Origin of the sequence: Paenibacillus eucommiae (assembly GCF_017874215.1) — a bacterium.
GTDB classification, from domain to species: Bacteria; Bacillota; Bacilli; order Paenibacillales; family NBRC-103111; genus Paenibacillus_AI; species Paenibacillus_AI eucommiae.
Genome location: NZ_JAGGLB010000007.1, coordinates 230,686 through 288,356, shown reverse-complemented (window position 1 = coordinate 288,356; position 57,671 = coordinate 230,686). Strand labels below are relative to the sequence as shown.

At 41.0% G+C, this 57,671-nt stretch carries 48 protein-coding genes (1 of these 48 running past the window's edge); 42 read left to right on the top strand and 6 right to left on the bottom strand.

From position 1 onward, the window contains the following. Positions 1-642: 642 nt before the first annotated feature. The 5 genes from J2Z66_RS13315 (at position 643) to J2Z66_RS13295 (ending at position 6,478) form a co-directional block, all read left to right on the top strand. Entirely contained in the window at positions 643-1,035 is a 393-nt protein-coding gene (locus J2Z66_RS13315; RefSeq protein WP_209971912.1) for a hypothetical protein, read from the top strand. A 208-nt stretch (positions 1,036-1,243) separates the two neighbouring features. After that, positions 1,244-1,507, top strand: coding sequence for a hypothetical protein (locus J2Z66_RS13310; RefSeq protein ID WP_209971911.1), 264 nt, complete (start codon positions 1,244-1,246; stop codon positions 1,505-1,507). 47 nt (positions 1,508-1,554) lie between these two features. After that, entirely contained in the window at positions 1,555-3,162 is a 1,608-nt protein-coding gene (locus J2Z66_RS13305; protein WP_209971910.1) for an SWIM zinc finger family protein, read from the top strand. Beyond that, positions 3,159-6,146 carry a DEAD/DEAH box helicase gene (locus tag J2Z66_RS13300; protein ID WP_209971909.1) on the top strand — a complete coding sequence of 996 codons (2,988 nt, stop codon included), beginning with the start codon at positions 3,159-3,161 and terminating at the stop codon, positions 6,144-6,146. Before J2Z66_RS13305 ends, J2Z66_RS13300 begins: the two co-directional genes overlap by 4 nt. A 14-nt stretch (positions 6,147-6,160) precedes the next feature. After that, positions 6,161-6,478 (top strand): hypothetical protein, encoded by a 318-nt coding sequence (locus tag J2Z66_RS13295; protein ID WP_209971908.1) that lies wholly within the window; start codon positions 6,161-6,163, stop codon positions 6,476-6,478. Between the two features lie 128 nt (positions 6,479-6,606). Here the strand turns inward: J2Z66_RS13295 and J2Z66_RS13290 are convergent, their stop codons facing one another. Together J2Z66_RS13290 and J2Z66_RS13285 are read right to left on the bottom strand one after the other, a co-directional pair. Next, positions 6,607-8,229: an S-layer homology domain-containing protein gene (locus tag J2Z66_RS13290; protein ID WP_209971907.1), complete on the bottom strand. Its 1,623-nt coding sequence runs from the start codon at positions 8,227-8,229 to the stop codon at positions 6,607-6,609. Positions 8,230-8,674: 445 nt separating this feature from the next. Then, positions 8,675-11,179, bottom strand: coding sequence for an O-antigen ligase family protein (locus J2Z66_RS13285; protein ID WP_209971906.1), 2,505 nt, complete (start codon positions 11,177-11,179; stop codon positions 8,675-8,677). A gap of 211 nt (positions 11,180-11,390) precedes the next feature. Between J2Z66_RS13285 and J2Z66_RS13280 the strand changes: the two genes are divergently transcribed. The 24 genes from J2Z66_RS13280 (at position 11,391) to J2Z66_RS43420 (ending at position 35,494) form a co-directional block, all read left to right on the top strand. Then, complete coding sequence (locus J2Z66_RS13280; RefSeq protein ID WP_245375508.1) at positions 11,391-12,191, top strand: ABC transporter permease; 801 nt, start codon at positions 11,391-11,393, stop codon at positions 12,189-12,191. A gap of 11 nt (positions 12,192-12,202) precedes the next feature. Next, positions 12,203-13,480, top strand: a complete 1,278-nt coding sequence (locus tag J2Z66_RS13275) for an ABC transporter ATP-binding protein (protein ID WP_209971904.1) — start codon at positions 12,203-12,205, stop codon at positions 13,478-13,480. Between the two features lie 6 nt (positions 13,481-13,486). Continuing rightward, positions 13,487-14,389 carry a class I SAM-dependent methyltransferase gene (locus tag J2Z66_RS13270; protein ID WP_209971902.1) on the top strand — a complete coding sequence of 301 codons (903 nt, stop codon included), beginning with the start codon at positions 13,487-13,489 and terminating at the stop codon, positions 14,387-14,389. 13 nt (positions 14,390-14,402) lie between these two features. Next, positions 14,403-17,603 (top strand): glycosyltransferase, encoded by a 3,201-nt coding sequence (locus tag J2Z66_RS13265; RefSeq protein ID WP_209971900.1) that lies wholly within the window; start codon positions 14,403-14,405, stop codon positions 17,601-17,603. A gap of 2 nt (positions 17,604-17,605) precedes the next feature. Beyond that, entirely contained in the window at positions 17,606-18,568 is a 963-nt protein-coding gene (locus tag J2Z66_RS13260; RefSeq protein ID WP_209971899.1) for a GDP-mannose 4,6-dehydratase, read from the top strand. A gap of 179 nt (positions 18,569-18,747) precedes the next feature. Next, positions 18,748-19,773, top strand: coding sequence for a GHMP family kinase ATP-binding protein (locus tag J2Z66_RS13255; protein WP_209971898.1), 1,026 nt, complete (start codon positions 18,748-18,750; stop codon positions 19,771-19,773). Between the two features lie 92 nt (positions 19,774-19,865). Beyond that, positions 19,866-20,549: a nucleotidyltransferase family protein gene (locus tag J2Z66_RS13250; protein ID WP_209971896.1), complete on the top strand. Its 684-nt coding sequence runs from the start codon at positions 19,866-19,868 to the stop codon at positions 20,547-20,549. Positions 20,550-20,553: 4 nt separating this feature from the next. Beyond that, the gene (locus J2Z66_RS13245; protein ID WP_209971894.1) at positions 20,554-21,099 is read left to right on the top strand and encodes a D-glycero-alpha-D-manno-heptose-1,7-bisphosphate 7-phosphatase; all 546 of its coding nucleotides are present in this window, start codon (positions 20,554-20,556) and stop codon (positions 21,097-21,099) included. Further along, positions 21,096-23,633, top strand: coding sequence for a hypothetical protein (locus J2Z66_RS13240; RefSeq protein WP_209971892.1), 2,538 nt, complete (start codon positions 21,096-21,098; stop codon positions 23,631-23,633). The genes J2Z66_RS13245 and J2Z66_RS13240 overlap by 4 nt, the downstream gene beginning before the upstream one ends. A gap of 72 nt (positions 23,634-23,705) precedes the next feature. Next, on the top strand, positions 23,706-24,626 hold the full coding sequence (locus J2Z66_RS13235; RefSeq protein ID WP_209971891.1) for a glycosyltransferase family 2 protein: 921 nt from the start codon (positions 23,706-23,708) through the stop codon (positions 24,624-24,626). Positions 24,627-24,636: 10 nt separating this feature from the next. After that, complete coding sequence (locus J2Z66_RS13230) at positions 24,637-25,443, top strand: phytanoyl-CoA dioxygenase family protein (protein WP_209971890.1); 807 nt, start codon at positions 24,637-24,639, stop codon at positions 25,441-25,443. A 16-nt stretch (positions 25,444-25,459) separates the two neighbouring features. Further along, complete coding sequence (locus J2Z66_RS13225; RefSeq protein WP_209971888.1) at positions 25,460-26,281, top strand: class I SAM-dependent methyltransferase; 822 nt, start codon at positions 25,460-25,462, stop codon at positions 26,279-26,281. A 10-nt stretch (positions 26,282-26,291) separates the two neighbouring features. Beyond that, positions 26,292-26,957 (top strand): acetyltransferase, encoded by a 666-nt coding sequence (locus tag J2Z66_RS13220; protein ID WP_209971887.1) that lies wholly within the window; start codon positions 26,292-26,294, stop codon positions 26,955-26,957. A 1-nt stretch (position 26,958) separates the two neighbouring features. Then, positions 26,959-27,660, top strand: a complete 702-nt coding sequence (locus J2Z66_RS13215; protein WP_209971886.1) for a WbqC family protein — start codon at positions 26,959-26,961, stop codon at positions 27,658-27,660. Further along, a complete protein-coding gene (locus tag J2Z66_RS13210) occupies positions 27,650-28,018 on the top strand; it encodes an EamA family transporter (RefSeq protein ID WP_209971884.1) in 369 nt (122 codons plus the stop codon). Before J2Z66_RS13215 ends, J2Z66_RS13210 begins: the two co-directional genes overlap by 11 nt. Positions 28,019-28,027: 9 nt before the next feature. Continuing rightward, positions 28,028-28,378: an EamA family transporter gene (locus J2Z66_RS44060; RefSeq protein WP_209971883.1), complete on the top strand. Its 351-nt coding sequence runs from the start codon at positions 28,028-28,030 to the stop codon at positions 28,376-28,378. 13 nt (positions 28,379-28,391) lie between these two features. Further along, positions 28,392-29,525, top strand: a complete 1,134-nt coding sequence (gene rffA, locus J2Z66_RS13200; RefSeq protein WP_209971881.1) for a dTDP-4-amino-4,6-dideoxygalactose transaminase — start codon at positions 28,392-28,394, stop codon at positions 29,523-29,525. 21 nt (positions 29,526-29,546) lie between these two features. Then, positions 29,547-30,290 (top strand): sugar phosphate nucleotidyltransferase, encoded by a 744-nt coding sequence (locus J2Z66_RS13195; protein WP_209971880.1) that lies wholly within the window; start codon positions 29,547-29,549, stop codon positions 30,288-30,290. A 14-nt stretch (positions 30,291-30,304) separates the two neighbouring features. Continuing rightward, positions 30,305-30,850, top strand: coding sequence for a dTDP-4-dehydrorhamnose 3,5-epimerase (gene rfbC / locus J2Z66_RS13190; RefSeq protein WP_209971878.1), 546 nt, complete (start codon positions 30,305-30,307; stop codon positions 30,848-30,850). A 15-nt stretch (positions 30,851-30,865) separates the two neighbouring features. Next, entirely contained in the window at positions 30,866-31,873 is a 1,008-nt protein-coding gene (gene rfbB / locus J2Z66_RS13185) for a dTDP-glucose 4,6-dehydratase (protein ID WP_209971877.1), read from the top strand. Between the two features lie 9 nt (positions 31,874-31,882). Beyond that, positions 31,883-32,725 (top strand): dTDP-4-dehydrorhamnose reductase, encoded by an 843-nt coding sequence (gene rfbD / locus J2Z66_RS13180; protein WP_209971876.1) that lies wholly within the window; start codon positions 31,883-31,885, stop codon positions 32,723-32,725. A gap of 110 nt (positions 32,726-32,835) precedes the next feature. Beyond that, entirely contained in the window at positions 32,836-33,708 is an 873-nt protein-coding gene (locus J2Z66_RS13175; RefSeq protein ID WP_209971875.1) for a glycosyltransferase family 2 protein, read from the top strand. 142 nt (positions 33,709-33,850) lie between these two features. Next, complete coding sequence (locus J2Z66_RS13170; protein WP_209971874.1) at positions 33,851-35,257, top strand: undecaprenyl-phosphate glucose phosphotransferase; 1,407 nt, start codon at positions 33,851-33,853, stop codon at positions 35,255-35,257. Positions 35,258-35,365: 108 nt separating this feature from the next. Then, positions 35,366-35,494, top strand: coding sequence for a hypothetical protein (locus tag J2Z66_RS43420; protein ID WP_281068829.1), 129 nt, complete (start codon positions 35,366-35,368; stop codon positions 35,492-35,494). 250 nt (positions 35,495-35,744) lie between these two features. Here the strand turns inward: J2Z66_RS43420 and J2Z66_RS13165 are convergent, their stop codons facing one another. After that, complete coding sequence (locus J2Z66_RS13165) at positions 35,745-36,566, bottom strand: LysM peptidoglycan-binding domain-containing protein (RefSeq protein WP_209971873.1); 822 nt, start codon at positions 36,564-36,566, stop codon at positions 35,745-35,747. Positions 36,567-36,816: 250 nt separating this feature from the next. On the opposite strand from J2Z66_RS13165, the gene J2Z66_RS13160 reads away from it, so the two are divergent. The 11 genes from J2Z66_RS13160 (at position 36,817) to J2Z66_RS13110 (ending at position 49,266) form a co-directional block, all read left to right on the top strand. Next, positions 36,817-37,860, top strand: a complete 1,044-nt coding sequence (locus J2Z66_RS13160; RefSeq protein ID WP_209971871.1) for an FUSC family protein — start codon at positions 36,817-36,819, stop codon at positions 37,858-37,860. A 101-nt stretch (positions 37,861-37,961) separates the two neighbouring features. Beyond that, complete coding sequence (locus J2Z66_RS13155; protein WP_209971870.1) at positions 37,962-38,552, top strand: TetR/AcrR family transcriptional regulator; 591 nt, start codon at positions 37,962-37,964, stop codon at positions 38,550-38,552. 58 nt (positions 38,553-38,610) lie between these two features. Then, entirely contained in the window at positions 38,611-39,819 is a 1,209-nt protein-coding gene (locus J2Z66_RS13150) for an MFS transporter (RefSeq protein WP_209971868.1), read from the top strand. A gap of 143 nt (positions 39,820-39,962) precedes the next feature. Next, the gene (locus J2Z66_RS13145) at positions 39,963-40,640 is read left to right on the top strand and encodes a response regulator transcription factor (protein ID WP_209971867.1); all 678 of its coding nucleotides are present in this window, start codon (positions 39,963-39,965) and stop codon (positions 40,638-40,640) included. After that, the gene (locus tag J2Z66_RS13140) at positions 40,640-42,016 is read left to right on the top strand and encodes a sensor histidine kinase (RefSeq protein WP_209971865.1); all 1,377 of its coding nucleotides are present in this window, start codon (positions 40,640-40,642) and stop codon (positions 42,014-42,016) included. Before J2Z66_RS13145 ends, J2Z66_RS13140 begins: the two co-directional genes overlap by 1 nt. 72 nt (positions 42,017-42,088) lie before the next feature. Continuing rightward, on the top strand, positions 42,089-44,311 hold the full coding sequence (locus tag J2Z66_RS13135; protein ID WP_209971864.1) for an MMPL family transporter: 2,223 nt from the start codon (positions 42,089-42,091) through the stop codon (positions 44,309-44,311). Between the two features lie 44 nt (positions 44,312-44,355). After that, positions 44,356-44,796 (top strand): hypothetical protein, encoded by a 441-nt coding sequence (locus J2Z66_RS13130; RefSeq protein ID WP_209971862.1) that lies wholly within the window; start codon positions 44,356-44,358, stop codon positions 44,794-44,796. 359 nt (positions 44,797-45,155) lie between these two features. After that, positions 45,156-45,389: a hypothetical protein gene (locus tag J2Z66_RS13125; RefSeq protein ID WP_209971860.1), complete on the top strand. Its 234-nt coding sequence runs from the start codon at positions 45,156-45,158 to the stop codon at positions 45,387-45,389. 41 nt (positions 45,390-45,430) lie between these two features. Then, positions 45,431-46,546: a GerAB/ArcD/ProY family transporter gene (locus J2Z66_RS13120; RefSeq protein ID WP_209971858.1), complete on the top strand. Its 1,116-nt coding sequence runs from the start codon at positions 45,431-45,433 to the stop codon at positions 46,544-46,546. 12 nt (positions 46,547-46,558) lie between these two features. Further along, positions 46,559-48,076 (top strand): spore germination protein, encoded by a 1,518-nt coding sequence (locus J2Z66_RS13115; RefSeq protein ID WP_209971857.1) that lies wholly within the window; start codon positions 46,559-46,561, stop codon positions 48,074-48,076. A gap of 20 nt (positions 48,077-48,096) precedes the next feature. Beyond that, a complete protein-coding gene (locus tag J2Z66_RS13110) occupies positions 48,097-49,266 on the top strand; it encodes a Ger(x)C family spore germination protein (RefSeq protein WP_209971854.1) in 1,170 nt (389 codons plus the stop codon). An 88-nt stretch (positions 49,267-49,354) separates the two neighbouring features. Here the strand turns inward: J2Z66_RS13110 and J2Z66_RS13105 are convergent, their stop codons facing one another. The 3 genes from J2Z66_RS13105 to J2Z66_RS13095 form a co-directional block, all read right to left on the bottom strand. Next, positions 49,355-50,104, bottom strand: coding sequence for a glucose 1-dehydrogenase (locus J2Z66_RS13105; RefSeq protein ID WP_209971853.1), 750 nt, complete (start codon positions 50,102-50,104; stop codon positions 49,355-49,357). Between the two features lie 807 nt (positions 50,105-50,911). Next, complete coding sequence (locus J2Z66_RS13100) at positions 50,912-52,423, bottom strand: MDR family MFS transporter (protein WP_209971852.1); 1,512 nt, start codon at positions 52,421-52,423, stop codon at positions 50,912-50,914. A gap of 42 nt (positions 52,424-52,465) precedes the next feature. Next, positions 52,466-53,017 (bottom strand): PadR family transcriptional regulator, encoded by a 552-nt coding sequence (locus J2Z66_RS13095; RefSeq protein WP_209971851.1) that lies wholly within the window; start codon positions 53,015-53,017, stop codon positions 52,466-52,468. A 413-nt stretch (positions 53,018-53,430) separates the two neighbouring features. Between J2Z66_RS13095 and rpoD the strand changes: the two genes are divergently transcribed. Together rpoD and J2Z66_RS13085 are read left to right on the top strand one after the other, a co-directional pair. Continuing rightward, positions 53,431-54,558, top strand: a complete 1,128-nt coding sequence (gene rpoD, locus J2Z66_RS13090; RefSeq protein WP_209971850.1) for an RNA polymerase sigma factor RpoD — start codon at positions 53,431-53,433, stop codon at positions 54,556-54,558. Positions 54,559-55,491: 933 nt separating this feature from the next. Next, positions 55,492-57,671, top strand: the 5' portion of a protein-coding gene (locus tag J2Z66_RS13085; protein ID WP_209971849.1) for a glucosidase family protein. The gene runs 472 nt beyond the window's last position; only the first 2,180 of its 2,652 coding nucleotides appear in the window; its start codon is at positions 55,492-55,494; its stop codon lies off the right edge, out of view.

Below are 57,671 nucleotides of genomic sequence, written 5' to 3'. Positions count from 1 at the left end.
AGCTGTAAATAAAATCAAAATTTTCATTGTAATCACTATCCCCTTGCCTCAGGAAGCAACCTCTATTGGCAGTCCTTTTGAGTGTTAGCAGCAGCCCGCCTCTGCCGAAATGAGCGTGTACTCCACTTAGCGATGTTTTTCATCGCTAAAGTAGGTGTTCCAGGCCAATGCGTCACGTTAACGATGATTTTCATCTCTAAAAGAGGACAGAGGCCTCACTGGGCGCTTAATAGGGCATCTCCTTCTCAGTCGAACGCGCTCTTCATCCCCAGCGCCTGCGTCCGCTAGGAAATCTCCTTCTAAACAAGAGAAAATCTCTTGCTGGCTGTCCGTTTGAGCTTGGTGTTCGTGCGATTGTAGCTAAAGAGAGGGAGTGGCTGTGGGCGGAAGAGCGGTAGCGTCCGCCTTTAAAGATTTGATCCTACCTCCTCATGTATACCATTCAAGGGAACAAATCTTTAACAGCGGCTGGAGCCCACAGCCATTCCCTCCGCCATGCACTCACATCAAGAACACGCTCATCAAAGGACGCCGCAAGGCGTTTTGCTCATATTATAGTTCACCTCCATATGAGCATAGTCAAATCTCTTTTTTTCTACATATATTGTGGGATGGCAAGCTTGTAGAAGGGAAGTGAGAATAATGTATGATGCGTGCGCTTTGATCGGAATGCCAGTATGCGCTGTGTTGAGGGATGGTACTTATCGATATGGAGTGATCAGAGACATTCAAGGGGATCAGCTCATAATGGAGGGTTTTAAAGGGAAGAAGAAGCTATCAAAGAATCGCAAAAAAGCAAAGGCACAGGTTGCCGCATTAGGGGGCTTGGGCGGTATGCTCGGGCTGCTGGGTGGCGGTGGCTTGGGTGGTTTAGGTGGCTTGCTCGGAGGGGGAGGCCAGGGAGCATCACGTGGTGGAGATGGGCCGGGCGGTGCTTCAGGAAGCGGATTTCTAGGAAATATCGGTGGTTTTATGAGGATTGGAATGGGAATGCTCAGGTTTATTATGCCTCTACTAGGTAAATTTTCTATATAAATCAGATGAAATATGCGTCGTTTTACAGCTTTCCTGCTATAATATTATAGGGGAAGGTTGTTTTTTTTGCGTAAATTCTCCAGTTTTTCTGCTTATAAGCACAAATTTTTAGGTGAAACTATGCAAAACGTTGACTACCCTGTTCGGAAGCGATAATCTTATAATGTCTATTATGACAGTTATATATCGATACAACAGGGAGGATTTTATGAAGACACAGACAGATATATGTCAGGAAAGCGGATGCACCAAGGTGGCCTCATCTAGAGGATTATGCAGGAATCATTATGCAACTTGGTATTATAGACAAAAGAAGGTCGTTCAAAGCGGAGTGAAGAAAGAGTTATCGATGCAAATTCCACGAACGGTGTGCAGGATATCGGGCTGTGAGCAGCAGGAAATGAATAATTACCTGTGCAAAGATCACTATGAGCTTCTGCTTGGAAATAGCTTGGATTTCGAGGATCGATAGAGCATATAGATAGAAGTGTGGATACATGTTAATGGAGGAGCACATGCATGCTGGATTTTAAATTGGATATGAATGTGTTATCTACTCAAATGCAAACCAGATTTGACACCAAAGTATTGTACAGAGGCTGGAATTGCTATATAGAAGGTCTAGTGGATGAGATTAGGGTTGAAGAGCGCACGGTTTTGAAGTCTATTGTCTGGGAGAACGGCGCCAATAGTGTGCATATCGATCTTAAGCGGTTTTCTACCAGTTCTTGCACTTGTGCACGTGGGCCGTATTGCCGGCATTTGGCGGCGGTTTTATTTGAGGCGTGCGAAATGCTGGGGGAGAACCCCGAGCCGCTTTTGAATCCAACTCATTTAACTGCCTTAAGTGATGATCTAGAGTTCTCTCCCAATTCGGGGTTGACTGGCCTGGATATATACAAGAAATTAATCAAAAAAAGCTTTGATAAGCCAAAGGATACAGGGACAGCTGAGCAATGGCATTCGTATTTTGAAGATCAGTATAAGCAGCTTTTCCGCAGAGGGACCGACTGGGGTACTCTTTATAGTGAAGTGATGAACAAGCTTGGTCTAATAGCCGAAAGCTGGCCCCCTTTGATCCGTGGTATATATCTGGTCCACTTGCAGTTGTTTATGATGAAGCAGGCAGATGCCCATTATAGGGAAAGCATGCGCACCTATTATTACTATGATTATTCATTCTTTAAACCAGTATCTCAAAATTGTATGGAACAGCTTGATCAGGTTGTAAGTGAGATCGATCCTGTTAACGCTCAGCGCGAATTTCCGCAACAGCTTAAGGCTGTTGCTGATTTTTTGGCTGCTCAGGTTTTTCCAGAGCCAAGAACAACAGCCATAGACTGGAATTCAGCTTATCGGCTGCTCTGGTGGAATTTATTAAATCTGGAAGAATGGAAGCATAGTGAGCAAGTCAGGCTGCAGGCTTTTCTCGACGATACTGCTGATGTAGAGCAGGTCAGACGGGAGGCTGTTATCATGGCGATTGTTCATTTTGATATTATGGCGGGGCAGGATCAAATGGCTTTGGAGCGGATAGATAGGGATATTATGAATCCTGATTTGACGGGGTTATTTGCTTATTTACAGATCTTTAAGAATTTGGGGCAATGGGACAGGCTGGCTCTTTGGCTCAAATGGTTACTGCCTAATATGAAATTTAAGTCCTATGGACTTCATTCGGAATATTTTAAATTTTGGAAAATGTTATGTGCCAATAAAGATATGCAAGCAGAGTACGCGCAGTCCATTATCTATCTTCTCCCTGGCAGCTATTCTTACTATGCAGACCATCTTATCGAGAATGAAAGCTACAAGGAATGGGTAGATTTGTGCTTGCTGCTGGAGCTGTCACCGAATGAAGTCAACCCTGCTGAGCTCAAAATTGTAGAAGTGAACGACCGGAAGTATCTATTGCCCCTGTATCATCGTGCTGTAGAGCGGTATATTCAGGAGAAGAATAGAAATTCGTACAAGATGGCCGTCAGGCTGCTCAAAAAGCTGGCCGTGGCCTATAAAAAGCTGAAAGAGCCGGTTCGTTGGTCGCTTTACATCACAGAGCTGAGCAAGCAGCATTCGCGACTTCGCGCATTTCAGGAAGAGCTGCGGAAAGGGAAGCTAATCGTATGAGCGCTTTATCTACCATAACTTTACAGTCTACAAGGCTCCCTTCTGGGAGCTTTGGCATTTGGGCGACGACGGAGCAAGGTGAAGTTGTTTCCATCCATGAACTGAAAAAGCAGGGTTTTGCCTGGCATTGGAAATCTTTTTTCGGAACGATGCTGCTGGATATTACGGAAGTTGACGGTGGACAAGCCCTGATCTTGACTCCTTCAATGGCTTTGGATTACTTTTCTCAGCCTGCTTCTTTACTGCATGGAACACTGAATTGGAGTGCTGAATCCCTACTGCTAAAGGAATTGGCTGTCATTTATGCAGCAGCCCTTTCGGAGGGCTGGTTTGCTCCTTCTTTTACAGACTGGCAAAAAGGAACCGTAGGCTGGAAGCTAATGCTTCCCGGGGAAATGGCTCAGGCCTATGAAGCCCTGCTTATGCAGGCGGAGAATCAAGGGGCCGCTTATGCAAAGGAGTGGTTCGCTGAAATTATTGCCGAAATGACTGTGCAGCAGGAAGAGGTAATGTCAGCCTGGAATCAGCTTCTGGTAGAGCAGCCAGTGTTAGTACCGGGGCAAGAAAGCAGCATGGAGGAACGGCTATGGTGGGATGAAGAGGATTGGCTCATGGCGATCGGGTGGAAGACGGACGGAGTACCCTTCCGTACCTGTCTGCAGCTGGTGGAGCCGGAAGAGCAGGAGGAGTGGGGACTGCGGCTTATTTTGCAGGATAAACAAAATCCCAATCAGCTTGTTGAATTTGATTCGAATGATTCGCTGGCGCTGCGATCGGGAACTTTTCCGCAGCATTGGCGGGAGCATATCCAGGAGCGAATCAGCAAAGATCTGGACAAGTGCATCCGTGTCCTACCTTCGCTAGAAAGTGCGGGGCAGTCAGGCAGCATTCGCATGGAGCTGAGTGATGATGAAGCGTGGGAGTTTATGGATCAAGGAAGCTTGGGCCTACTACAGGCGGGGATTTCTGTGTTTCTGCCAACGTGGTGGGAAGAGCTGAAGCTGATGAGGCCGCAATTAAAGGCCAAAATCAAATCTGCAGTAGGCTCAGCCAGCGGTCGTACCTTGTTTGGTATGCAGCAGCTGATGGAATTCGATTGGAAGATTGCCATAGGCGATATGGATCTGACAGAGGAAGAGTTCATGCGGATGGCCGATGAAAAGAAGCGGCTTATGTACATTCGCGGCAAATGGATCCAGCTGGATCCGGCTTTTCTTGCGCAAATTCAAGCGGCTATGAAGCAATTTCAGCGCAAAAAGGGGCTCTCCTTCCGCGATGTGCTCGAAGCTCATTTGCTGGGTGAAGCTGGCACTCTTTCGGGCGGAACGGAAGCTGATACGCTTGGGCAAGATGCCCCGGATATTGCAGCAAGCCTGCGCATTCAGGTTGAGCTGAACGGCCATCTCCGAAGTATGATGAAGCAGCTTCAGCAAACGAGTGGAATTACGGTGGTTGATCCCCCGGAGCTGCTTCATGCCGAGCTGCGGAAATACCAGCTGGAAGGCGTCTCATGGCTGCTATACCTGCGCAAATTCGGCCTAGGAGGATGTCTGGCTGATGATATGGGCCTCGGCAAAACGATCCAGTTCATAGCGTACCTGCTGCATTCTCGGGGTGATGCGATTAAGGGGAAGGTTGCGGTTGATGCGAGTGCCAGTGCTTCTGCCAGGGCAAAGCAGTCTCCTGCGCTTCTTATTTGTCCAACCTCTGTTCTTGGCAATTGGCAAAAAGAACTGGAGCGTTTTGCTCCATCCCTAAAGCTGCACCTGCACTACGGTGCCCAGCGTGCCAGAGGGGAGCAGTTCGCTTTCGCTGAAGCTATCGGCGATGCGGACCTTGTCATGACCTCCTACAACCTCGCCCAAATTGATGAGGAAGAGCTATCTGCTGTCGAATGGGATGTGGTTTGCCTGGACGAGGCTCAGAACATCAAGAACGCTTATACGAAGCAAGCCTCAGCCATTCGTAAGCTGAATGCGGGTCAGCGCATCGCTTTAACGGGCACACCGATTGAGAATCGATTAACCGAGCTGTGGTCGATCTTTGATTTCATTAATCCTGGATATTTGGGAAGCCTGCGGCAATTCACCCATAACTTTGTCGGGGCCATCGAAAAGACCGGTGACGCCGAGTTGACCAGCCAGGTACAGAAGCTTATCAAGCCCTTTTTGCTGCGCAGGGTGAAGAAGGACCCAGCCATTCAGCTTGATCTGCCGGACAAGAACGAGGCCAAGGCCTATGTGCCTTTGACGGTGGAACAAGGAACTTTGTATGAGAATATCGTGCAGAGCCTGATGGAGCGGATTGATTCGCTCACCGGGATGGAGAAGAAGGGGCTGATTCTTGCCACTTTGACGAAGCTGAAGCAGCTCTGTGATCATCCTGCATTGTTTCTGAAGGAAACAGGCAGAATCTGTGAGAAGGAACGTTCCAACAAAATGTCACGGCTGCTGGAAATGATAGATGAGCTGCGCGCGGAAGGGGACAGCTGTCTGATTTTCACGCAGTTTGTGGAAATGGGGCATCTGCTGCAGGCGGCAATTACGGAAGAACGGAACGAGCCTGTGCAGTTTCTGCACGGAGGACTCACGAAAAACAAGAGGGATGAGCTGATCACACGCTTTCAGGACAGAACCTTGCCACAGGAAGAGCAGTGCAGTATTTTCATCCTTTCGCTAAAGGCAGGGGGAACGGGGCTGAACCTGACAGCGGCCAATCATGTTTTCCATTTTGATCGCTGGTGGAACCCTGCGGTGGAGAACCAGGCGACGGACCGGGCATTCCGCATCGGTCAAACCCGTGATGTCCAGGTGCATAAATTTATCAGCCTGGGCACACTTGAAGAGCGCATCGATGAGATGATCGAACGCAAGCAGGGGCTTAGTGAGCAAATTGTCGGCGGCGGCGAGGGCTGGGTAACCGAGATGTCGACTAGCGAGCTGCGGGAGCTTTTCGCCTTGCGCAAAGAATGGATCGATAAGTGAGGGTGAACAAGCCTATGGCACAGTTAAAGCAGGATCCGGAGCAGGCGCAAGGGCAAAGGAAAGAGCAGGAGCCAGAGCAAAGGAAAGAGCAAGAGCCAAAGCAAAGGAAAGAGCAGGAGCCAGGGAAACAGTCAGACAATAAGGCAGGCAATAAGGCAGGGAGTAAGCCAGAGAAAAAGGTAACCCCAAAGAAAAGCCGAAAAGAACTGGCGCAAATAGCCGCCGCCGAGGAGGCCCTGGCCGCACTGCCTCTTATGCAGCAAGGTATGACTCCGGCCTGGCAGCGCTTCTATGCAGCTGTGAAGACAGGGAGCAGCTCTGGTGGCTTATAAGCTTGGAGGCTGAAATAAGTGGGAAGTGGCGTACCCATATAAACACACAAAAAAAGGATACCCCAAAAGTCCAGAGACTTCGGGATATCCTTTCTTTTTGCTTTTTTTTTTTTGACTACTGCATGAAATTAATTAATAAATACGGCTTTCGTCAAGAAACGCTTCAACATGGTTGCTGATTGTGCGCGTGTGGCTTGCTGATTGGATCCGATTGTAGTATCGGTCATCCCATCAATAATTCCTGCGTGAATAGCGGCAGCAATTTCTTGTTGGGCCCAGACTATCCTATTAGAATCAGTGAACTTTCCTAGCAGCTCACTTTGCTGTGCAGCTGTAATGTCTGTATTCACACCAGCGTATTTTAATGCCCGTATGACCATTGCAGACAGCTCTTCGCGTGTTATTTGTGCGTTTGGACGGAAAGTACCGTCTTCGTATCCATCGATGATTTTAGCCTGCGCTGCAGTTGCAACTACGCTTGCATACCACGCGGAAGAATTAACATCGTTAAACGGATTTGCGGTACCAGTAGTGCCGTCAAGCCCTAAGGAACGAACTACCAAAGCGGCGAATTCCGCACGCGTGATATTGCGCTCTGGCTGGAATGTGGTATCAGTCACACCGTCGACTACTAGCTTGTTAGCCAGAAGTTGAACATCATTTTTAGACCAATGAGTTGTAATATCGTTAAAGCTTTTATCGAACTCAGCTACTGTGTAAATACTGTTTCCCTGACGCTTCAACGTAGCTACAGTTTTATCGTCTTTTGTCTCGAAGGTTGCAGGTACAAAGCTAAGCTTCTTTGTTGTTTCGTTAAATAGAAGGCCGGTTGTCTTCTTCGTATCAATCGTTTTGTTCACAGGAATCGTGCGGGAAATGTAAGCATTGTCTAAATTAACTGCAATCGTCTTCCCATCCTTGCCTACAGCTTCAACCTTGAAATCGACAGCAGCTGAAGCGGAAGTGCCGCCAAGTGCTTTGATAGCCTCCAAGATAGCTGTTTCCTGATCACCAGTAAGTTTTGTAATCGAAACCTTAATTTTCAGATCACTCACTTTAATATCCAGAGATGCAGCAAGAGCTTCCAAATCCAATGCAGACAGAGGAAGCATGTAACTACCATTCGCGGAACCCAGAGTTATCATGGCTTCTGGCTTGCTCTTCGCGTCCACTAGAGCGGATGCTGGTAATAGGGCGAAATCGCCTGCCAATTTCATCTGGATATGCGTGTTCTTGGCAAGAGCAGCCTTCAGGCCGTCGGCATTGACTTCACCGCTAGCCGGAACATCCAGCACGTCACCAGTTGCAGGTGGATATCCACCGCCACCGCCACAGCAGCCTCCTCCTGGATTAGGATTACTGGTGTTGGAGTTGTTTACCTGAAGCAATGATCCGGTGTCCGCCAGTTCATAGTAGGCTTTCAGGTAGACAGAATCATAAACGGCGGGAGTAACCGATACGTTGAAAGTGAAATAAGTAACACCTGTTACAGAGTCGACTCTGTCATAGACTGCTTTGTATACTGAATCCACAAGCGATAAACCATCAGGTTTAAAAATTCGCAGATTCATATTTTTACCACTGTGATACACATCGCTGTACACCGTAGCCGTGACTTTGCCATTCACTTTATCGTAGGAATAGGATGAGAAGTGGACCGCGGCAAAAGCAAGAATAGGCGTTAAGGCAGAAAACAGCAAGAGTACGGCCGTAATTTGCGCCGTCTTTTTTAAAAGTGTCTTTCTTAGCATGCTGGGAGTACTCCTTTTTAAAAGAAATTGATAAAACTATTAACGCTTTTTGGATATAATATAAAAAACAGTTTTCACCTCCTAAAATTAGTTTGTAAAATACAATCCTATCATAAATATATAATAAATGGAAATTTTGATATAGAAATAGCCCATCCACAAAACAGTTCCATGGGAGTAATAGAAAAGGCATAGAACTATTTGGTTGTTAGGCTCGTATATAGTATTCGTTGATAGAATTACATTTGGGTCCGTATTATGGAGAGATTCGATAGTGAGCTGGATAGCTGCAGGTTACAGGCATTCATCCCAAATGCACAGAGTTTTAATATACTTAAACTAATGTACGATATTTGAAACACCCAGTACTATAGTTATCTATAGTTGCTTCTTGTTCGAGAGGATACACAAAAGGAGCCGATACCAGGTATCAGCTCCTCACCATTTATTTTATAGGTTCACTGCCCAACAATAATTCGATCTGCTGCTGCTCACCAGGATCTGCCGCTAGAAGTTTATCGTACAGCGCCTGATCAGGTGCATTTTGCTTGCTGCCTGCCGCATAATACCATCTAGCCACGTTTCGATTGAATTGGGCTAATTCTGGATTAGACGGATCACTTAATTTGTCTGCCTGCACAAAAGGCTGCAAAAAGCTGGAAGCGGCGGCATAATCACCATAGGCATATTTAATCTGGGCAAGGCTCAATGCTGTATTGGCGGAAATATCGAATGCTTCTCCTTGTCCTTGCTCTTTCGGCAAGTTCTCCAATATCTTCTTTTTGGCAAGAATAGAGTCATAGACCTCAAGAGATTTATTCCAATGCTGTTCTCGAGCGTTGTCATCTTTCTCCTGTAATGCTTTACTCCCTAAATCAAAGCTTAAATTAATGCTTTCTTCATAAAGCGAAATGATCCAAGGGAAATTTACCAACTCTTTATTAACTAGATCAGATGCTTCAGATAGTTGATTTTTCAGCTTGTAAGCAGTGATCTGCTGGTAGAGTACTCTGCGATTGAATTTTTCCTTCTTCGCTACATCGGTCAGAAGCTTCTGGGCTTCATCGAAGTAAACATCGTCCTTGGTTTGATTATAAACCTGAAAGAGCAGGCCAATCTTGCCCGGGAAAAATTCTGTCGGCATCAAATAGTCAGGATGGTTCGGATGAAGTTCTAACGCCTTGTTCAGCGGAGTCGTGATTTCATTGTAGTCCTTGCTTTTTTGAATCACATCTAGTGTCTCCATAAAGGAACTGTTGGCGCTGAGCAGTCTAATTGAAATGAAAAATATCGTAATCGACAATGCAAAAAGCAGAGCAGGATACCCTTTATTGATGAGCGGACGATTCCAGTTCCATCTAAAAGGAGCGTTCCCCGAATTGGCAACCATAGCCCCAAGGCAAAGGAAAAGAATAATGCCCAAGTACACAAAGCTCAAATCAAAGTCGATGATACTATGAACTAGCAATGAAATAGCTATGATGAAAAAGAGAAAATGAGAATCTGTCGAGTCCTTCGTCCCCGATTTATTACGGATGTGGGAGCGAATGAAAAGAAAAAATACTAGACCAAGAAACGCAAGGAAAATGAGTAGCCCCACAAGCCCAACCTCAACCAAATATTGCAGGAAAAAGTTATGAGCCTGACGACTGATGTAAGGGTTGTTTTGGTATTTTTCAAAAAGCTCAGACCATGCACCGCCCCCGGCCCCGATTATCGGATAATCCTTAAACACCTTGACCGCATCTTTGTAAAAGGTTCCTCTTTCCAGAACACTGTGCTGGGCAAAGTTAATGTTTTCTATCCTAGTTTTAATGTTTTCCGGAAGCAGCTTGGATGCGCCAGTATCGGCGAAGAGCAGGATTGCTCCTACAATTCCGAGTATGATAGCCGCGAAAGGCACTACAAAATTCGTCAATTTACGGCCATCAAATCGCTCAAGCTTGCTTTCCAAATAAGGTGCGGCAAATTTCTGAATTAGAATGCTAATTCCAGCTACAACCAGAGATACTAGGATAAGCACCAGCCAGTTTGAACCAGCCACGGATGCTGAGAACTGGGTGTGCAATTGGATGCCTGCATCTGTTAGCTTTTGCAAGATCAGGAATGAGGCTATGAAAGCTACAGCCATATGTACCAAATACAGAATTTGTCTGTTTAATTTTTGGAAGAACAAGATGATTAACAAGATAACCGGGATCACTACAATAGCTCCGCGGGAAAGCGTAAGAAAGAATGAAATAATAATCGGCACTAGCATGAAGGCATTTAGGCCGACAATGTACCATTTGCGTGATTTAGCGATGATAAATAGTGAGGCAAACAATAGTGCAATTAAATAGGCCGCATAAGAGTTTGCGTATTGAAACACAGCGGTAAGCCGGAGACCATTAGAGTCTGTCATCACAGCATCGCGATAAACCCCGTTTTCCAATTCCACAAACCAGGAAACAAGGCTGCCTGCCAGCTTGCCATTGCCAATCCAATTCAGCATGCCGAACAGAACAATCACATAACCAGAAGTTAAAAGCGCGGCTGAGAGGATAGAATTCCCCTGCTTATTTTTGGCTAAATAAATGCCCACTATGAAAAAACAAGCGTACATGATTTGTATGTATACCATATTCATCGCATAATAATGCGAAACCGCCGTTATTAATGATATAATATACGAAATAGGCAGCAGCCAAACAATAACAGTTAAAGCATCCCGCTGTGTCTGCCACTTCCACACGTAGAAAAAGAAGACAGCTACCAGCAGTAAAATAATAGACGACCATATGAACGAGGAATAAACCGACCTTTCAAAGGAGTACGAGTTTCCATTAAACAGCGCTCTCTTAAAGGGCGACCAAAACAAAAACATAACCACGAAGCTTATAAGCAACCAATAGATCAGCGAACTCTTCTCTGCCAAAGCCGAAGCATCCAATTTTTCTTTTTTTACCATGTGAACATTTCCCTTCCTTTCGGAATTACGACAATATCTTACCATATTCGAGGTGTGATTCCAATTCATTAATTTGGAAGATATGGAAGATGGTTGCTGGGGTGGTGTTTGTGAGGTAAGTTTGGTAGAATACATCCGTACACTAAAAATCAACTTTCATATATATGTGGTGAATATAGGTGATGATTTACAAAGGAGTTTGCATTCAGAGATGAGCTCAATCATGAGTTATGGCAAGGATTTTCTCAAAAATCAACGATTTATGTGGGAATTATCTAAAAATGATTTTAAAAAAAGATATCTGGGTTCTTACTTAGGGATCACTTGGGCGTTTGTACAGCCAACGGTAACCATTTTAATTTTTTGGTTTGTTTTTCAGGTTGGATTTAAATCGACACCAGTTGACAATGTTCCCTTTATACTTTGGTTAGCCGCGGCGATGATTCCATGGAATTTTTTCGCTGAGTGCGTACAATCCTCTTCTAATTCTATTGTTGAATATAGCTATTTGGTAAAAAAAATGGTGTTTAGAGTAAGTATTTTACCGATTGTTAAAATATACTCAGCGTTTTTCGTTCATTTCTTCTTTATTATATTTCTTTTTATTATGTTCATGATTTATGGCTATCGACCGTCTATTTATTACTTACAGCTTCCTTATTATCTTGGTTGCATGATTGTGTTAGTATTAGGACTTTCTTGGCTTACAGCCTCTCTATCTGTTTTTCTTAAGGATGTTGGGCAAATTGTAGCTATGCTCGTTCAGTTTGGGTTCTGGTTAACACCTATATTTTATTCCTTGCAAATAGTTCCTGAACGGTTCGCATTTTTTCTTAAGCTAAACCCGATGTTTTATATAGTAGAAGGGTATAGAGAAACGTTTATTTATAATAAATGGTTTTGGGAGCACCCTAGCTTAACGCTTAATTTTTGGATAGTAACTTTGTTGATACTTGCAATAGGCATGTTTCTCTTTAAAAAACTTAAGCCGCATTTTGCAGATGTATTGTAAGGAGAGTAAAGATGACATCGGATATTGCCATTCATTTAGATCATATTAGCAAAGTGTACAAACTATATGACAAACCTGCCGATCGGTTAAAAGAGTCCCTGCATCTGCTTGGGAAAAAATTTCACAAGGAGTTCCATGCTGTTAGGGATATTTCTTTTCAAGTGAACAAAGGTGAAACGCTTGGTATTCTTGGTAAGAATGGTTCAGGTAAATCTACCTTACTCAAAATGATCACAGGTGTACTAACTCCGTCTGCAGGGAAAATTACGGTTAATGGCAAAATATCAGCGTTGTTGGAACTGGGAGCGGGCTTTAATGTTGATTACACAGGCCTTGAAAATATATATTTGAACGGCACTATTATGGGGTACTCCAAAGAGGAAATGAATCAGAAGCTGGACGATATTTTGTCATTTGCAGATATTGGTGATTTTATCCATCAGCCTGTGAAGATATATTCTAGTGGTATGTTTGCAAGGCTGGCGTTTGCAGTTGCTATTAATGTTGATCCTGACATTCTCATAGTTGATGAAGCTCTTGCAGTAGGAGATGTGGCTTTCCAAGCGAAATGCTATAAGAAATTTAATGAATTTAGAGAAGAGGGAAAAACTATACTCTTTGTATCACATTCCCTGGATACCATAATTCAGTATTGCACTCGAGCAATTTTAATAAATAAAGGTAATTTTATTGCCGATGGATCACCTAAACAAATTGTTGATGAATATAAAAAATTACTTGTGAAGATGGATGGAACAATCAAGCCAACGACTACTGGTAACACCATACATGCACAAAATGCACTATGGAAATCTTCATATAAATTAAATATAGACCCGACTTTATATGGTGATCGCCGTGCTGAAATTATAGATTTTGGTATATTTGATGCTAAGGATTGTATTACAGAGAACGTACTAAGTGATGAACTTATTTCGATTAAAATGAGAGTCAAATTTAACATTCCAATTAGTAATCCTATATTCGCTTTCACTATTAAGGATTTAAAAGGACTTGAATTAGCAGGCACCAATACGTTATATGAACAGTATGAACCAGCAGAGTATGGAGTAAATCAAGAGATTATTATAAGTTTCACACAAAGAATTCCATTCCACAATGGAAATTATACGTTATCTTTAGGTTGTACGGGGTATGAGCAAGATGAGTTCGTAGTATATCATAGGTTGTATGACATCATTATTTTTCAATGCTTAAACTCCAAACAATCTGTTGGATACTATGATTTAAGCTCAAATGTGCTTATTGAGAGTGAGAAGGGTGAATGATAAGACGTGGAACAGCAAAATATACCTTTGAATCTTGATTACTATTCAGGTACTGATCTATACAGTGATGGAGAAGTTGAGGATGTTTTATTAAACATTGTACAAAATAAACAATCTATCAATGAAGTGTTGAACCTTCCACAGAGTGAGTGGGCACTCCTTTACCATCTCTCTCCGATTAGAAGGAATTTATTGGAGTGGTACCCTTTTGATAAATCTGCAAGTTTATTAGAAATTGGCGCCGGGTGTGGTGCGCTGACAGGTTTGTTTTGTGAGAAAGTCAAGCATGTTACAGCAGTAGAGCTTTCTCTTAAACGATCACAAATCATCTCAAATCGCTGCTGTAGTCACGATAATCTTGAGATTATGGTTGGTAACCTTAATGATATGGTCATTGATAAAACATTTGACTATATTTCTCTAATTGGTGTTCTGGAGTACGCGAAGCATTTCAGCGAAAGCAGCAGTCCTTACGAAAATTTTCTTAAGAATATTAAAAAATTTCTAAAGCCGGGTGGTAAGCTGATCATCGCCATCGAAAATAAATTTGGAATTAAATATTGGTCGGGTGCAGCAGAAGATCACTCTGGAAAGATATTTGAAAGCATTGAAAATTACCCTGCAGCCTCTAAGGCTGAAACCTTTGGAAAGACTGAGCTCATCGATTTGCTGAAAAAAACGGAGTTTGGTGAGTTGAGATTTTATTATCCAATGCCCGATTATAAGATGCCTTCCGCAATCTATTCGGATGATTATTTACCCCATCGTGGACAGCTTCAAAGCATGTCACCCAATTATGATAGAGAGAGATATTCCTTGTTTAATGAAAAATTAGCCTTGGATACTCTTATAAAAAATAAGCAATTTGATTTTTTTGCAAATTCTTTTCTCGTAATTTGCGAGGGCTAGGAGAGTAAGGATCATGAATGTGCTTTTTGCTAAATATAATAGGGAGAGGCTGCCGCAATATCAAATTGAAACGGCAATTATCTCATCCGATAATGGACTAATAGCTCGTAAAAAGGCGCTAACACCGGTCTCAATCGCTCACATTAATCAGATATATATAAACTATAGTCTTCTTAGAGAAACTTACCCTACGCTGAATCTGTCGGAAGCAAAGCTTGAGGGGGATAGTCTCTTTTTATCTTATATTACTGGAAGTTATTATGATAATCTGGTAATAGAAAGTATTATAAATGAGGATCGCACATCTTTGCATGCATTACTGGATCTTTTTGTAGCATTTCTTGACCGTTTATCTGTTAAGAAGGACATCTTCATTTCAGATGAAGCATTTGAAAAGGTTTTTGCCACATCCCTTTCACTGCAAGAAACCAAGGTACTTAACATTGCAAACATCGATTTAACCTTTGATAACCTGGTTTATGACGCTGACCATAGCATTGTAGTCATTGACTATGAATGGGTGTTTGAGTTTGCTATTCCTGCTGAATTTATTTTATTTAGAAGTATCAATGAGCTTAATGCAAAATACTATGATTATTTGAATGGTGAATTTTCTATTGAATTCATATTCGAATATGTTGGAATTACAAAAGAAAAAGTTGAATTGTATAACAATCTTGAGCAAGGCTTTCAAAAATATGTATTTGGAGAAGAAAGAGAATATCAAATTGCAAATAAATATCTCAAAAAATCTACTAGCTTCGTAGATATGCAGGTTCAAACTAGACAAATGAGTGAAGCTATTGAGTTTTTGAAAATTGATAATAGCAAGTTGCAAGCGCAGGTTATAGAAATAAATGCCGCTTTTCAAGAGCTGCAAATGGAAAATAAAGATTTGTCTAGTGAAACCAAAAAGGTAAACGCCAAATTGCAAGAAGAAGTGCAAAATCATAAAGCACATATCGAAACATTATTGGATCAGGAAAGAAAGCTGCAGCGAATTGAAGGATCCGGTGGATACAGGTTTTTGTTGAAGTACTACAAACTAAGAGATTCTGTAATACCCGTTAACTCAAGAAGAAGATTGTTTCTTAAATTGTTAGTTATGCTTGTTAGAAAGCCAAAGCAATTTACTCAAAGGCTTCGAGTAGAAAATTTTAAAAAGTTTTTTAAGTATCTAAAAACAGACAGCAGCTCTTTATTGGGAGATCGTGTAGAAAGTTACTTACAAAAGTTTGATAACTCCCAAGAACGTAAAATCGAATTAGCCATTGTAGAAGATTATAGTGAAAAACTGATATTTAAAAATGTCGAAAACCCACTCGTTTCTGTAATCATTCCTGCTTATAATCAGTGGGCATATACTTACTCTTGTTTAAAGTCTATCTTGAAACATACGACAGATACTCCTTATGAGATCATTATCGCTGATGACATGTCAACTGACGAAACCGGAAATATAGCGAAATATGTAGAAAATATTCGAGTTATAAGAGATGGGAGCAACAGAGGGTTTCTATTAAATTGTAACAATGCAGCCCAGTATGCCAAGGGTAAATATGTATTGTTTTTAAATAATGATACAAATGTTCAAGAAAACTGGTTGAAATATTTGGTGGATTTAGTCGAAAATGATGTTACAATTGGCATGGTAGGTTCTAAATTGGTATATCCTGATGGAAAACTGCAGGAAGCAGGCGGAATCATTTGGAATGATGCCAGTGGATGGAATTATGGTAGGTTAGATGACCCTAATAAACCTGAGTACAACTATGTGAAGGAAGTAGACTATATTTCTGGCGCGGCTATTATGATTAGAACAGATTTATGGAATGAAATAGGTGGGTTTGATGAGAGATATGTTCCAGCTTATTATGAGGACTCAGATCTGGCCTTTGAAGTTCGTAAGCATGGCTATAAGGTAGTTCTTCAACCTAAATCAGTGGTTGTTCATTTTGAAGGTGTTTCTCATGGGACTGATACAGGTTCTGGGATTAAGAGCTATCAAGTTAATAATAGAGCAAAGTTTATTGAAAAGTGGTCTAATATACTGGAACATGAGCATTTTGAGAATGCGGTTAATGTTTTTTCAGCAAGAGATAGAAGCAAAGATAAGAAAACTATTTTATTTATAGATCATTATGTCCCACATTATGATAAGGATGCAGGTAGCCGAACAACATTCCTTTATTTAAAATTGTTTATCGAAATGGGACTGAATGTAAAGTTTTTAGGAGATAATTTTTTCAAGCATGAACCGTATACATCGGAGCTTGAACAATTTGGCGTTGAAGTTCTTTACGGAAAGTATTATAGGGATAACTATGAAAAATGGATGAAAAATAATGCTGATAAAATACATTATGTTTACTTAAATCGACCTCATATTTCTATCAAGTATATTGATTTTTTAAAGAAGCACACAAAAGCGAAGATCATTTATTACGGTCATGACTTACACTATGTTCGTGAGAAAAAACGTTATGAACTAGAAGGAAAAATTGAATATCTGAAATCCTCGGATCATTGGAAAAATATCGAATTTGATTTGTTTAGCAAATCAGATAAAATAATTACTTTGAGTGAAGCTGAAGAGAAATTGATTTCACTTAACTTTCCAAATAAAAAAGTGAATGTATTTCCTGTGTTCTATTTTGATAAGGTAGAAATGCTTTCATATATATCTGGACAACGAGAAGGTCTTCTATTTGTAGGAGGATTTTCACATTCACCAAATGTTGATGGTATAAAGTGGTTCTGTTCGAGGGTTTTTCCTTTAGTGATAAAGCAGATCCCGAGTATCAAGCTTTCTGTTGTCGGGTCTAATCCACCGCAAGAAATACTTAATCTGCAGTCCTCATCTATAGACATTAAGGGGTTTGTAAGTGATGACGTTCTCAATGAGCTATACTCTAAATCCAAAGTTATTATTGTCCCATTAAGATATGGAGCGGGAGTAAAAGGTAAAACAATTGAAGCTATGTTTCATCAAGTTCCCATAGTATCTACGTCATTTGGAACGGAAGGTCTGACCAATATTGAATCAATAATTCCATCTGTAGATGATCCGGTCGAGTTTGCACAAAACATTATTGACATGTATTCTAACACTCTATTATTAGAAGAAGTACAAAGGAAATATTATGACTATATTAACAAATATTTTACTAAAAAGAGTGCCAAAGAGATCATGGGAAATATATTGGAGGGATAAATATGACTGTTTTAATAACAGGAATCTGTGGAATGGTAGGATCCCACATGTGCGATTATTTTTATGAAACAAATGTTCATGTTGTCGGTACATATTATAAACCAACAACCAATATTAAAGAAATCAAAAATAAAGCTGACTTACACGAATGTGATGTGCGTTACTATTTACAACTATATAATATTATATCTAAATATAAACCCAACAGAATATTCCATCTTGCTGCCCAAAGTTATCCAACTGTTTCATGGGAACGTCCTCAAGAAACTATAGAGACTAATGTGAATGGAACAATAAATGTATTTGAGGCAGTAAAGCAAGTTAAAAAATATGATTCAAATTATGATCCAGTAATAGTAGTGGCTTGCTCAAGTGCGGAATATGGAAATTCTCTAACTCCAGAGAATGTTCCCATTAAGGAAGAAGCAGCATTGATGCCTCTTCATCCTTATGGCGTAAGCAAGGTTGCACAAGATCTTTTGGCATATCAATACTATCAAAGTGATGGGCTGAAATCTATTAGGGCAAGAATATTTAATACAACGGGTCCACGAAAAACTAATGATGCTTCTTCAGATTTTTGTCAAAGAGCGGTTGAAATTGAAAGAGGCTTAACAACTAATTTTAGAGTTGGCAATATTGAAACTAAACGAGCTATAACAGATGTTAGGGATCTTGTTAAGGCATTAGTTCTTCTTTCTAAGAAAGGGAAGCATGGAGAAGTTTATAATATAAGCGGAGCCAAAGTTTATCAGATAAGAGAAGTGTTGCAGATTATTAAGGATATAATAGATATAGATTTTCAACTTGAGGTAGATTCTAGATTGCTTAGACCAACAGATGAACCGATTATATTTGGTGACTCCACTAAGCTCATAAAGGAAACAGGCTGGAAGCAAGAATATACATTAAAACAAACTCTAACTGATATGATAACTTATTGGAGAGATAATAATGATTATTAGATCAATAAGACCCTTTAAGAAAAGAACTTGCCGATGGGGAACAGATCAGATATTTCTCATTATTGGAATGTGATAATAATTGTATTTTGTTTCATGCGGCTGATCCGAGTGAAGCTTATGTTTCAAATCAGAGACAAATATTGAATCGTACTGATTTAAATATTGAAAGGAATCTATAAATGATTATACGCTCAAAAGCACCATTAAGGTTAGGACTTGCTGGCGGAGGGACTGATGTATCTCCTTATTGTGATGAATTTGGGGGTTATGTTCTAAATGCCACATTAGACATGTATGCCTATTGCACGATTGAAACGACAAATGTTCATACGGTTTCATTCTTCGCCGCTGATCGAGATGAGTATTTTGAATCAAAGGCTTGTGAGCAACTGGTGTTAGATGGTCATCTGGATCTTCATAAAGGCATTTATAACAGAATTGTTCGAGAGTTTAATCATTTCACACCACTATCATTAAAGATAACAACTTATTCCGATGCCCCAGCAGGCTCAGGATTGGGATCATCATCAACTATGGTTGTAGCTATTATACAAGCGTATGTTGAATGGTTGAATCTGCCGCTTGGAGAGTATGATATTGCACATCTTGCTTATGAAATTGAACGAGTAGATGTGGGGTTGAACGGGGGGCGTCAGGATCAGTATGCTGCTACTTTTGGGGGCTTCAATTTTATTGAATTTTACTCAGAAGATCGAGTTATTGTAAATCCATTGAGAATTAAAAGCTGGGTCGTAAATGAGCTTGAAAATTCCATTGTACTTTACTACACAGGTGCTTCCAGAGAATCTGCTAACATCATTAATGAACAAGTGAAAAATGCGGAAAATAAAAACGAAAAGTCTTTGCAGGCGATGCACGAATTAAAAGCAGATGCTTTAATTATGAAAGAGGCTATTTTAAAAGGTGAATTGCAAAAATTTGCAGAATTCTTGGGTAAGTCGTGGGAAGCTAAAAAAAGAATGGCCAGTTCCATTTCAAATCATGACATTGACCATATATATGATATTGCGATGGAAGCAGGGGCTTATGCTGGCAAGGTATCAGGAGCCGGTGGTGGGGGATTTATGATCTTTATGGTTGATCCCGTCCGAAGGTTACAATTAATTAAAGAACTAAAGAGGCTGCCTGGTGAAGTTATTAATTTCCATTTCACTTCAGTCGGTGCTGAAGGTTGGAAAGCGTAGCTTTAGCATTATAATCAACAAACGTCGTTGCATTTGAGCGGCATTATATGTGTGAGACAAAAGATAGTATTCCGGGAAGGGTTGTTTTTAACATGGAGGCCATTGTTCTAGCTGGTGGAAAAGGCACGAGATTACAAACCGTTATTTCTGATGTTCCCAAGCCTATGGCGCTCATTAAAGGCAAGCCATTTCTTTGTTATATTTTAGATGAACTAAGTCATCAGGGATTTTCTAAAGTGATTATATCTGTAGGGTATAAAAAAGAATTAATTATTGATTATTTTGGCGAAGATTATCGGAATTTGAAGATACAGTATGCTGAGGAATTTGAACCATTAGGGACAGGCGGGGCCATTAAAAAAGCTCTGGAGCTCACGTCAGAAGCTAACTTATTTGTATTGAATGGCGATACTTATTTTGATGTTGATTATAAATCATTAATGAAACAGCAAATTGAATCAAAAGCTGATTTAACAATTGTTTTGAAGGAAATGAAAAATATCGATAGATATGGTACTGTAGTGACAGAAGGAAGTCGTGTGGTAAAATTTAATGAAAAACAACCAGCGGCTACGGGTAAAATAAATGGCGGTATATACTTATTAAAGCGTTACATTTTTAAGCAATTGGATCTGCCAGAAAAATTTTCGTTCGAATCCGATTTTATGCAAGTATATTATGATAAACTTGAGTTTTTTGGTTATATATCTGACGGATATTTTATTGATATAGGAATCCCTGAGGATTACTATAAAGCACAAAAAGAATTGAAGTGATACAATGAAGAAGAATAAAGCGCTGTTTTTGGATCGTGATGGGGTAATTAATGTCGAGAAGAATTATGTTCATAAAATTGAGGCTTTTGAATTTGTTGAGGGTATATTTGAGTTGACGAAATATTTTCAAGATATGGGGTATTTATTAATAGTAATTACTAACCAAGCTGGTATTGCAAAAGGTTTTTATTCAGAAAAAGATCTAAGTATTTTAACAATTTGGATGATTGAAGAATTTAATAAACGAGACATCACTATTTCTGGTGTATATTATTGTCCTTTTCATCCGGAAGGTTTGGGAGAATACAAGAAACAGTCAAACTGTAGGAAACCCGAGCCAGGGATGATTCTCCAGGCAGCACAAGATTTTAAAATTGATTTATCTGAGTCTTTGTTAATTGGGGATAAAGAAAGTGATATCGAGGCAGGATTCAGAGCTGGAATAAAGAACAATTTTCTATTTAATAACTTTTCTTCAAGAACGGATTCAATTTTTAAAATAACCCATTTAAAAGATTTGATTAAAGTTGTTTCTAGGAGCCCGACATGAATAAAAAAGTAGGCATTAATAAACTTTTTTTTGTTTTAATAGTTGTATTAGCCGTTTTATTTCAAGCTGTTCCTTTTAAAAATATATTATTTGATGTATATAAATGGCATGTTATTCAACCTGAAACATATCAAGGGGGGCTTTTCCTATTTATAATATTTTTTACCCTTGTATTAGTTTCATTGAAATTTAATGGTAGAGTTTTTAATTTTGTTTTAACTGCAGTAGTTGTACTTTACTTAAGAATCTATCAAGTGTTAGAAATTGCTTTATATGCTTATATATATTTTGAAATTATCGTTTCCATTGGAAGAAGCTTCTTGAATTATAAACCAAATAATGCGAAACGATATCTTGCCTCATTTTTAGTTGGACATATCATTTGGTTAGTTTTTGCGTTAGTAATTTCTTTACTTGGATACGGCCGTTTTGAGCATTTAAGGTTCTTAACCGTAATCCTTGGTCTGTTAAGTTTAATGCGTGGTTTTCACAAACCTATGATTGTTCATTTTTATAATTTAATAGAAAATAAAATTTCTATGTTTGGAAAAATCAGCATATCTTTTCTTACTATATTAATATTAATGCAATTTAATAAATCAAACAGTGCTTTTGATTATGATTCTTTATGGTATGGGCTACGACCTGAATATGTTTTAGTTGGTTCCCACTCCTTCTTTGATAACCTAGGAATGGTTAGCTTTGTTTATTATTATCCTAAATTGGTTGAATTGTTTTTTTTGCCATTAAGTAACCTTGGAGACTATAGTTTTATTTATGCTGGAAATATAATAACTTATATTCTATTAGTTGTTTTAATTATTTCTTTTTTGATAATATCAAATATAAATGTTAATAATGCAATTTTTTATGCTTGTGTAATATGTTCTCTTCCTGCAATTTCCAATATGGCTTCCACTGCAAAACCGGATATTTTTACATCGTTTTTAATTACAATGGGAATGTATTTTTTATGGAATTGGCTCCTTGAAAAAAAACATTTATACTTATATTTAGGGTTATCCTCACTTATTCTTTCTTTTGGAGGGAAGCTGACAAGTTTTGCTTTTTCGTCAATGATTATTTTAGGTTTGTTAATAATACTTATCTATAATAAATTTTCAAAAGTAAATTCTTCATCGATACAACCACCAACAAATAAGATTATTTCTATTAAAAATTTAATAATTATTATAGGTGCAGTAGTTGTTCTTATAGGACTATGTCTCAGAACATTTTTATTGACAGGGGTACCTTTTTATCCGGTTTTAGGAAGTATATGGAGTCGTATGGGTTTTGTCTTGAAATATCCCTTTTCAACAAAAAATGTTGAAAATATAGCATCCCAAGAAGCAGAAAGTATTATAGCACGATGGTTTCATTTATTCTTTGACCCAGATAAATACCCACACATAATAATGCTTTGGACTGGTAATGTAATGTTATTTTTATTTATAATTATTTTATCTTTAATTGTCATAAACAATAAAGTCAAAATAAATCTGAACAATAAATTGTTTCTAATGTTTACAACACCAATATGTTTAATTGGTATATATTACGGTACGATATTTCCATCAGGTGGAGACGGAAATATTTATCAAGCACCTATTATTGCCTTTTTAGTATTAGGCTTCTGTTTATTGCAAGAATTTCAGTTTAACTACAAGAAAATAATATTTGCAAGTTTGGTTTTGTTTGTGATTTTTCAAAACTTAATTACATTAGTCTCTCATCCATCATGGATATGGGGTACATCAAAAATAGAGTATAATCTTACTAAATCTATCAAAACTGATAACAACACCACCTTTTTTCAATATCATCAGTTAGATGAAATAGAAAAATATATACTGGAACACAATGGGGAAGGTAAGCGGTGCATAGGCGGTTTTGGAGATGACAATGTATTTAACAGACTTTCATGCAGATTTGAAAGTATTAATACACTTTCTTCACCTTTATTAGGAAATAATGATCTTATCAGTTCAGTAGAAAAATTTGATGAGTTTATTCATTGGGCAAATATTGAGTATATAATACTACCTAATGAGTATGAGGGTTTCGATGCTATAAAAAATCTAATTAGTAGCTTAGAGAATAATTCACATAATATTAAAATAACAACTGAAAAATATTTTCTTATTGATTTGTCAAAGTCTAAATATGAATTAGGATCCAATTTGGAAAATGGAGTACGTATTAATGGGTGGTATCAAAAAGAGAAAGACTACTATTGGGTAAATAAAGAATCACAATTATTGCTAAAGAGTAGAAATCAAGGTGAAGTACTTATAAAAGGTTCTATACCTGATCAAAATGATAACTTGAATTTAAAAATATATTCTAATGACGATCTTGTTGTTAATAAGACTTTTAGTAAAGGGCCATTGAATATCGTAATTAGTGTTGAAAAAAATGCTGATGTTGAACTTCGATTTGATTCGGATAAAAGTTTTATTCCCAGTAATTTAGGGATAAATAATGATACTCGGGAGTTAGCGTTTGTTGTCTATGACATAATAGCAAACTAGACCTCTAGCCAGAGGGCATCATTGAAAATGCTAAATTTGGGCTTCTAAATATATTATAGTGGGAGGTAGGAAGTGTTAAAGATATCGGTAGTATGCACTTTATATAGATCCTCTATTTATATAGAAGAATTCTATCAAAGAGTGAAGAAAACAGCAGAAATGATCACGGAAAATTTTGAAGTGATTTTTGTCAATGATGGATCTCCTGACAATTCCTTGGATGTTGCTCTTTCATTAAGAGAGAAGGATCATAGAGTTAAGGTTATTGATCTATCGCGTAATTTCGGTCACCATAAGGCTATTATGACTGGTCTAAGCTACGCTAATGGAGATTATGTATTCTTAATTGATGTTGACTTAGAGGAACCTCCTGAGTTACTTTATGATTTTTGGATGGAAATGGAGAAACATGATAATATTGATGTGATATATGGTGTTCAAGAAAAAAGAAGAGGGAATTTAAAGGAAAGAATTACTGGAGGGTTATTTTATAAAATTTATAATTATCTCTCTAATGATAAAATCGTTAATAATTCAGCAATGTGTCGTTTGATGAATTCTAACTATGTAAGTGCTCTTGTGTCTCATCATGAAAGAGAGATATTCTTAGCGGGTTTATGGGCTATAACAGGCTATAATCAACAAGCTATTTCTGTAAAAAAATACAGCTCTAGCCCTACGACATATTCATTTCAAAAAAAGCTAGCTTTAATGGTAAATGCAATCACTGCTTTTTCCAATAGACCCTTGGAATTTATTTTTAGTTTTGGTTCTATCATTTCTTTAGTAGCTTTTGCTTTTGTTATCTTCTTAGTCTTAAGGCAATTAATCTTTGGGATTAGCATGCAAGGATGGACATCAATTGTTGTTTCTATTTGGCTGATGGGAGGTATGATTATTTTCTGTTTAGGCATTGTGGGAATTTATATTTCGAAAATTTTTACAGAAGTTAAGCAGAGGCCTTATACAATTATCAAAAAAATATATGAATAGGTGGATGGATATGATTGATTTTTTGAAGTTTCGGAAGATATCAGATTTAGAACTAGAAGAACATTCATACAATATGCAAATACGCGGATTTACAATGTTTCAGGATTTTATTGATGATCAGTTAAGTGATTATTTAAGAGAAAAGTTAATGGTTGCAATTGAAAACTACAAACCCATAGGGTCGGAGAGAAGTGTTCTCGATAAGTATTTATTACATGATCTTGTTGCACAGGATGTGATTTTCGCGAAGCTTTTAGAAGATCCAAGATTGCAGGCAATACTTTCTGTATCGTTGGATCCATATTGGATAATGTATGCATTCACATCTTCTTCTCTACCACCAAGGGGAGTTAATTATGGTAGTCGATTGCATGTCGACAGCCCAAGATTAATTCCAGACTATGCTTTTAACATTGGCGTAATGTGGGCATTAGATGATTTTACTTTGGAAAACGGTGGTACTAAATTACTGCCAGGTTCTCACAATAGTTCAATTGTACCTGACAATAATTACTTTGAACAAAATTGTCATCAAATTATTTGTAAAAAAGGTACTTTTATAGTTTTTAATGCAAGAGTTTGGCATAGGGCAGGAGAAAATAAAACCGAGCATTGGCGGCATTCATTAACTATGAATGCGTGTAGACCTTATATGAAGCAACGTTTGGATTGGGTGAGGTTGATTCCAGAAGAGATTTCTAATAAACTTAATGATCAGGCTAGGAGAATCATAGGTTTTGATACACGCTTACCTACTAAACTCGAGGAATTTTTTGTGGAAGACGATCAAAGATTATATAAACCTAACCAAGGATAAACATGGGAGTGATGAAATGAATAAAGATATTATCAAAGCAAATATTGAAGTACATACCATTATGGCTGCTTCTTATAACCAAGAGCCACATTTCAAACCGGAAAATAGACAGAAAGTAAAAGAAAAGTTAATAGAATTGAGAGAAGCATCAGGCCCCAAATTACTCGATGTGGGGTGTGGTACTGGCTTTATTATTGATTTAGCAAAAGATTTGTTCGATGAAATCCATGGTATTGATGTTACTCAAGCTATGTTGGATCAGGTAGACATATCAAATGGGAATATAACTTTATATAATTCACCTGCTGAGACACTACCTTTTAATGATGATTCTTTTGACATGGCTACTGCCTACTCTTTTATTCATCATGTTCATGATTATACTCTTGTGTTAAAAGAGATATTTAGAGTTTTAAAACCAGGAGCAATTTTTTATGTTGATCTTGAACCTAATAAACTTTTTTGGCAGGCAATGTCTAACATAGAAAATAATATTAATAAGGAAAAATATTCAGATATCGTACTTAAAGAAATTAATTCAGTGCTGCATACGGATGAGAATGTACAAGCACAATTTGGTATCGAAAAGGAAGTATTTAACCAAGCTGAATATATTAAAAATATATTAGGTGGAATTGAACCCTATATATTTAGACAAGATAGTTTAGAAATTGGGTTTTCAAAATGTGAAATAGATTTTCAATGGTTTCTTGGACAAGGCACAGTAATGCATAGACAATCTTTTGAAGATTCTGAAGTAATTAATAACTATTTAAAAGAAATCAGACCATTAAGTAACCATTTATTTAAGTATTTAAGATTCATTCTTGTGAAATGAGGATGACCTATTGATTCGTAATATAATCATATTTGGTATTGGGGACTTTGCAGAACTTGTATATTACTATTTTAAGAATTGTAGTGACTACAATGTTGTAGCTTTTACAGTTAATAAATTATATATAAATACTGAAAAGTATCTTGGCGTTCCAATAGTGGCTTTTGAAGATATCGAAAAAAAATATCCAGTTGAAGAAAATGATATGTTTATTGCAATCGGATATTCAAAAGTAAATAAGATTCGTAGAGATAAATTTTTAGAAGCCAAACAGAAGGGATACAATCTAGCTTCATTTATTAGTAGTAATGCTATTGTTGCTGAGAATGCTACAATAGGTGCGAATAGTTTTATACTCGAAGGAGTTATTATTCAACCTTTCGTATGTATTGGTGATGCAGTTATTTTGTGGAGTGGATGTCATGTTGGACATCACTCCACAGTTAACAATTATTGTTTCTTAGCACCTTCTACTTCATTGTCAGGCTATGTGACCATCAATGAACTTAGTTTTATTGGGAATGGCGCCATTATTCGTGATAGTGTGATTGTAGGTAAAGAAAATGTTATTGGTGCAGGGGTTGTGATTTTGAATAATACTAATGATAAAAGTGTTTACAAATCAAGCGAGGGATCTCTATTAGGTATAACTAGTGATCAGTTAAGGAGTATTTAACATGAATACAGTAGCAGTTCTCCAATCGAATTATATCCCATGGAAGGGCTACTTTGATATAATCAACGATGTAGATATTTTCATTTTCTATGATGACGTACAGTATACCAAAAATGATTGGAGAAATCGAAATAGGATAAAGACATCAAATGGTACACAATGGCTTACAATCCCAGTCGGTTCTCACAACGAAAAATTAATATGTGAAGTGGGATTTAGTAATCTACAATGGGGGAAAAAGCATTATACAACCCTGCAGGCTAACTATTCAAGATCCCCTTATTATAAAAAATATAATGATTTTTTTCAATTTATATATTTGGATAAAAATTGGGAATCCCTTTCTGAATTTAATCAGTACGTGATTAAAACGATTTCTTCTGAATTTTTAGGGATTAAGACTGAGTTTGTAGATTCGCGTAATTTCAATACGAGTGACACTAAATTAGATAGGTTAATAAATTTGCTAGTAAATGTGAGAGCAGAAAAATATGTCTCTGGCCCAGCAGCAAAGGATTATATTATAGAAAGCTATTTCAGTGATAGAAGTATTGAATTATGTTATAAAAATTATCAGGGATATCCCCAATATAAGCAATTATTTGATCCCTTTGATCATTATGTATCCATTATTGATTTGTTATTCAATACAGGTGAAGATGCACCCTATTTTATTTGGGGATGGAGAGAAATTGATAAGTAAAATGAATAAAAAAACAGGAAGTTTAGTTGCCTATAATTTTTTGTTAGGTAGTATTTTGTCGCAAGCAATAGCTGTTTATTTTGGGAAGCTAGCAGCGACTCAATTACAGGGCATGGATGTTTTTGATGTATTATTTAATTCGTATTATATTATGTCTTTAGTATGCTTAATGATTCAGGCATTTTTTTGGCATTTAACATTAAAAAGATTGGAATTATCAATTGCGTACCCTTCGACAGCAATTCTTTTCATTTTTATTATTCTAATAAGCTACTATTTTTTTAATGAAAGTATTAGTATTAATAATGTAATAGGAATATTGATTATGATGGTAGGTATTATTATAATCAATAAATAGGTGTAGTTAATGTGGATAATTATTATATCAATTTTTGTGGTTATATTAAATGGCATGTGTCAAATTGTATTAAAAATAAGTGCAAATAAAAGTAAATTGTATAGCAAAAGCAGTATGCGAATTAAAATATTACATGTATACTCATTAATGCTATTAGGTTATAGCGGCTTTATAAGTATAACTATTTTAACAACCTACATTCTAAAGTTTCTTCCATTAAAAACTATGACAATCATTATGTCTTTTAATTATGTGGTTACAATTTTGCTGGCAATTATTATTCTAAAAGAAAAAGTAACGAAAAATAAATTAGTTGGGACTTTTATAATTATAATTGGTGTATTAGTATATAACGTTTAATTGGGGGCTGGATATGATTCCTTTTAATATCCCTGCTGTTATAGGGAATGAAGCTATATATATATCTGAAGCATTAAACAGTCGGAAGCTTTCAGGTGATGGTTATTTTACAAAAAAATGCCATGAATGGATTGAAACAAAATTCAGCATTGAAAAAGCATTGCTAACAACATCTTGCACACATGCTTTGGAGATGTCTGCAATATTATCAGATATTCAACCTGGCGATGAAGTCATTATGCCATCTTTTACTTTTGTTTCGACTGCTAATGCTTTTGTATTACGCGGAGCGAAGATAGTGTTTATAGATATACGCCCAGACACGATGAACATGAACGAACTGATAATAGAACAAGCAATTACTCCTAGGACTGTAGGTATAGTTCCTGTCCATTATGCTGGAGTTGCTTGTGAAATGGATATGATAATGAATATAGCATCTAAATATAATTTAAAAGTTATTGAAGATGCAGCACAAGGGGTAATGAGTCAATACAAAGGCAAATTTCTGGGTCAAATTGGTCATCTTGGTTGTTACAGCTTCCATGAAACAAAAAACTATAGCTGTGGTGAGGGAGGCTCTCTGCTAATTAATGATGGCCAATATACTGAACGTGCTGAAGTTATCAGGGAGAAGGGCACCAACCGATCAAGATTTTTTCGAGGGCAGGTTGATAAGTATACTTGGGTAGATATAGGTTCTTCTTATCTGCCTAGTGAAATCAACGCTGCCTTTTTATATGCACAGCTAGAAGCTGCTGAGCAAATTAATGAGAATCGATTGAAAAGTTGGAACTTATATTATCATTTGTTTGAATCATTGGCATTAAAAGAAAAGGTTAATCTACCTATTGTACCAGATAATTGCAAGCATAACGCTCATATGTTTTATATCAAAACACGAAATTTGGAGCAACGGACAGAGCTAATTAAATTTTTGAAATCCTATGAAGTAGCGGGTGTATTTCATTATGTGCCTCTACATACTTCAGAGGCTGGGGTAAGATTTGGTACTTTTTCTGGAGAGGATCTTTTCACAACATCCGAAAGTGAGAAGTTGATACGATTACCGATGTATTATAATCTTTCTGAAAGCGATATAAACAAAATAGTGGATATTGTGTATACTTTCTTTCAAAATAATTAACGAAGGGGTAGGACATCCGACATGAAAGGAATAATTCTAGCAGGTGGAACAGGCTCCCGATTGTTTCCCTTAACAAAGGTTACTAATAAGCACTTATTGCCAGTTGGGAAATATCCGATGATTTTTCACTCTGTTCATAAGCTTAAACAAGCAGATATACAAGATATTTTGATCGTTACTGGTAAGGAACACATGGGAGACGTTGTTAATTTACTTGGTAGTGGTAGAGAAATGGGAGTGACATTTACCTATAAAGTTCAAGATGAAGCTGGTGGAATTGCTGAAGCTCTTGGTTTAGCAGAGCATTTTGTTGGCGATGATAAGATGGTTGTTATTCTTGGAGATAATGTTTTTAATGATGAAATATCTACTTATGTTCAGAATTTTAGAGCGCAGGGGCGCGGCGCAAAAATATTAATTCAAGAAGTTCATGATCCTCAGAGATTCGGTGTGCCTGAACTTGCAGGTAGCAAAATATTATCTGTAGAAGAGAAGCCGAAGGTTGCCAAAAGCAATTATGCAGTTACAGGTATCTATATGTACGATAGTAAAGTATTTGATATTATCAGAACATTAAAGCCATCTGGACGCGGTGAATTAGAAATAACCGATGTGAATAATGCGTACATTAATAAAGAAGAGCTCACTTTTGATGTTTTAAAAGGTTGGTGGACGGATGCTGGAACGCATGCTTCTCTTGTGAAAGCAAACGAATTGGCTAAAGATCTTGTTTTTGGAGAAGAGTTCGGTATTCTTAAGCTTTGAAAGGAGATTGATTCGTGGAGATTATCCAGATAGATCTAGATGGAGTTCTTGTTATAACTCCTAAGATCAATGAAGATCAACGCGGTTTTTTTATGGAGAGCTACAATAAAGATAAATATCAAAACTTTGGTATTGATTATGATTTTATCCAGGATAATCACTCCCTTTCCATCACTCAGGGCGTACTCAGAGGGCTTCATTATCAATTGCATCCTAAATCGCAAGCAAAACTTGTAAGGGTCACAGCAGGTTCGATATATGATGTTGTCGTTGACATTCGTCAAGATTCATCCACATTTGGAGAATGGTTTGGAATAACATTAAGTAGTGTAAATAAAAAACAACTTTTAGTCCCTAATGGGTTTGCACACGGTTTTTGTACATTAGAGCCAAATACTGAGGTACTATACAAAGTAGATGAATACTACTCACCCGAGCATGACAGAGGGATTTTATGGAATGATCCTGACATTGGCATTCAATGGCCTGTAACAAGCCCATTATTATCGGATAAAGATCAGAAGCACCCACTGCTTAAAGATGCCGAAATCAATTTTTAGTTTGGAGTGAGCATTTTGAACATACTAGTCACAGGTTGTGCAGGCTTTATCGGAAGTAACTTTCTGCTGTATATGACTAATAAATACCCACAATATAGCTTCATTCATATAGATGCTCTGACATATGCCGGTAATTTGGAAAATTTAAAGCAGCTTGAGGAATTTGCCAATTATCAGTTTATAAAAGGTGATATTACGAATAGAGAATTAATAGATCGCATTGCCAATAATGGTGTTGATGCCATTATTAATTTCGCCGCGGAGTCGCATGTGGATAGAAGTATAACAAATCCTGAAATTTTTGTCATGACCAATATTATGGGAACTCAAGTGCTATTGGACGCTGCGAAGAAATATCAGGTTAAGAAATTTATTCAAGTATCCACAGATGAGGTATACGGAAGCTTGGGTTCAGAAGGATACTTCACTGAGAACACTCCGCTTGCACCTAATAGTCCTTACTCCTCGAGTAAAGCTGGTGCTGACCTTCTAGTTCGTGCTTATCATGAGACATTTGATTTACCCGTAAATATAACACGTTGTTCTAATAACTACGGACCTTTTCAATTCCCTGAAAAGCTTATTCCGTTAATGATCATTAATGCTCTACATGACAGAGATCTTCCTGTATATGGGGATGGATTGAATATTCGGGATTGGCTTCATGTTGAAGATCACTGTTCTGCGATTGATCTTGTTCTTCATCGGGGCATCAATGGTGAAGTTTATAATATAGGTGGCAATAATGAGAGGACTAATATTCAAATTGTGCAGAAGGTTTTGGCGCATTTGGGTAAACCTGAGAGCTTGATTAGGTACGTGACTGATCGTCCTGGTCATGATCGTAGATATGCTATAGATGCTTCTAAAATTGTTAGTGAGCTTGGATGGAAGCCGAAATATACGTTCGAAACAGGTATCGTAGAAACGATTGATTGGTATTTGGACAATCAAGATTGGTGGAAACGTATCATCAGCGGTGATTATCAAAAATATTACAATCAGCAATATGCTAACCGTTAAGAGGGACATATGAAAATATTAATAACCGGTGGCTCTGGACAATTGGGGACTGATCTTACGAGAATGTTAGGGGAGAAGCACCAGGTGTTCTCCTATTCAAGTCAAGAGCTTGATATTACGAATCAAAGATTGGTATGGGATGTTATAACGCAAGATTTACCTGATGTGGTCATTCATGCCGCTGCCTATACTAAAGTTGACTTAGCTGAGACTGAGCAAGATCGAGCCTATGCAGTAAATTCTCTTGGTACACGTAATGTAGCTATGGCTGCGGAGCGAGTAGGCGCCAAACTGGTCTATATAAGCACAGACTATGTTTTCGATGGTGAAGGGCTTCAGCCTTATCGTGAGTATGATTTACCAAACCCGAGAAGCGTATATGGGAAGACTAAGCTTGCGGGTGAAGAGTTTGTTAAGTCTCTTTCCACACGTTATTTTATTGTAAGAACCTCATGGGTGTTTGGACGGTATGGAAATAATTTTGTGAAGACCATGCTTAAGTTGGCGGAGAGTCGCACGGAGATTTCTGTTGTAGATGATCAAGTAGGATCTCCTACGTTAACAGTAGATTTAGTGGAATTCTTATCTCAGCTAATAAATACGACATATTATGGTCTTTATCATGTTTCTAATACTGGCAGTTGTTCTTGGTATGAGTTTGCTAAAACAATCTTCGATCTAACAGGAAAACGACACATCCAAGTCAATCCGATTAAAACAAGTGAATTTCCACGCCCTGCACCAAGACCTTCTAACTCCATCTTAGAGCATACGGCTATTCGTACTAATCAATTCAGCGATCTTCGGCATTGGAAAGAGGCACTTAAACAATATTTAACGGATAGTGACTAGAATGTAATTTTCTAGTCTTTTCATATTATTTCACAAATTAATCCAGCCTTAATACTCTTTCCCTAAGACAGTGGTATAATCATAAGAAACCAAAGATGTGGAGAAATCCAATGGATTTAAGCATACTGATTGTAAATTACAACACCCAAGAACTAACTTTAGCTTGTCTTCATTCTATATATAATTCAAATACGGAGTACAGTTATGAAATTATCTTGATCGATAATGCATCCAAAGACGATTCCGTTACAGAATTCAAGAAACAGTTTCCAGCGGCGAAAATCATTGCAAATAATGAAAATGTGGGCTTTGCGAAGGCGAATAACCAAGGTATGAGAGCTGCAGAGGGCAGATATGTGCTGCTGCTGAATTCGGATACGGTTATTAAACCGGACACATTAGACATTATGCTGCGTTTCATGGATGACCATCCAAACATAGGAGCCAGTGGCTGCAAGTTGGTTCTGCCAGATGGTACTCTGGATAAGGCATGTAAGCGAGGGTTTCCGACGCCATCTGCGTCATTTTATTATGCTTTTGGCTTCTCTAAGCTGTTTCCAAGGAATCCACGTTTTAATCAATATCAGCTTGGGTATCTTGATCCTGATCAGGAGTATCCAGTTGACTGTCTCGTTGGTGCCTTTATGTTGGTACGGAGAGAAGCGATTGATCAAGTTGGTATGCTGGATGAGGAATTTTTTATGTACGGTGAGGACATCGACTGGTGTTATCGCATTAAGCAAAACGGTTGGGGAATTTACTATTACCCCCGCACTTCTATTGTTCATCATAAAGGAGCAAGCAGCAGAAGAAAGCCCTATAAGATCATTTACGAGTTTCATAGAGCCATGTATCTGTTTCATCAGAAGCATTACCGAAATAAGTATCCAATGCTTGTGAACGGTTTGGTCTATGCGGGGATAGGTGTGAAATTTTTGATATCTTTGGTAATGAATAAGCTGGTTAGAAGAAAAATGAGCTAATTTTAAAACATTTCATGCTTTATATCCGTTATATTAGTGTTGCGAATAATGAATATTATGTACAATTAATCGTATAGATGATATAGATGGTTAGTAACAACAGTTATTGAATTAAGTATGTCCAAGCTTTGAGGTGAAATAAATGATTCGCAAGAATGAAAGATTCCTTACTCAGATTTATGCCTTAGCTGATTTCCTGACGATTCAGGCCGCTTTTCTCCTTGCGTGGTGGTTGAAGTTTGAGAGTGATTTGATTCCTCATGTTGCGCCGCTGCCTTTAAGTGATTATGCAATCTGGAGTTTTGTCTACGGGGCAGTGGCGCTGGGGATAGGTTTTAATATTGGGCTTTATGTGCCTAAGCGGAAGAAAAGGTTCGCTGATGAGATTTTTAAGGCTGTGCAGGTTCATTTAATTAGTGCTTTTGTTTTGCTGAGCTTGCTGTTCTTTTTCAAGGCTGTTGATATTTCGCGGATGTATTTATTTATGTTTTTTGTGGGCAGTGTTTGTTTTATTTCTATTTATCGTTATATGGTGAAGAGTTTTCTTAAGCAGTTTAGGGAGAAGGGGTATAACAAACAGTTTGTGCTGATTCTCGGTGCGGGGACGCTGGGGCGGAGGTTTTATGAGAATCTGAAGCAGCATCCGGAGCTTGGTTTTGATGTTGTGGGGTTTCTCGATGATTATGCGGTGGAGCATGAGCGGAAGCATATTCATTATAAGCCGATCCTTGGAACGGTGGATGAGCTGGAAGAGATTTTGCAGAAAACGCTTATTGATGAAGTTATTATTGCGCTGCCATTGGAGGCTCATTTGAAGTATGGGGACATTGTGAGAACCTGTGAAAAAGCGGGCGCTCGCACTTTGATTATTCCGGACTATTTTGATATTTTGCCTTCGAAGCCGTATTTTGATAATTTTGCTGGAATTCCATTGATTAATGTTCGTGATATTCCTTTGGATGAGATGTCTAACCGTACTTTGAAAAGAGGGTTTGATCTGCTTTTTTCACTTAGTGCGATTTTGATTACGCTGCCGCTGTTGCTAATCATAGCTGTTGGGATTAAGCTGACATCGCCTGGGCCTATTATTTTTAAGCAAGAACGGGTTGGACTTAACCGGCGTAAGTTCATGATGTATAAGTTCCGCTCGATGAAGGTGCTTTCCGGTCATAGTTCAGATACCCAGTGGACTACGGAAAATGATCCGCGGCGCACGGGGTTTGGGACTTTTTTGCGGAAAACGAGTCTGGATGAGCTGCCTCAGTTTTTTAATGTGCTGTTTGGTCACATGAGTGTGGTTGGGCCTCGCCCTGAACGGCCGTATTTTGTGGAGCAATTTAAAGAAGAGATTCCCAAGTATATGGTGAAGCATCATATTCGTCCGGGTATTACGGGCTGGGCTCAGAGTAACGGGCTGCGCGGGGATACGTCGATTGAGGATCGGATTAAGCATGATATTTTCTATATTGAAAATTGGTCGTTTCTGTTCGATATCAAAATTATTTGGAAGACGGTCGTGAATGGTTTCCTTAATAAAAATGCATATTAACCTTGGAATAAAATGATTTGTATCATCTATATTCGAAAAAATCCGCATAATTTACCATCATCCTTCCCATACTACTGGCATAGACTAGCAGCAGGGGAGGTTTTTGGTTTGATCGATCATGACGACGCTTACCAGGATGAGCATGCAGCAGTGGGCAGAGGTTTGATAGTGGGCTTAGTGCTTGGTTCCCTTATTTGGGCGATTATTATAGGCGGAGTAATTTATTCGTGGCTGTAGAAAATTCGTTATTGCTTGATGTTGATTTGAATGCAAAATATAAGGCCTTGTGAAACCAGAACGGTTTTGGAGGTCTTTTATGCTGTTGAATTGTTTGTTTCCTGTATCTTGTTTCTTGACTCCTCTCTCTGTGTTTCTGCGATATTAAGCAAGATCCCACTTTGTTAAGCTTTTGCCTAACTTAGTAGGATCTTGTTTTTTTGTCGTTCAATAAATACATGATGCAATCCGTTATCATTGAACGATTTTTTTAGGTGGAGGAATTAATGTTGAAATAAACCTGTACCTGGACCAGGTCGGTGATGCTGCCATCCTTGGCGCTGCGGTCGTATACCCATAGTTCGCCGCTGCGGGCGGTAGGGGATTTGTCGAAGGGGAGGGCTGCAGAAAAATATCCATAGGCGGGGGCCCCTTCAGTTGCGGTTGTAAAGCGTTCGTTAGAAATGATTTCATTGTTAGCATCCACCAGCTGCATCATCACATTGGCCTCGAATACACGGGCGAATCCTTCGACTTGCTGTCCACTGCATACTGTATCTCCGGGAAAAGGGCGGGTAACTACGATGTTCCTTGATGATGGCAGCGGTATGATCAGCCGATAGCCTGGATAAATTAAATCGCCGGATAAACCGGGACGGCTTTGATTAGCGACCAAAATGGTATTGATTGGAACACCTAAATGCTGAGAAATCCGGGTTAACGTATCGCCCTGAACGACTTCATACATAAAAGCTGGTACCCAAAGTGATTGTCCGGGGAATATCAAATTGGGATTTTGAATGCGTTTGTTGATTCCGATTAGCAAATCTGGATGCGCGGCAAAGCGATAGGCGATCGAATAGAGAGTATCCCCCTGCGCTACTATATAAATGGTGCGATTTGGCAGGATTGAGGGTGTGGGTACGGCGAGCGTCCATCCGGGATAAATCAGGTTCACGTCGGTGATTGGCGGGTATATAGCATTTGCCTGTCTCAGCGCATTTTCAGTGCTTCCGAATCTGGCAGCGATCGAATACAAGGTATCCCCGGATTGAACCTTATATATGACATGTGTTTCATGTACAACGGCCATTAAAGCTCTACTCCTTCCACTCCGTAAAAACTCCATATAAGATCCATTTAAGATCTATATAAGTCCCTGTAAGAAATAAATGTATAAAATAGTATATGTGCCTATGAGGGCAGGTGTTCGATGTTATCTATATGTAAGTTAATATAACATTAAACTCGAAAAAAGCAACGAAAAACAAATAAATCTTCTCTTTTCGTTATTTTTATGTTAATATACATAACATAAATCAATGAGAATGGGGTTGCGAATCATGATTGTAGGTCTCCGAGTTATCAAAACAATCATATCTATCGCGATTAGCATTTCAATCGCTCGTTTGCTCCACCTGGAACCGGATCATTTCGCAGGAATTGTATCTATGCTGGCTATTCAACCTTCTGTTTATCGCTCTCTTCATCATACTTTGTCACATATGGCCAGCGCCTTGCTTGCATCGGTTATCGGCATTACGGCTGCTCTCGTCTTTGGCAATGGATCGTTCGTTATTGCTGTCGTTGCTTTGCTCGTCATGACACTGCATGTAAAGCTGAGGCAGACTGCCTCATTAACGCTTGCGGTAATAGTTGCAATTAATACAATGGGAACCTCGGACGATTTAGCTGGAAGTGCCGCGGCGTATAATCAGTTTTTGCTTGTATTGATTGGCATGACGGTCGGAACTGTAGTCAATGTGGTCCGGAAGCCAAGGCATCATGAACGCGAAGAAGTACTTCTGGAGAAGTCGGAAAGTATGCTGCGAGTGCTGCTGCATTTCATTAGGCTCGATTTGGAGGCAAAGCGGATGACGCCGTATAAGTCGGAAATGCGCCTGCAGATCGAAGAGGTTAGAGGTTATATCGAAAAGGGGAAAGGGATCTCACAGCTCATCCGGGAAGACCGGTGGTTAAGTAGAGGCAAAAATACCGGGGCTGGAGAAATGTTCCGCACCTATGAAACGATGGTGGAACGAATTCGGGATCTCGTCAAAGCGCTGCAAAAAGCGGATGTGACGCATGCGGAATCTGCCCGTCTCATTCGGGCTATAGATATGGTTATCCGCGGGCAGGAACGCATGAAGCTTGATGACAAATCATTTCCGCTGTCCATGCTGCTTCGTGCCATGGCTCCTTCACGCGAAGCGAACCCAGATCACCAGGAGATGTCCCGCTTGCTTCCCTATTACCAGGCTTACGAGGCGCTCGCCGATTATCTTCGTGAGCTGGAGGCGAGCGCATCTATAGTAATTGTAAGGCCTGTCAAACACCGGACGCTGGATGCTTCGACATTTCCTCCAACACAAATCAGATTTTCGTAACTCACTTTGGATAATTCAGCTTGTAAAATCATAACCTGCCCTGTATACTTTAGTTACTAGACCGCATAGTCAGTTAATTGTGACGGAGGAGGAGTTCAATCATGGCAAGACCTGCAGGGCAAGGGGAACAGACGAAAAAGCTGATCGCAGCTAAAGCCAAAGCCTTATTCGAGCAGAAGGGCTACTCAGCAGCCACCATGGATGAAATTTGCTCGATCACTGGTTCTAGCAAGGGCAGTATTTACTACCATTTTAAAAATAAAGCTGCCTTGTTCATCTATATTTTGGAGCTTTCGACGCAGGAGTGGGTGGATAAATGGGTGGAAATAGAAGCCACGGTGCATACTTCTACGGAAAAGCTTTACAAGCTTGCGAACCATTTCGCAACGGATTTTCAGAACCCGCTGCTCAAGGCATCGGAAGAATTCGCAGGCAGTGAAAGTGCTGATCCTGAAGTCAAAACGAGGCTGCTGGAACTATCTAGATTACATTATCCTTTGTTTCAACAATTATTGAAGGAAGGAATAGAACATGGTGAGTTTCGTGATGTCCCGTTGGATGAGTTTACATTCATAGTTCTTGGACTTTTGGCGGGGCTGGGGATCTCTTACTTTGATTATGAATATGAACAGATGGAAGAGCTTTATCGTAAAGCGATTGATTTGCTGTTGCAAGGTGTTCAGGTGAAATAGCTGTAAATTTTTTTGGTTAATTAATAAACCGGATAGTCGGTTTAATGGGGGTGTGAAGATGAAAGAATTGATGCGTAATAAGGTTTTTCGAATTGTAGCAGCGGCAGATCTGCTGCAGCAGGCAGCGATATGGATACGCAATATTGCTTTATTGTTTTACATTATGGAACAGACCGGTAATGACCCGGTCGCAGTTTCACTTTTAACCGTATTCGAATATTTGCCTATTTTTCTGTTCTCATTTATCGGAGGGACGCTGGCAGACCGCTGGAATCCGAAAAAAACGATGATTATCGGCGATTTCCTGAGCTCAGTCTCGATTGCTGTCATTCTTCTGTTCGTAGCTTTTGGCTGGTGGCAGGCGGTGTTTGCAGCAACAATTGTTTCAGCAGTTGTGAGCCAGTTCTCCCAGCCATCGTCCGCTATTATGTTTAAACGGCATATTCCTGACGAACAAGTCTCGACTGCCATTGGCATTACGCAAAGCTTGATGTCTTTATTTGTAATCGTGGGTCCCATGATAGGAACCTTAGTATATACCATGCTTGGTATTGAGACTTCTCTGATCCTTCTTATTGCACTTTTCTTGATATCTTCACTGATTCAATTGGCTTTGCCGAATAGTTCAAAAATAAAAGCGGATCCAATTCAAAGATCGATTTTGGGTGAAATGAAAGAGGGGCTATCATATGTAAGACGCAGCCGTAATTTGCTTGTCATTGCTGTATCCTTTGCCTTTATCGGTTTGGGATCAGGAATTATTCAGCCGCTGGATGTGTACATTGTCATCGATCGGCTTCAACTGGCGAAAGAAGATATCCAATGGTTTTACGTGCTATCGGGTATCGGTATGCTGGTGGGGGGAGGCGCCGCGGCTATGTTTGCTCACAAATTAAATCCGAAAGTGGTCACCTTTATCGGTATTGCCTTTCTGTCCATCTCTATTGTCGTTGAGGTTTTATCCGTCTGGGTTGCTTTAACCGCTACAATGCGGTTATTGGTAGGCGTGATGATGGCATTTATGCAAATTGTGCTGAGTTCAATTATGATTAAGTCGGTGGACGAAGCTTACGTCGGGCGGGTGAGTGGAACGATAACGCCCATCATCATGGCAGGTATGCTGCTTGGATCGTCAATGTCTGGCGTGCTGATGAACAGCATTACGTTGATTCCCACTTATTGTTTAGCGGCAGGCATCATTTTTATTGCAGCCTTGTCGAGTCTTAAATTTAATTTTAAGGAGAATAACAAAGTACCGGCTGCCTGATCGAAGGCTGCTTCCCTGTCTGAACTTACCAACATATGAATTTAAGAACATCTGAACTTGCCAGCTTGATATATCGTGCCATTACCGATAAAATGGGCCATGCATGGGTACGAACGAACTTCAACTGGAGAAGGTGGTTTGGTTTGCGAATTCATATTCTGGTGGCTGATGATGATCCTCATATCCGGGAGCTGCTGCGTTTTATTTTGAAGAAGGATGGATATGTGGTGATGGAGGCGGAAAATGGGGAGGAAGCTTCACGTGTGATGGAAAATGAACAAGTTCATTTAGCCGTTGTGGATGTGATGATGCCAGCGAAAAATGGCTGGGAGCTCTGCGAAGAAATACGCAAGTTTTATGATATTCCGGTCATTATGCTGACGGCTAAAGGCCAGATTGAGGATAAGGAGCAGGGCTATTTATCAGGCACGGATGATTATATGGTCAAACCGTTTGAACCGAAGGAACTGCTGTTCCGGATTAAAGCGCTGCTTCGCCGCTATCAGATGGTTTCTTCGGAGTTGATTCAGATCAACAGTACCACGATCGACCGCAGGAGCTACGAGGTGAAAATTGATGGCGAGACGCTGATTATTCCGTTGAAGGAATTTGAATTGCTAGCCCAATTAGCCAGTCAGCCGGGGCGTATTTTCACACGGGAGCAGCTTCTGCAGTTGATTTGGGGCAACGATTATGAGGGGGACAGCCGGACCATCGATGTGCATATCAAGCGGTTGCGGGAGCGCTTCTATGACATCACGGATGACTTTGTTATCACGACGGTGCGGGGCATCGGCTATAAGTTTGAGGTGGGCAGCTGATGAAGACATTATACATACGAATTGTGCTTACTTTTTTCGTGATTATTATGGTGAGCAGCATTTTGGCGTTATTGGTGTCCAATATTTATTATCTGACCCAATTAAGAGGATATAACGAACAAAAAATATTGAATATCGGCAAAGAAATCCGTGATTTATATGAACAAATGCCGGATCTGGATAAGGATGACTACCTGACACACATAGGGAATATGGGATTTCAGATTTATGCCGTAAATGAAAAGCTCGAAGGCAAGTTTTATGGCAGTCCTTTCAAGCACCAGGAAATGGACCCGGAGCAAATCCGCCGCGTTTTAATGGGAGATACCTACCACGGCATATTGGAAGAACGGCATTTGTTAATGGTTACCGGCTTTTTTGAGAACAGTATCCGCAATAGCGTTGGGCTTCCTCTGCAAGTAAATGGCGAAGCTTACGCTTTGTTTGTGCGCCCTAATTTGGAGCAGCAGATCGGCGAGGTGCGGATTTTGCTCGCTATTCTCTTAGTGTACACCTTTTTGTTCAGCATGATTTTGATCGTCATTTTTACACGTGATATTGTTAAGCCGGTCAAAAAATTGACGGAAGCGACCCATAAAATCGTTGGCGGCAACTATCAGATTGAGATGGATGTCTCGCGGCGGGATGAAATCGGCAATTTAGCGCGGGATTTCACACTTATGGCGCAGTCGCTCAAGCAGCTCGATGATATGAGGCAGGAGTTTGTGGCCAACGTATCCCACGAAATTCAATCCCCTTTAACGTCGATTCAGGGCTTTGCCCAATCCATTCTGGATAAAGAAACGACCCCCGAAGAAGCAGAGCGATATCTCCACATCATTGAAGAAGAAAGCAGCCGCCTATCGTCTTTAAGCAAACAGCTGTTAACGTTGGCAGCATTAGATAAAGAAGTGAATGTAATGAAACTGACTGCTTTCCGGTTAGATGAACAAATTCGCCAGGTTTTGATCGCAACGGAGTGGCACTGGACGGAGAAGGCGCTGCTGGTGGAGCCGGATTTACCTGAAATCGTCATTTCAGCAGATTCCCAGCTTTTATATCAAGTATGGTTCAATCTGATTACGAACAGCATTAAATTTTCTCATCCAGGAGATACAATCCAGGTAGAAATTTTGGTGGAGCATGATATTGTGGTGAAAATTAGCGATACAGGCATAGGTATACCGGAAGCGGAGCTGGACTCTATCTTTCAACGGTTTTATAAAGCGGACAAAGCGAGGAATCGTTCGCTCTCCGGCAGCGGGCTGGGATTGTCGATAGCGAAAAAAATTATTGAGCTTCATCATGGAAGCATCGAAGTACATAGCGAATTGGGCAAAGGTACAACCTTCATCGTCCGGCTGCCTCATGTGTAATGAGCCGTTCATCCTCCGTTCATAATCCTGCTCTAAGATCTAGGGAGAGTGAGGACAGGAGGTTATGTGAGCATGAATCGATCCTTGCATACATGGGCCCGCTTTATAAGCAGCCCGAAAGGAGCCAAAATTGTTGTCATCTGTTGGCTTCTGATCATTATCGTTTTGAGTGGAATTGCACCAGGGGCCAAGAAGCATGCAATCAGCAGCGACGAGCAGAGTATTCATGAGAATACCCCGTCGGCTGTGGCCCAGTCGCTGCTGGAAGAACAGTTCCCATCAGAAGATGGGCTGCCTGCGCTGCTGGTGTTTCATGGACAGCAAGCGATCACCGATGATGAAAGGGCCAAAATCTCTGGGATTAGCGAATGGCTTTCATCCGCTGATAAGCCTGAGAATATAGCCAGCGCCATGCCTTTTCACCAGTTTCCAGAAGCTTTACAAGATCAATTGTTTTCTGATGACCAAACGACAGTTTTGCTGAACGCATCCTTGAGGAAGGATTTAGAATCTGATCAAATATTCAAAACGCTGGAACAGATCCGAAGCAAGGTTGAACACACAGGTCTCGGAAATATCCAGTTTGAAATTACGGGACCTGCCGGCATCGGCGCAGATACTATTTCGCTTTTCAAAAATGCCGATTTGGTTCTGATGTTCGCGACGATCGGTTTGATTCTAATCCTTCTGATGATTATTTACAGGTCCCCCTTGCTGGCCATTATTCCACTAGTTATCGCAGGGATGGTCTATCAGGTAGTCGACCGGGTTTTGGGATTAGCGGCCAAAAACGGATGGTTTATCGTAGACAAGCAAGCTCTTTCCATTATGATGATCCTGCTGTTTGCCGTGCTGACGGACTATTGCTTGTTCATTTTCTCCCGTTATCGGGAGGAGCTGAAGAAAATCGGCTCGAAAAACGATGCGATGAAAATCGCGCTATCTCAAGTAGCGGAGCCTATATTATTCAGTGGCGGCACCGTGCTTGCAGCTATGCTGACCTTGTTCACGGCTGTATTCAAGCCTTATCATCACTTTGCCCCTGTGTTTTCTGTTGCTTTGGTGGTGATTCTGCTCGGAGGACTTACGCTGATTCCCGCCGTATTTACGCTGATTGGACGCAAAGCGTTCTGGCCCTTCGTTCCGAAGCTGGAGGATAAAGAGATGAAGCCGACCGGGTTTTGGACGCGAACAGGCGCTTTCGTAACGAAAAAGCCGGCAGTCACAGCAGGTGTGCTGCTCCTGGTACTGATTAGTGCCTCAATGAATGTTGTAACAGTGAAATATTCGTTTAATCTCCTGAAGTCATTTCCGGACGATATTTCATCACGCCAGGGCTTTGAAATTTTGGAGCAGCGCTTCCCGCAAGGACAGCTGGCGCCTGCTACTGTTATTCTGCAATCAGACGACGAGATCGTGCTGGATTCCTCCTTTACGGCCAAGCTGATCGCATTAACAGAGTCCATCAAGAAGCAGGCAGGAGTAAGCGGGATTTCGCCTGAAATTACACCAGAGCTAGCTGCAGAGGATGCAGCCCTGCCAAGAAACTTCCTGTCTGAGCAAAAGAATGCGATCAAGCTTCAAATGACCTTGCAGGATAATCCTTACGATCAAGCGGCTCTAGATGTAATGGAAGTTTTCCGGAGCAGTGAAAAGTCTCTGCTGCAGCAAAGCGGGTTCGATCCATCCCGATATACGCTGCAATATGCAGGACAGACTGCAGAAAAGCTGGATGTGCGAAGCATGAATCAACGTGATACAGTTATGACTTTTTCACTGATTGCTATATTCATTGCTATTATGCTCGCCTTCCAGGCCAGGTCTATAGCGCTCGCACTTACGATGCTGGCCACGATGCTGCTATCGTACACAGCAACTCTAGGTATAAGCTGGCTGGTGTTTCATACACTACTAGGCTACGATGCGATCAGCTATCGACTTCCTTTATATACCTTTGTATTTCTCATAGCGCTGGGCGTTGATTATAACATCATGCTGGTTTCACGGATCAAGGAGGAAGCCCGGAAATATGCCTGGAAAGAAGCGATAAGCAGGGGAGTGGCTTTAACCGGGGGAGTCATTTCATCGGCGGGCATTATTCTTGCTGCGACATTTTGTGTGCTAATTACGCAGCCGCTCCAAGAGCTATTCTTGTTCGGGCTGATGATGGCAATAGGGATTCTAATGGATACATTCCTCGTTCGAGGCATGCTGCTGCCTGCAATTATGACCTATATGGGAAAAAGAAGTCATGCGAAGCAGCAAGCTGATTCTATATCTATCATTCGCAAGTAGCAACTACAGGAGAAACCATCACTTTTTAGCAGGAGGTTCATACCATGTTTGGAATAATGCTATTTTTACACCTGACAGGTTTATTTATTTGGCTCGGTGCTTTACTTGCTATTATCGTCATGCTATCCATGTTAAAAAAGCAGCTTGGTTCCCAGGAAACTAATACGCTAGCGAAAAGGATCATCCGCGTCTTTAGTATGCTTGCTCATCCTAGTGCAGTCGTTGTTTTGATAAGTGGCGTTTTGATGCTGTTGGAGATGGACTTGGGATCAGATAGGCCTCTTTGGCTCATATTGATGGAAAGAGGAGGCGGCACGATCATTCTCCTTGCACTTATCCTGACGGGCATCCTGGGCAGCAAGGCCAAAAAAAGCTTGAGCGCCGGACAGGGCGTAGATGTAAGGTTATCCGGCTATTTGACTGCATTAGTCAGCTTTATGGTTCTGATTGTATCCGTTGTGCTAATAGTAAGTATGAAAATATAAGATTGTTTTTTTTGGGGGTGTGTCAGTGAAGCTGATGCATCCTTTTTTTAACTTAATAGAAAGTTGTGGAAAGGAGGCACAGTTTTTCGCTATTGCCACTATCCCTTTCCCTCAGGAGAGAAATCTCTGTTGGCAGTCCGTTTGAGCGGCCATATGATTTCGCCATAGAAAGCAGCGTATCATGCCATTTTGCATAAAATATGCATTTTAATGAAAAAATAATCAAATTGGCGAATCACGGATCCAGTGTATCCAGTGTAATCCAGTGTATCCAGTGTATCCAGTGTAATCCAGTGTAATCCAGTGTTAGCAAGCGGTTCGTAAGCTGCTTTTGATTGGCTGAGCGAGGAGGCTTTTTTATGCTTGAGAAAATCATTGTTGTGCTCCTCTTGTTTGCATGTATGCTCGCAGGTGACGGTCGCAGGCTTAAGCATATGAGCAGGAAAGAAGTTGCAGGGTACGCTGTGGTGATACTGCCTGCTGTATATCTCGCTCTCATTTTTTTATTCAACACAACGTGGCCCAATTTAACGGACTTGCTCCGTATGATGTATGGACAGCCTGCCGGGCAACTAGTGGAGCTCATTGAGTAAGACCATCATCTACATGGTAGAAGGGAGGGGAGGGACTTTGAATGAATGAACCAACTACTATTTCCTCCATTCAATTAGCTTCCTTGTTAATTGCCTGCTTGACTGGCTCGGCCATCGTGTTTATTCCAAATCCGCTGGCGGATGTCGCACAGAATGGAGCCTGGCTGTCGCTAATCATTGCTTACGGTTTCGGTATGCTGGTTTTAGCTTGTATCCTTTATTTGAACCGCGTGCATAACGGTCTTGACCTGATCGGATACAGCCGGCTTCTACTTGGGAGGTTTTTGGCTTTTTTCATTGCGGTTTGCTTTGTAATGATGCTTTTATTTTCTATATCAGCGGTTGATGCGGGAATAGGAGACTTTTTTACAAGTGTAATGATGAGGGATACACCCAGCTATGTATTTAATGCGATGAGTTTATTGACAGCGGCGTTGACGGTAAGGGCAGGTGTGAAGGTTATTGCGCGAATGTTCGTGCTTTTGGTATTCATTATGATCTTATTTTCTGCTGCTGTTATCATTATGGCTGTTCCTTTGTACAAGCCGGAGTTTTTGCTGCCACTTTTTCCTGAGGGGATCAAGCCCATCCTGCATGGTGCTTTTATTGTTTCCGGTTTTCCTTTTGGCGAAGTTGTCTTTTTTTCTATGATACTTCCGTTCGTTCGGTTGGATAAAGAAGCTACTTTGGGCAAGCATTTGTATGCAGCTCTTACGGTCACAGGTATTTTACTGACCCTCTCGACTTTAAGCACTCTGATGGCTTTCGGTCCGGCCGCCGGATTTTTCAAGTATTCTCTATACAGGCTTGCCGGTGAAATTCAAATCGCCGAAGTGATTCAACGAATCGAATCTGTTATCGGTATTGCTTTAATTGTTGGCTCTTATATGAAGGCTACTGTGTATTTGTTCATTCTCGATACAATCTTAAGTAAGCTGTTTAACCTTGAGAAAAAGAGCGTGCTGATTTACCCCATTACACTAGTCTGCATCTTTCTGTCACTCACTATGTTCAAAGACCCTTCAGATTTCAATGACCAAGTGTATAGGATTTGGCCCTTTGTTGTAGTGACTATCGGCTGTTCGGTGGTTTTTCTGCTTACTATCATTACTATATGTAAATCTATATTCAAGAGAAGGGTAAAAGCGGGAGTATAGGGGGGATGCTGAATGGGTGAGATGCTGGAAAACATGTCAATAGGTCAGGAGATTTCATGGGACTTGAATCTTAATCGTAAATGGTTCGAGCAAATATTCGCTAACTGCCAGGATATGATGATTGAATCTTGGAGTTATGGACCTGCTTTGAAATATGCGGCTTTTTCTGTATGTTGTCAGTCTCTGGTTGAAGATGACCACAATGAGTATATGAAATCGACGCTACAGGACCTGGTCCAGCATGAAGCAGGGATGACAGAGCCTATTTCTCCTGAGCAAGTGCGGTATTATTACACACATACCGGTGTCTCGTCACAGTCCAGAGTTTTGCTCAGCACCTATGAAGAAGTTCAGCGGCACCTATTGGAAGGCTTTGTCCTCATTTTTTTTGATCAATGGAACCAGGCGATCAGCTACAAAATGAATAAAATTAATAAAAGAGCGGTAACGGAGCCTACCAGCGAGCCTGTTGTGCAGGGGCCACGAGAAGGAACGGTAGAGAACTTGGATACCAATCTGGGGATGCTGCGTCAGCGGGTCAAATCTCCCCTGTTCAAAATTGAATTTTTTATCGCAGGGACAATTATGAAAACAAAGGTCGCTTTCGCTTACTTAGAGCAAGCCGTCAATCCTGAGGTGCTAAAGGAATTTAGAAACCGGCTTCAAAATATCGAACCCTATGAGGTGCAGGGTACCTCCTATATTGAAGAGTGGATTGAAGATTCCACTTACTCGCCATTCCCCCAGCATCGATATACAGAACGAACAGACACAGCTGCCGCTGCTGTGCTTGATGGTAAAATACTCGTTCTAGTGGAAAACTCACCTATGATTCTGATCTGTCCTTCCCTGTTTGTGGACTTTTTTGGAACTAGTGAAGATTACTATGTCCGTACAGTTTATTCGACGCTAATCCGCTTGCTGAGAGTATTGGCCTTTTTTATAGCACTTACTTTGCCAAGCATTTATGTAGCCTTCTCCACCTTCCATCCTGAGTTAATCCCCACGGTTCTTTTGCTGGCTATATTGGGCACTCGGGAGGGTATTCCATTCCCTGCCTTTCTGGAAGCTTTAATTATGGAGGTTTGTTTCGAATTGTTGAGAGAAGCGGGGATTCGCTTGCCGCGTCCGGTTGGATCAGCAGTTAGTATCGTAGGAGCGCTTGTTATTGGGCAGGCAGCCATTCAGGCGAAGATCGCTTCACCGACTATGGTTATCGTCGTAGCTCTGACTGGGATCGCATCCTTTGCGATTCCCCATTATGACATGGCTATTGCAGTCAGGGTGCTGCGGTTTCCGTTTATGGTTGCTGCCGGAATGTTAGGCGGCTTTGGGCTTATGATTGTTTTTCTGCTTACGTTTCTGCATCTGACCAGTCTGCATACACTCGGCCAGCCGTATTTATCCTCGTTAGCTCCGCTGCAGCTGAAGGATATGCGGGATGTGTTTATCCGGGCACCTTTAAAGCGCCTTCTGCGCTCGCCGCGGAACCGTCATCTACATAAATCACGGGGGAAAAGCTCGCCATAACAGCATACCTGGAGGACACTATGAGATTGTTTATGGCTGCCATCGTTATCGCAATCACAGCATTTACTTTAACCGGATGTTGGAATAGGGTTGAGCTAACCGACTGGGGTTTTGTTCAAGCAGCTGCAATTGATCAGACTGATGACGGTAAAATATCGCTGACTACCCATATTTATAAGCCTAATGGAGATTCGAGCGGGCAGGGCAGCCCGGGGAAATCCTATATTGATATTGTAACGAACAGCAATACACTATTGGGAGCTTCCCGGGATGCAACGACGGAGCTGGGCAGGAAGCTGCAGTGGAGCCATATGCAGGTGCTTCTCATCAGTGAAGAAATCGCAAAGTCTAGAGAAATTCACAAAATTCTTGATTTTTTCTCCCGTGACCATGAGCCGCGTGGTTCCATCTCCATCCTGATTACAGAAGGCAGGGCAGGCGATTATTTGCATATTCAACCATTAATTGAAAATACGATGGGGCAGCAGCTGAAAAAGATTGAGGAACACGCATCCAAGCTATCCGCAAAGACGCTGGAGATGTCGATCACCGACTTAACGATACAGGCTCATGAAGAGGGACCGAGTGGAATTGTTGTTCCTTATGCGACCATAAGCCTTATGCCCAAAGAAGGGGTTAGCATTGCCGGACTGGCTGTCTTAAATTTTCCCGAAAGGAAAATGTCTAGTCTTATTCCTCCTGCTCATACTCCTTACTTGTTGATGCTAATGAATAAATTCAAAGGTGGAATTATCGATATTCCCTGTAGTAAAGAGAGCGATAAAAAAGTCGAAACAAGTGATTCTTTTGAAGTCATTCAGGTACAAACCAAAGTGAATCCTATAATCAATGGAGATTCGCTTGCTGTAAAGTTTATCATTACTGTGGAAGGAGCTGTAGGCGAGTTGAACTGTTCTGAGGTTGTTACTAAAGAAGAAGTAAATAAATTCAGGACTAAAATCAAACGAGTAACTGAGGAACGTCTTCGAAAAACAATAACGCTGCTGCAGCAGCAGAAAACAGACGTACTGGGAATTGGCATCCATATGTACCGGACTCACAATCAATTATGGAAGAAATGGAAGCCGGATTGGGAGGAGCGGTTTTCTCATATCAACTTTACTGTAGAGGTGGACGTGAAGCTTATGAACACTGGGATGAATGCAGCTAAGCCCTATTTTAAGCGATAAGTATATCGATTATACGCATAGAGCCTTCAAAAAAATCCAGAGAAAAATCGGGAGCTCATCGCTGAAGCCTCCCGATTTTTTTGGCATATTAATGGGCGGTCCAGCCACCGTCCGCAGTAACAACAGCTCCATTAACAAAGCTGGAGGCATCAGAGGCCAGGAACAAAGCTACATTTGCAATTTCTTCCGCTTCTCCAGCGGGACCTTGTCCTGCTCTTTGAATAGCTTCCAAACCTATGGCATTAGGCTCCGTAATTGTGGAGCCAATGTTGGTTTTGACTGCTCCAGGGGCAACCACATTTGCTCGTATGCCCTTTAATCCGTAAGTGGCTGCAATGTTTTTAGTTAGCCCAATGAGTCCGTGCTTGGAGGCTACATAGGCAGCTCCGCCTCTTGCCCCGAATAAGCCGCCGACGGAAGCGATGTTGACGATTACTCCTTTTCCTTGCTTAAGCATAACCTGCAGGGAAGCCCGTGATACATACATAGGTCCGTTCAGGTTGATCCCAATCACGCGATCCCAATGCTCATTAGTAAGCTCAGCAGCAGGTACGAAATTATCCATAATCCCCGCATTATTAACTGCAATATCGAGAGTACCGTAAGTCTCTACGGCTTTGTTGATGATTTCTTGCACTTCTGATTCTTTGGAGACGTCAAGTGTTAGTCCTATTGCTGTCCCGCCAGCTTCCTTGATTTCAGTGACTACCTTGTCGATGTTTCCTTGATTAATGTCCGTGACTATCACTTTTGCACCTTTGGCGGCAAACAGAACAGCAATGGCTCTTCCCATTCCAGATCCTGCACCTGTAACGATCGCTACTTTGTTTTGTAACATTTCAGTTCGCTCCTCTGCATAAATGGTTTTGGTTTTTTTTGAAGGATATCCTATTATCATAACTTACTTTACTGAAAACTAGAAATTTATCCATAATTCCCCTGAATGGGACAAAAGCCTTGCGGCGTCCTTTGATGAGCGTGTTCATAGCGTTGGTGTATGACGGAGGGAATGGCTGTGGGCTCCAGCCGCGGTTAAAGATTTGTTCCCTTGAATGGAATTGATGAGGAGGTAGGAACAAATCTTTAAAGGCGGGCGCTAACGCTCTTCCACCCACAGCCATTCCCTCTTTTCAGCTACAATCGTACGAATGGCACGAACACCAAGCTCAAACGGACAGCCAGCAAGGGTTTTCTCTTGGCTGGAGGTGATTTCCTAGCGGGCACAGGCGCTGGGGATGAAGTGCTGCTGCTTTAACGATGATTTTCATCGTTAAAAGCACGTTGCGTCTCCACATTCTTACTTTAACAATGAAAATCATCGTTAAAATCCCTTTTATCCACCGCGAAGTACCATACGCGCTCATATAGCGATGAAAATCATCATTAAAGTGGCTGGTTGACCTGGAAACACTACCTTTAACGATGAAAAACATCGTTAAGTCAAGCACACGCTCAATTTGAGGGCGGTCGACTGTTTTTTTATAATTTATCGCTGTAAAGCAATTAAATGAATGGGTATTAAAAAAAGCCCGGCATCAGCCGGACCTTCAATTAGACCTTTTAATCATTTTCAAAACACCTTCAAAGCAGCTCCAAACAATCTTCAATTCAGTTTCGCTGCTGCAACGTTACAAGCCTTCCTTTTCTAACCTCCCGCATTCTCTCCAGGCTTGCTCTTCTCAATGTTAGCTCTTCCCATAAGCAGAATCAGCAGAAAAGCCAGGATAGGCAGGACAATACTCCACTGGAACACAAAGGCAATGGAGTCTGCTAAGCCGTCGATCATTTTTTGCAGCACATCTGGCGGGAATAGCTTGCGTACTTCTGGCTGCAGCAGTGCTTGTGGATCTCCAAATTGCTTAGCTTGCTCCGGATCAGGCAGAATCTCGGTAATGTTATTCGTCAGGCGGCGAGTCTGGATCACTCCGAATATAGTGACGCCAAGGGCGGAGCCGATTGTCCGGAAAAAGCTGATCATGGATACAGCCGCGCCTTTATATTGATTGCTTACTCCGTGTAAGGTAGAAATGTTGAAGACGACAAACGATACACCGATGCCAAGACCAACAAAAACCATGTATACAGTTACGATAGCGCGTGAAGTATCTGCGGTAATGGTGCCGAGCAGCGCAAGGGCGACTATTAGAATGCATGCTGACACGATCATAATGTTGCGAAACACAAATTTTCCGACAAATCTTCCGCCGAGCATACTGCTGGCTACGACTCCAAGCATCATTGGGGTTAGTGTCTGACCGGCAGAACTGGCGGAACCCCCGTATACACCTTGCACGAAAATGGGAATATAAGTAGCACCGGAAATCATAATGGCTCCATATAGAAAGCTGGCCAGCTGGCTGGCTGTAAATACTCTGTTTTTGAACAGTTGAAGGGCTATGATTGGGTTTTTCACTTTTCGTTCTACCGTCAAGAAGATGATGAAAGAGACTACAAATGCTGCGAATAAGCCAAGAATCTGCCAGGAGCTCCAAGCATATGTCTTACCACCCATCTCCAGAGCGAACATGAGCGTAAGAACTGTCGTAGCTAAAAGGACAACACCGCCCCAGTCGATGATCTGTTTTACCTTTTGATTGGATTCCTTGTAGAAAAGGGCCAGCAGAATAAGTGAGACAATCCCGATAGGAACGTTGATGTAAAATACCCAGCGCCAGTCGATTTTGTCGGTAAAAAAAGCGCCTGCCATCGGTCCAAAAACACTGGACATCCCAAATACGGCGCCGAATAGTCCGTTCATTTTACCGCGTTTTTCCGGAGGGAAAATATCGAAGATAACGGCAAAGCAAAGCGGCATTATCGCACCGCCACCAATCCCTTGAAGTGCACGGAAAAGGATCAGCTCAGTCATTCCCTGGGCTAGACCGCACAGAATGGAGCCGAGCAGGAAAATGCCTAGTCCAAGCATAAAAAAACGTTTGCGGCCGTACATATCGGACAATTTTCCGAAAACTGGTGTTGCTACAACTGTCGCGATCATATAAGCCGAGAAAACCCATACGAGTTGTTCAAATCCGCCGAATTCGCCTACGATGGTAGGCATCGCTGTGGAAACGATCGTCTGGTCCAATGCCGCCATAAACAGGCCGAGTAAAAGTCCCAATACCGTCCATTTAATATTTGTTCTGCTTTTATCCATTGCCGGTTAACAACCTCTTTCTTTTTTGTCTACAATTTGAGCTTATTTCAATGAAATCAGTCTATCCATCTCCTGAAGCAGCCATTCCTTCTCAGCCTCCATCACATGGAAGCAGTAATTAAAGTAAATTTGATTCTGTTCTTTCTCATCTGTAGCAATATTAGGATGTTGAGCCACGTGCTGTTCGTTTGCTTTTTGAAAATCGAGAATTTGCTGAATGTAGCCTAGATATTGCTGGATGCAGGAGATGCGGATACTAACAGGTACATGTAAAAAGTACATCATCTTCAGCTTGAAGGTAATTTCCGTTTCAAGGTTGTACTCGAGAGGTGTTTCCATAAGCTCAAGGAACCTCTCTCTACCTTCAGGAGTCAATGCAAATACACGTTTACGCCGGCCTTTCGCAGCTGTCTCATCTTTCATTTCCTGAAGCATGCCAGCTTTCACGAGCTTGTTCATTAATGGATACAATACGCCCCAGCTAATTTGCCGGAACGGCCCGAGCACTGCTTTAAGAATAGAATGGAGCAGGTAGCCATGCTTAGGACCGGCAAGCAATTCGCCAACGATGTATAGCTCGTAAATTTCAATCATCCCTTTCATATATCTTGAAGATATATTCAATGTTGATGATTATATATCTTCAAGATATATAAATCAATTTAAAAATTATTTTAAAAATCAAGCCTTGGCAGATGAAGCAGGAACCTGATATAATCAACATTCTATGAGATATAAAAGCAATAAAAAAAGCCGTCACCTGGATAGGTGACAGCTTGTACAATACTGCTTATTAAAATCGGGATGTGCGCTGGTTAAAAGGGACAACAATGTATGAAAAAGAGTTGCATTCATATAGGTATTATGATAAAATTGTTAAGAGGAAAATTTGAAAAAAATAATCATATTCATCATAACACAGTAATAATATAGTTGTCAACAAAGAATCCTTGGAAAAATTTTTATAACACCTAGTTTATTCCATTTTTTCAGGGAGGAGGGGGCGGATGGTAGTGGATGATCAACGTGCGGAAATAGAGATAGAGCTAACGCTTGAGCAGGTTAAGGACCTTATATTGGAACAAGGTAAAAAAAGCGCTTCGCTTACCTACAAGGATATTATGGAAAAGCTCGCCCCATTCGACCAGGATCCGGAACAGCTCGAAGAATTTTTCGAACAGATTTCCGAGCTTGGCATTGAAGTAGATAACGAGAATGAATCGGATATCGACCCCTCACTTGTACCGGACGATCAGAAGCACGGTGAGCTGAATTATGACGATGATCTCCTCATGACTCCAGATTTGAAAATTAACGATTCTGTGCGGATGTACTTGAAGGAAATAGGGCGTGTCGGGCTCCTTTCAGCCGTAGATGAAGTAGATTTGGCAAGAGCAATCGAGCAAGGTGACGAAGAAGCAAAGCGGAGATTAGCTGAAGCGAATTTGCGCCTTGTTGTGAGTATAGCTAGAAGATACGTCGGCCGCGGCATGCTGTTCCTCGATTTAATTCAGGAAGGCAACATGGGTCTAATGAAAGCTGTTGAGAAGTTTAATCACTCCAAGGGGTTCAAATTCAGTACGTATGCCACATGGTGGATTCGTCAGGCGATTACTCGCGCTATAGCTGACCAAGCCCGGACGATCCGTGTGCCTGTGCATATGATCGAGACGATTAATAAGCTCATCCGGGTTTCCAGGCAGCTGCTGCAGGAGCTTGGACGAGAGCCTACTCCTGAAGAAATTGCCAAGGAAATGGATCTGACAACCGATAAAGTGCGTGAAATCATGAAAATTTCGCAGGAGCCCGTTTCCCTCGAAACGCCGATCGGCGAAGAGAACGATTCGAATTTGGGCGACTTTATTGAGGATCAGGAGGCTCTGGCACCGGCCGATGCTGCTGCTTATGAGCTGCTCAAGGAGCAGCTTGAGGATGTGCTGGATACACTTACGGAGCGGGAAGAGAACGTGCTGCGACTTCGTTTTGGACTTGATGACGGCCGTACCCGGACGCTTGAGGAAGTTGGCCAGGTGTTTGGCGTCACCCGCGAACGGATTAGACAGATCGAAGCGAAGGCACTGCGCAAGCTGAGACATCCAAGCCGGAGCAAACGGTTGAAGGATTTTTTGAAATAAGAGTTTGAACTGACAAGACCACTGGCTAAATGATGCAGTGGTCTTTTTGTTATGGTTTTATTAGAAAGTTCTGCTGGCAGTCCGTTTGAGCGTGGGCGTTCGGCACGTTACTTTGTAACTGAGATTGAAGGGATGTGGGAAGGATGAGTATTAGTAGCAGCCTTGTAGGAGAACTCCCTCCGCCAAAATGAGCGTGTACTCCACTTAACGATGTTTTTCATCGTTAAAGTAAGTGTTCCAGGTCAATCAGCCACGTTAACGATGTTTTTCATCGCTAAAAGAGGTTTCTTGGCCTGTCTGGGTCTTAAAAGTTACTTTAATGATGTTTTTCATCATTAAAGTAGGGATGTGGAGAGGAACTGGTGTTTTTAATGATGAAAAACATCGTTAAAGTCTCAGTTCCTTTTCAGCTGCAGATGGCTGGTGGTCACGGTGGATCGCAGTTACCGCGGGCACTCCTCCTCCTCAGTACCTTTGCCCGCCTTTAAAGATTTGTTCTCACCCCCACAGCCAATGTATTTAGAGGAACAAATCCTTAACAGCGGCTGGAGCCCATAGTCAAGCCCACAGCCATCCCCTCCCTCCGTAGGAATTACCAGATTAAGCAGAAACTTATAATGGGTTTTATGTAAGAATAAGGCGTGATGAGCCCGTTTTTCATCTTTTATTTTATGAAGAAAACAAATGATAATCGATTGTTGACAATCGTTCTGGGTGGTCGTATAATCGAATCAAAATGAAGCCATGGCTTTATTTTGAAAGGATAAATTGTGTTACAGGTTAAGCTGGTGAAGGGAATTTATCCGAAGAAAGATACGAAGAAAACTATGGAGAAAGCTTCGAAGAAAGCTTCGAAGAAAGCTACGAAGAAAGCTCAGAGGTATGCTAAGAAAGAAAGTCGTGTAAATGCAAAACTTTAGGGAGGGAATCGTCTTGCAAAAGTTAGCTATATTATGGGCAAATGGACCTTCTAGCGGCAGCATTCTTGTTCGCCATGGAGTCTTAATTTCTGCGAAAGTTATATCACAGGAAGGAGAATGGTCTGGTGAAGCGTGGTCGTTCCAGGCAAATGGAGATCTGCGCATTGAGCTGGAGGTTGAAGAGTCAGATCCGCTTGGCAAAGTGAGAACCGTTGTGACGGTTCAATCCGTAACGCATCCATTTAGTTTTTTTGTTCAGGATGTTAGTCAGGATTATCCTATATACATTCCTGCTTACGGTGCTGCCGTTACAGAGTCTGGGGATCTACGTTCTTACAATCAGCTTCAGCAGGCTATTACGGATAGAGGGCTCCTGACGAACTTGACGAAGCTGGAAGCGGAGCCTGAAGAATCCTACGATAATGCTGCTGCAGCAACGCGTAATCAGCCTAGTCCCATATGGCTTGGAACGGGTAGGGATACCCGCATTTTTGAAGCTCAGGCTAGAGGCCGTGCGAGTAACAATTTCTGGTCACCTCCAGTTGGTGGATCAGATCTGCAGTGGGATTGGATTCAGCCGAGGCAGCACAGCATAGAACGGGGATTGCCAGAAAATGAAGGCCGGCCAGTAAGGTACTACTATATGAGCGGAAGGGGCATGGGCTGTGCAGACAACGTGACGCGCAGGCTGGAGGACGGGATACTTCCTATTTTACATACCACTTTTGTTGACGACGATATCCGCTATCATTCCCGCTCCTTCGTATCCTATGAATCCACTCCACTGGTAGCTGGAGCAGCGCGGGGCACACATTATTTGCTTGCTGATGGTTATGGATTTGGGCATATGTTCACCGAGGAACAGGCGCAAGAGCGGGCAAAGCTGCTGGAAGCAGAAACGAGTGGAGCTGAAAACACGGTCTTTTATTGCAGTATTGACATTGAGAATACAGCGATGGTTCCCAGGTATGCCTGGTTTAAAAATCTTATCCCTAACATTGGAGGCATTTCCTATTCCTTCGACGGAAGAACTGGATTTGCCCAGTATGCGGAGGATCGTGTTTTCTGTGTCACTTTTTGCAACGGTAAACCACTGAGAACGGAAGAAACGGCTATCCTTCTAAAGCCTGGAGAGACGGTTAAGATTGAATTTTATTTGCCTCATGAGCCTATTAGCAGGGAACGGGCTGAGCGGTTAGGTGAACAAAAGTTTCAAGCTCGTTTTGAGGAATGCCGCAGCTTCTGGAAACAAAGATGTGCAAAAGGCGGACAAATAAAGCTGCCTGAAAAACGAATTGAAGAAATGATTCAAGCTGGCCTGCTTCATTTGGATTTGGTTTCATATGGCAAAGATCCTGAAGGAACGATCGTTCCTGCTATTGGCATTTATACGGCTATCGGCTCGGAAAGCTCACCTATCATTCAGTTTATGGATTCGATGGGTTGGGGAGATATGTCCGCCAGGGCGCTGGCTTTTTTCCTGGACAAGCAGCATGAGGACGGATTTATTCAAAACTTTGGCGGATACATGCTGGAAACTGGCGCTGCGCTTTGGTGCATTGGGGAGCATTATCGTTATACGCGCGACGATTCGTGGCTCGCAGCAATCAAGCCAAAGCTGTTGAAGTCCTATCAATATTTGCTAAGCTGGCGCGAACGCAATGAAAGGGAAGAGCTGCGCGGACGTGGATACGGCATGATAGAAGGCAAAACAGCCGATCCGGAAGATCCGTTTCATTCCTATATGCTGAACGGATATGCCTATCTTGGGTTAAGCCGGTTGGCAGAAATCCTTGCGGAATCGGACCCTGATCTTTCCAGTCAAATTGGCGAACACGCACTTCTGTTAAAGGCGGATATTCGCACTGCTTTTTTCCAATCCGTTGCTTCCTCTCCGGTTGTTCCGCTTGGCGACGGCAGCTGGGTCCCTACGGCACCACCTTGGGTAGAAGCCAATGCCCCTCTTGCGCTGTATGAAGAAGGGGAAAACTGCTTCACTCACGCTACCTTTATGGGCCGCGATTCGATGCTGGGCCCGCTTTATCTTTTGTTTCATGAAGTCATCGCACTGGATGAATCCGTGGCCGATTTCATGATGAATTACCACAATGAATTGATGCTTACCCGCAACGTCGGCTTTAGCCAACCGTACTATTGTATACATCCTTGGGCACATATTAAGCGGGGGGAAGT

Excerpts from the sequence above, each read along its gene's own strand:
- J2Z66_RS13175 (WP_209971875.1), top strand. The coding sequence starts at position 32,836 with ATGGATTTAAGCATACTGATTGTAAATTACAACACCCAAGAACTAACT.
- J2Z66_RS13140 (WP_209971865.1), top strand. The coding sequence starts at position 40,640 with ATGAAGACATTATACATACGAATTGTGCTTACTTTTTTCGTGATTATT.
- J2Z66_RS13280 (WP_245375508.1), top strand. The coding sequence starts at position 11,391 with ATGAGCTCAATCATGAGTTATGGCAAGGATTTTCTCAAAAATCAACGA.
- rfbD (WP_209971876.1), top strand. The coding sequence starts at position 31,883 with ATGAAAATATTAATAACCGGTGGCTCTGGACAATTGGGGACTGATCTT.
- J2Z66_RS13155 (WP_209971870.1), top strand. The coding sequence starts at position 37,962 with ATGGCAAGACCTGCAGGGCAAGGGGAACAGACGAAAAAGCTGATCGCA.
- J2Z66_RS13225 (WP_209971888.1), top strand. The coding sequence starts at position 25,460 with ATGAATAAAGATATTATCAAAGCAAATATTGAAGTACATACCATTATG.
- J2Z66_RS44060 (WP_209971883.1), top strand. The coding sequence starts at position 28,028 with ATGTGGATAATTATTATATCAATTTTTGTGGTTATATTAAATGGCATG.
- J2Z66_RS13150 (WP_209971868.1), top strand. The coding sequence starts at position 38,611 with ATGAAAGAATTGATGCGTAATAAGGTTTTTCGAATTGTAGCAGCGGCA.
- rpoD (WP_209971850.1), top strand. The coding sequence starts at position 53,431 with ATGGTAGTGGATGATCAACGTGCGGAAATAGAGATAGAGCTAACGCTT.
- J2Z66_RS13315 (WP_209971912.1), top strand. The coding sequence starts at position 643 with ATGTATGATGCGTGCGCTTTGATCGGAATGCCAGTATGCGCTGTGTTG.
- J2Z66_RS13160 (WP_209971871.1), top strand. The coding sequence starts at position 36,817 with ATGATTGTAGGTCTCCGAGTTATCAAAACAATCATATCTATCGCGATT.
- J2Z66_RS13165 (WP_209971873.1), bottom strand. The coding sequence starts at position 36,566 with ATGGCCGTTGTACATGAAACACATGTCATATATAAGGTTCAATCCGGG.
- J2Z66_RS13250 (WP_209971896.1), top strand. The coding sequence starts at position 19,866 with ATGGAGGCCATTGTTCTAGCTGGTGGAAAAGGCACGAGATTACAAACC.
- J2Z66_RS13295 (WP_209971908.1), top strand. The coding sequence starts at position 6,161 with ATGGCACAGTTAAAGCAGGATCCGGAGCAGGCGCAAGGGCAAAGGAAA.
- J2Z66_RS13260 (WP_209971899.1), top strand. The coding sequence starts at position 17,606 with ATGACTGTTTTAATAACAGGAATCTGTGGAATGGTAGGATCCCACATG.
- J2Z66_RS13255 (WP_209971898.1), top strand. The coding sequence starts at position 18,748 with ATGATTATACGCTCAAAAGCACCATTAAGGTTAGGACTTGCTGGCGGA.
- J2Z66_RS13230 (WP_209971890.1), top strand. The coding sequence starts at position 24,637 with ATGATTGATTTTTTGAAGTTTCGGAAGATATCAGATTTAGAACTAGAA.
- J2Z66_RS13305 (WP_209971910.1), top strand. The coding sequence starts at position 1,555 with ATGCTGGATTTTAAATTGGATATGAATGTGTTATCTACTCAAATGCAA.
- J2Z66_RS13285 (WP_209971906.1), bottom strand. The coding sequence starts at position 11,179 with ATGGTAAAAAAAGAAAAATTGGATGCTTCGGCTTTGGCAGAGAAGAGT.
- J2Z66_RS13240 (WP_209971892.1), top strand. The coding sequence starts at position 21,096 with ATGAATAAAAAAGTAGGCATTAATAAACTTTTTTTTGTTTTAATAGTT.
- J2Z66_RS13170 (WP_209971874.1), top strand. The coding sequence starts at position 33,851 with ATGATTCGCAAGAATGAAAGATTCCTTACTCAGATTTATGCCTTAGCT.
- J2Z66_RS13310 (WP_209971911.1), top strand. The coding sequence starts at position 1,244 with ATGAAGACACAGACAGATATATGTCAGGAAAGCGGATGCACCAAGGTG.
- rffA (WP_209971881.1), top strand. The coding sequence starts at position 28,392 with ATGATTCCTTTTAATATCCCTGCTGTTATAGGGAATGAAGCTATATAT.
- J2Z66_RS13300 (WP_209971909.1), top strand. The coding sequence starts at position 3,159 with ATGAGCGCTTTATCTACCATAACTTTACAGTCTACAAGGCTCCCTTCT.
- J2Z66_RS13215 (WP_209971886.1), top strand. The coding sequence starts at position 26,959 with ATGAATACAGTAGCAGTTCTCCAATCGAATTATATCCCATGGAAGGGC.
- J2Z66_RS13120 (WP_209971858.1), top strand. The coding sequence starts at position 45,431 with ATGAATGAACCAACTACTATTTCCTCCATTCAATTAGCTTCCTTGTTA.
- J2Z66_RS13095 (WP_209971851.1), bottom strand. The coding sequence starts at position 53,017 with ATGATTGAAATTTACGAGCTATACATCGTTGGCGAATTGCTTGCCGGT.
- J2Z66_RS13195 (WP_209971880.1), top strand. The coding sequence starts at position 29,547 with ATGAAAGGAATAATTCTAGCAGGTGGAACAGGCTCCCGATTGTTTCCC.
- J2Z66_RS13245 (WP_209971894.1), top strand. The coding sequence starts at position 20,554 with ATGAAGAAGAATAAAGCGCTGTTTTTGGATCGTGATGGGGTAATTAAT.
- J2Z66_RS13135 (WP_209971864.1), top strand. The coding sequence starts at position 42,089 with ATGAATCGATCCTTGCATACATGGGCCCGCTTTATAAGCAGCCCGAAA.
- J2Z66_RS13130 (WP_209971862.1), top strand. The coding sequence starts at position 44,356 with ATGTTTGGAATAATGCTATTTTTACACCTGACAGGTTTATTTATTTGG.
- J2Z66_RS13265 (WP_209971900.1), top strand. The coding sequence starts at position 14,403 with ATGAATGTGCTTTTTGCTAAATATAATAGGGAGAGGCTGCCGCAATAT.
- J2Z66_RS13125 (WP_209971860.1), top strand. The coding sequence starts at position 45,156 with ATGCTTGAGAAAATCATTGTTGTGCTCCTCTTGTTTGCATGTATGCTC.
- J2Z66_RS13110 (WP_209971854.1), top strand. The coding sequence starts at position 48,097 with ATGAGATTGTTTATGGCTGCCATCGTTATCGCAATCACAGCATTTACT.
- J2Z66_RS13290 (WP_209971907.1), bottom strand. The coding sequence starts at position 8,229 with ATGCTAAGAAAGACACTTTTAAAAAAGACGGCGCAAATTACGGCCGTA.
- J2Z66_RS13275 (WP_209971904.1), top strand. The coding sequence starts at position 12,203 with ATGACATCGGATATTGCCATTCATTTAGATCATATTAGCAAAGTGTAC.
- J2Z66_RS13105 (WP_209971853.1), bottom strand. The coding sequence starts at position 50,104 with ATGTTACAAAACAAAGTAGCGATCGTTACAGGTGCAGGATCTGGAATG.
- J2Z66_RS13115 (WP_209971857.1), top strand. The coding sequence starts at position 46,559 with ATGGGTGAGATGCTGGAAAACATGTCAATAGGTCAGGAGATTTCATGG.
- J2Z66_RS13100 (WP_209971852.1), bottom strand. The coding sequence starts at position 52,423 with ATGGATAAAAGCAGAACAAATATTAAATGGACGGTATTGGGACTTTTA.